We start from the raw sequence: 47,283 nt of genomic DNA, 5'->3' as shown, positions 1-47,283 counted from the left end.
GTGCCGTAGCCGGTGACCTTGACCCCGCCGCGGCCGTCCTCGGCGAAGCGGAGGTGGCGGGCGTGGTGGGCACCGCGTTCGGCCTTGGCGCGTTCCTTGTCCGCGTCGACGATCTGTGCGTCGGGGTCGAGGTCGCGGACCACGTCGCCGAACGCGGTCTGCAGATCGGATGCGTCGTGGTGGTGGGCCTCGACGAGGTCGAGCATTCTGGCGGCGACGGCGGTCCGGAACTGCGGAACCCGGGGCAGGGTGTGCACCTTCGTCGCGATCGCGCGGGCCTGGGGCAGGGTGACCCGGCCGGACTCGAGGGCGGTCTGGACCTCGGGGAGGTCGCGGAGTTGCTCGACCGCGCGGACCAGTCCGCCGCCGGTGCCCTTGTGGCCGCCGGTGAGGTGGGTCAGATAGTCCTTGGTCGAGGCCCATCCGAGTTCGCGCACGACGTCGGTCGCGTCGAGTCGGGCGATGCCGCGCAGCAGTGCCGCATCGAGGAGCGCTCGTGCGGTGGTGATCGCCTCCACGCCGGCGACCGCGTCGGGTCCGGACAGCGAGTCCCAGTCGCCGCCGGCGAGGTCCCGGGCGCGCTCGGCCACGGCCGTGGCCGTGTCGAGCGCTCCCGGAGAAGTCATGCGCTCATCCTATCGAACATATGTTCGAAGTCAAGCCCGGTTCCGCCACGCTGGTGACGCGGAACCCATCCGTCGGGCGACGCGGGGACGGCCGGGTCACAGGCCTCGCGGTGGAGTCTCGGCCTCCGTCTCGCTGTCCTCGAAGGGGTGTTCGGCGACGTACCGCTCCGTCTGGCGGTACTGCTGGGCGATGTACTCCTCCAGCCGACTGCGCTCGACCCGCCACTGGCCCCGGCCGCCGATCTTGATCGCCGGCAGCTCGCCGCGCCGGACCAGCGCGTAGACCTGCGCACTCGAGGTGCTGAGCATCTCGGCGACGTCGGCGAGCGTCAGGAAGCGGGGTCCGTCCTGGCTGTCGGGCATGGGGCCATCGTCGCATCCGGGGCCGACCGACGACGTCAGCGGCACTGCGTGCCTGTGGAAGAAGGGGTGACGTTCGCGGCAGTGCCCGGCATGATGACCCGGTGACTCGGGATCTCGGGAGTTCGACGGGCACGCCTGCGCCACCACTCGCCCAGCGGGTGGTCCGTCCGGCCTGGCGTGACCCCAGGCTGTGGTTCGGCGTCCTGCTCGTGGTGGGCTCGGTCGTCGTCGGGGCTCGGCTGCTCGCCGCCGCCGACGACACGGTGACGGTGTGGGCGATGACGGGGCACCGCGGCGCCGGCTCCCCGGTCGCGGCCGACGAGCTCGCCGTGCAACGGGTGCGCTTCGCCGACGACGCCATGCTCGAGCGCTACTTCGCGGCGGACGAGCCGGTGCCCGACGGCCTGGTCCTGGTCCGCGCGGTCGGCGAGGGTGAGCTCCTGGCCCGCTCGGCCGTCGGCGCCGCCGAGAAGGAGGCGGTGCTGCGTGTGCCGATCGAGGTCGATCCCCATCGCGTGCCACCGGACGTCACGACCGGCTCCGTCGTCGATGTCTGGCTGACCGACGGCTCGGGCTCCGGTCGCGGAGCCGAGCCCCGTGCCGGTCCCGACGCCGCTCACGGCGCCGGTCGGGGTGTCGGTTCGGAACGTCGCGACGACACCGGCCCGGCGCTGAGCGGCGTGACGGTCGTGGCCGCTCCGGCGTACGACGACACCTTCGCGGTCACCGGTGCCCGGCAGCTCGTGGTGGCCGTCGACGACGAGGGGGCTGCGGAGTTCGAACGCCTGCTCGGCGGCCTGCAGGACCCGGTCATCCGGATCCTCCAGCGATCGTGAGGCGCCCATGCCGCGGGTGATCGTCGTCCTGCTGGTGTCCTCGGGCGCGGCCTGGGAGTCGAGGGCGCTGACCGCGCTCAACGAGCACGCGGGCACGGTGCTGCTCCGGCGCTGTGTCGACGTCGCCGACCTGCTCGCGGCAGCGCACGCCGGCGAGGCCGATGTCGCCGTCGTGGCGGCCGACGTCCCGGGACTCGACCAGAGCGCGGTCGACGACCTGGACCGGCACGGCGTCCGCGTGGTCGGGGTGGCGACGGACCCCGAGCTCACCCAGCCCCGTGCGGCTCGGATCGGCATCGCCACGGTGGTCCCCGCCGACCGCGCGGCGGAGCTGGCCGACCTGATCGTCCGGCTTCCCGCCGATGCGAGCGAACCGCCGTCGCCGTACGACGCGCGGCCCGTCCCCGACACGGCGCCATCGCGCCCGGTCGGGGGACCGGCGGGCCGGGTGCTCACGGTGTGGGGCGCCGGTGGCGCGCCCGGCCGCACGACCGTGGCCAGTGGCCTCGCCGGTGAGCTGGCCCGGCGTGGCCTGACCACCCTCCTGGTCGACGCCGATCCCCACGGCGGCGCGGTCGCGCAGCAGCTGGGGATCCTCGACGAGGTGTCGGGCCTGCTCGCCGCGGCGCGACTGGTCGGTGCGGGCACCCTGGGGGAGCGCTTCGCCACCGCCCAGCGCCGCCTGTCCGACCAGCTCCGTGTGCTGACCGGTCTGCCCCGCCCGGATCGCTGGGCGGAGCTGCGCCCCGGCACGCTCACGGCGATCGTCGAGCGCGCCCGTCAGGACGGACAGGTCGTGCTGGACACGGGATTCAGCCTCGAGCCCGACCTCGGTGAGGTCACCGGACGCCCCGAGCGCAACGGCCTGACCCGGGAGGCGGTCGAGATCGCCGACGAGCTGGTCCTCGTCGGCGCCGCCGACCCGGTCGGCCTGGCCCGCCTGGCCCGCGCGCTCACCGAGGTGCACGAGCTGCTGCCGGAGCCGCGCGTGCGCGTCGTGGTCAACCGGATGCGTCCGACGCTCGGCTGGCGCGAGGCCGACGTCGTCGCGATGCTCGCCGGGTTCGGTGCCCCTCTCGACGTGCACTTCCTGCCCGACGACCAGGCCGCCGTCGATCGCGCCCTCGTCGCGGGCCGCCTGCTCGTGGAGACCGGTGACGGCGCCCTCACGCGTGCGATCGCGGGCGTGCTCGACGCGATCGCAGGCGTGCCCGCATGACGGTCATACCGCGTTATACTGGCAGGGTGAAGACCGCCATCTCAGTGCCCGACGACGTCTTCGCGCGTGCGGAACGGGTGGCCGCGCGGCATGGGATGAACCGCTCCCAGTTCTACGCGGCGGCAGCCAGCAGGTATGCAGACGAACTGGAGTCCCGCGACGTCACTGCCGCCATCGACGCGGTGGTCGACCAGGTCAACGCCGACGGCTCAACCAGGTTCGCCGTGGAGGCGGGAGCCCGGTGGGCGGCCGGGCTGGAGGACGCGTGGTGAACCGTGGCGACGTGCACTGGTGCGACTTCGCGGACCCGTCCGGCAGTGCCCCGGCCAAGCGACGCCCGGTGCTGGTGATCCAGTCCGACGACTACAACCGGAGCCGGCTCGCCACCACGATCGTGATGGCGCTGACCTCGAACACCGCACTGGCCACCATGCCCGGCAACGTCTTCCTCCCCGCGCCGGCCACCGGCCTGCCGAAGGACTCGGTCGCCAACGTGACGGCCCTCGCGACCGTCGATCGCCGCGATCTCGACACCCGTCCCGTGGGCAGGGTGCCCGACCACCTCATGAGCGAGGTGGACAGGGGGACCCGAGGGGTTCTCGGCCTGTCCGGCTGACCGCCTGGGGCCCCTGGATCCGGGACCCTGGTCTTGGCGAGGCCCGTAAAAAATAGCTCCGATGAGCTATGGCCATCCCGTGGACCGTGACGTGTGATCAACACCTCAGCGTTCCCGGAGGTGGGGCATGGCAGAGCACAGAACGGCCCGTCCGATCGATGCTGCGATGCGCTGGGCGCGCCGACGCAGCGGGCTGGTGGCGCTGGTCGTCGCGGCGGTACTGGTCACCTCGGTGGTCGCCGTCGTCGCGGTCACGGCCGATCGGGAGGAGCCGTGGACGCCGTTCGACGTCGCCGGCAAACGCGTCGACACCAAGGCCGATCCGATCGATCCGATGAAGCGCCCGGCGGGCACCAAGGGCGTCGACCTGGGCGAGCCGGAGGCGCCGGTCGACAACGGCCCGGGCCGCGACGAGATCAAGCCGGCGCAGGCGAAGGAGCAGTGCGCCGCGCCGGAGCCGGCCCGGGGACAGGACGCCGCCAAGGGCGCGCTGTCCGAGGTGCTGGCCGGCCTCGCCGACGCCGAGGAGGTCTGCACCTCCTCGGAGACGGGGCAGGCCGAGGACCTGGTGGACGCGCCGCCCCTGGCTTTGGCGGCGGACGCGGTTGCGGCGCCCGCGCCCGCGCCGGACACGAAGGGCGACCGGACGGAGGGGTCCGCGACCGAGACCCCCACCGATGCGCCGACGGACGCGCCGACCGAGGACCCGGGCGCCGAGCAGCCGCCCACGAACGATCAGCCCGACGAGGACGCTCCCACCCCGACACCGACCGAGGGCGCGTCCGGTGGCGGGCGGACCGATGACACGGTGGTGGGCCAGGCCGCCGGCCGCGTCCGGCCCGCCGCCGCCCGCGGCTCCCCGGCCGAGCTCGACCGCGTCCTGACGCCGGTGCCCGCTGTGAGTCGATCGCGGCTGGTGCCGGCGTCGTCGTCTCGGAGGGCAGCGGCGGCGGCCGTGCCGCCGGCGGGGGAGTACCTGTCCCCGAACTGGGTGCAGGCGGCCAACGCGACCCGACCGCCCGCACTGACCTATCCCGCGATGGCGTACGACGAGGCGCGCGACCAGGTGGTGCTCTTCGGCGGCACCCTGACCGCCGGCGGCTACAGCGACCAGACCTGGACCTGGGACGGTGTCACGTGGACCCAGCGGACGCCGGCCACGAGCCCGACGGCCAGGACCCGCGCGACGATGGCCTGGGACCCGGTGGGTCAGCAGGTCGTCATGTTCGGCGGCCAGACCGCGAGCGCCACCCCCGTCAACGAGGTGTGGGCCTGGGACGGCACGACCTGGGCGTCGGTCTCCACGACCGGCACTCCGCCGTCGGCGCGCACCGGCGCGTCGATGGCCTACGACAACGTCCGCGAGGCCTTCGCGGTCTTCGGCGGGCAGACGTCGACGACCACGGTGGTCAACGACACCTGGCAGCTGAAGAACCCCGGGTCCGGCTGGGCATGGACCCAGATCCAGGCCGCCGGGGCGCCCGGGGCGCCGCCGGCCCGGATGGACCACCGGCTCGCCTACTCGGCGTCGACGAGCCAGCTCGTGCTCTTCGGTGGCGCGACGCCGCCCTGCGCCACGGCGTGCTCGATCCTGGGCGACACCTGGACCCTCGGCACGGGGGCGTCGTCGTGGACGTCGCAGTCGCCCACCCACGTCCCGCCGGCGCGCGCCAGCCACGCCATGACGTTCGACCCCGCCCTGGGCGCCGTGGTGATGTTCGGCGGCGCCGACTACAGCGGCAGCAGCCTGGTGCTGCGCGGCGACACCTGGGCGTGGACGGGAGCGGACTGGTCCCAGGCGGTGGGCATCGCCGCACCGACGGGCCGTGCGGGGTCGGCCCTCGCGTCCGGGCCCGGCGGCCAGGTCGTGCAGTACGGCGGGCACGCCGGCGGCGCGTCGTACCTCGACGAGACCTGGAGCTACAACGCCGCGCTCCCCGTCCTCGGCATCGACGTCGAGCGGGCTTCGGACCCGTCGCGCCCCGGCGACAGCATCTGGACCGGTGACACGATCCGGATCCAGATCACGGCCGCGAACGCGGGCGTCGACAGCATCGACGCGAGCGACCAGGTCTCCGTCGTCTCGGCGCTCCAGGAGGACGTGCTGGCCGCCGGCACCGACTTCCGATGGGGAGCGAGCGGGAGCCTCAGCACGATCGGTTCCTGCGGCTCCGGCGTCACGGCGGTCTGTGGGCTGGTGGAGAACCTGACGGCCACGATCGGGAACATCCAGATCCCGCCAGCGGGACTGCGGGTCGGTGAGTTCCTGGCCGCCGTCACCGGTGGGCCGAAGGGCTGCCATCTCATCGACATCCCCGCGATCGCCTCCTCGCTCCTGGGCGGGTCGGCGCCGGTCGCCAAGCCGATCACCGTCTGCGGCGGCGGGCTGGGGCTCGAGGACTGGTGGACCTACGACACCACCGACCTCGGCGGTGGCGGCAGTGCCAGCGTCAACGTCGCCAACGGCAACCTCGTCGTCAAGCAGTACGACACCGAGCCGGTGCAGGCTCCCGGCCAACTCGCCATCGGGCTCGGCCGGGTCTACAACTCCCAGGACCTGATGTCCGCCGGCGGGCCGATCGGTGCCGGCTGGCAGTTCGACGTCGGCGGCACCGGTCCCACGGCCACCGGCTTCGGCATCGCCGGCCTCAAGCTGCCCAACCTGCAGAACGTGAAGCGGCCGCTGTCGATGACCTACGTCGACCGCGACGGCACCCGGCACGTCTTCAAGCTCCGGTCGCTGGGGGCATCGATCGGCAACCTCAGCCTCCCCATCGACCTCACCGGTCAGCAAGGACTGCTGGACTCGATCCTCGGTCTGCTGAACCCGGCGACCCTGCCGTACGCCCTGTCCTCGATCGTCGAAGGCCTCGCCTACACCAACCTCTGTCTCGACAAGGCCTACACCGGCCCTCCGGGATCCAACATGTTCCTGTTCCGCTACATCGGGATGGGCTCCAACAACTGCACCACGCCCGCCCAGAGCGGCGAGCTGACGTTGGGCTGGTCCCTGATCCATCCCAACCGGATGCGCTACGACTTCAACCAGGGCGGCGACCTGGTCCGGGTCACCGATCCCGCCGGCCAGCAGCTCGTCTACGACCCGAGCTTCCAGTACGGCCCGACCGAGATCGTGACGTCGTCGTGCGAGACCGGTGCCGCGTGCCCCAAGGTGACGATCAACTACGACAAGACCCCCCTGTCGACGAACCGGCTCGTCGAGGTGAAGGACACCGCCGGCCGGGTGACGACGTACGTCGTTTCCCGGGATCTCACCCTGCCGTTGCTGCGTGAGGTATGGGAGCCAGGCAACCCGTACACCACGACCGCGGGAGCGCGGCCGTCCTCCGCCTACACCTACGCCTCGGCCGGCAACCCGTGCGCCGGCTCGGTGGGTGGCACGATCACGTCCGGTCAGCTCTGCTCGGTCACCGACGCCAACGGCGAGAAGACCACCTTCTCCTACGTCGAGGCACCCGCGGGTCCGGACCGTATCGCGATGGTCAAGGACCGCCGCGCCAATGCGAGCGGTGGCGACGCCCACGGTCTCGCCACGAAGTACACCTGGACCGACTCGACCAGTCGGGAGAACCCCGGGACCTACCTCGCGACGGCCGACATGGCGGCGCCCGACGACCTCGCTTCCTGCGGCACGACCTGTCACCGGATCCGCTACAGCGACATCGACAGGTGGGGACGTGTCGGGCAGATCGCCGAGGGCACCACCGGCGGGACCAACCCGAACGACCCCGGAAGCGGCCTGTACGCGGCGCAGACGGGCTACTTCTGGGACGGGATGGGGGACGCCGCCGACGGCGCCGGCATCGCCTCGTGCTCCCAGCCGACCGTCACGATGAACCACAACCTGTGCCAGGTCATCCGGCGTGCGGAGCCGACCGAGGAGCCGTTCGTGCCGGGTGAAGTGGGCACCGGGACCGTGTCGGGAGTCGCCGTGCACGACCATGCGACCGACTACCTGTACGGCGACTTCGGCCAGCGACTGCGCGAACGCGTGCTGCTCGACGCCAGTCAGCCGTGGACGGACGCCAACTCCGCGATCACCACGTGGGGCAGCCACGAGCAGTACTTCGACGCGGGGACCGGGCAACGCGCCTTCAACAACCACGTCGTCGGCGAGGGCGAGGTCGAGTCGAGCGCCGGCGGAGGCACCTACCGCCAGGCGGTGATGCAGGACAACCCGATGGCCTATTGGCGGCTCGACGAGGCCAGCGGGACGACGATGACCAGCCAGACCGGGACCAAGCACGGGGTGTACGGCCCCGGCATCACCTACGGCGCGCCGGGTGCGGTGCACGGCAACGCCGCCGTCGGCGAACGGGTCGCGGGCTGGACCGGGCTGGTGTCCCCGTTCAACGGCTTCGCCCACGGGACCTCGGCATCGGGCTCCGACTTCACGGTCGAGACCTGGATGAAGACCGCGAACACCGGCGCCGAGTACGCCTTCCAGTGGGGTGCGTCGTCCACGGCGTACGCCAGCGTCGGCCGGGTCGCCGGCGGGCTGCCGTTCGTCGCGCTCTACTCCAACCTGCTCGCCGGCGAGTCCTTGGTCGTCTACACCCCGACCTCGGTCGCCGATGATGAGTGGCACCACGTCGTGTACCGCTACAACGGCTCCGGGTCCGCCTCCGGGGTGCAGATCTGGATCGACGGCCAGCAGGCACCCACGGTCACCTACTCTGACACGTTGGCCGGTTCGTTCTCCACCGACCTGTCCGCCGGCACCCTCGGCTACTCCGTCAACGCGGGGTCCACCCTCGACGAGGTGGCGGTCTACCCGACCACGCTGTCGGGGGCGCGGATCGAGGCGCACTACAGCGCGGCCCGCGGGGCGACCCGGGTCAAGGCGGACACGCTCTACGCGGTCGTCGACGAGATCCAGGAGCTCTCACCGCGGGGCAACGAGTCGGCCAACGCCGGCAAGTGGGGCGAGTACCTCACCTCCATCCGCCGGGACCTGCCCGGCGACGGCGTGCTCAGCTCGACCAACAAGGTCGCCGGATCGTCGGTGTGCGGCACGGCCGTGCGCGGCAACACCGGCCTGGTGTGCGAGGTCGACACGCCCGCCGCCGAGGGCGTCTCGCGGGGCGTGTGCGCCTCGCCGACGAGCAACCTGCCCGTCGGCAGCCCGACGGCGCCGACCCCGTCGCCGTCGTACGCCTCCTCCTGCACGACCTACGAGTACAACGATCTGGGCCAGCGCACCCTGATGCGTACGCCGAAGGCGAACTCGGCCTCGAGCGCCGGGTCTCTCAAGCCGGCGACCGAGTACCGCTACTACCCGGTGGTGACGACCTGCACCGGCGAGGCACGCAAGGCGTGCGACCTGTCGGGATCCGTGTCCGCCGGCGGCTGGCTCAAGGCGGTCGTCGACCCCGACGGCGAGAAGATCGTCTACGCCTACGACGTCGCAGGCAATGTCGCCCGCACCTGGGACCGCAACGCGGCGAAGGGCAAGGACCTGACGGCAGCGTGGGCCGACGCGACCGCGCCGCCCACGACGCGCTTCGTCGACTCCGTCTCCGCCAACCCGGTGACCTCCGACGCGCTCAGCGTCTCCAACACCGCCCTCGTCGCCATCGCCCCCGACGGCACCGTCACCGGCGCGGGCACCAACGCGAGCGGTGAGCTGGGCGATGGCAGCACGACGAACCGGAAGACCGCGGTCCGTGCCGATCCGATGACGAACGCGGTCCAGGTCGTGCAGACCGCGACGGGCACGTCCTCCGGCTGCGCGGCCACGGCCTACCTCACCGGCGGCGGCGAGGTCTGGACGACCGGCGCCGGCGCGGCCGGTGGCGGCGTGTCCCGGCCCGAGCGGCGCACCGGACTGCCGCCCGACATCATCTCGATCGCCGCCGGCGGCTGCCATCTGCTCGCGCTCGACTCCGAGGGCGGACTGTGGGCCTGGGGCGCCAACGGCTCCGGGCAGATCGGCAACGGCTCCACCGCCTCCGTCGGCACGCCGGTCAAGGTCCTCGACGACGTCTCGACCATGGCCGGTGGCAACCTCAGCTCGCTGGCCGTGAAGACGGACGGCACCACCTGGGCCTGGGGTGCGAACAGCACCGGTCAGCTCGGTCTGGGCGATACGGCGGGACGGACCACGCCGACCCAGGTGACGTCGCTGAAGGATGCCGGGATCCGCCAGGTGTCCAGTGGCTTCGGCTCGTCCTACGCCATCGGGCGCGACGGCACCGTGTGGGCATTCGGCGGCAACGCGTCCGGAGAGCTCGGCGACGGCACCACCACGCAGCGCACCAGCCCGGTCAAGGTCACGACACTCGGTCCTGGCACGGCCGCCGGCCCGGTCCGCCAGGTCGTCGGCGCCAACAAGAGCGCGATCGCGCTCCTGCGCGACGGCACGGTCCGGGTCTGGGGCATCAACAACGCCGGGCAGTCGGGCGGTGGCTCGGCCGCGGCCACGCTGCCGACCCCGACCCAGGTCCCGAGCCTCACCGGGCAGGTCGCGCTCGCCGGCGGCTGGGCGACGATCGCGACAGCCGACCACGCCGGCCGGATCCGGGTCTGGGGATCGACCGCGAACAACCAGCGGGCCGACGACACCAACCCGGCCACCACCGCGACCCCCGCACCGGCCGGGATCGACATCTCGCCCTACCGGTCCGCGCTCTGGGGCGTGCAGGGCAGCCGCGACGCGACCGGCAACCTGGTCACGACCACGATGGACCGCCTCGGTCAGCCGCGTCGCGTCCGCTCCGGTCGTGGCAACGACGTCCTGACCTCCGCCTACGACCGGATGACGGGATACGACGCCGCCGGCCGCCCGGTGACGTCGACAGGGGCACAGCACCGCTCGCCGGGCACCGTCGCCCGGACGACGTACGACGCGTTCGGCAACCCGGTCAAGACGATCGACGCGCGGGGCGTCGCCGCGCGGGCGACCTTCGATGCGCTGAACCGGCAGCTCACCAGCCAGGTGACTCGGACCCCGGCGGCCGTCGCACCCGGAGCCTGCACGGGCACCGCCGCTGCGGCGGACTGGACCAGTGCGCAGAACGGCCATCGGATCTGCGTGACGTCGACGACCTACGACGGCGTCGGCCGTGTGCTCACCACGACCGATGCCAACGGTCAGGTCACCACGACCCACTCCGACGCCGCGGGCCGCCAGCGGCGGGTCGACGCGCCGCGCACCGAGGGCGGCAGCGAGATGCTCACGTCGCGCTGGAACTACGACCGCGAGGGACGGGTCCTCGACGCCTGCTCACCGCGACAGTTCGTGGCGGCAGAGGTCGGCTCGACGCCGAACACGGCGGCCGGGTGCGCCGGCACGGCGGTCCACGCCACCCACTTCGCGTACGACTCGGCCGGCAACACCACGAAGGAGGTCCGGTACCGCGCCGGCGGCGGGAGCCCGGAGGAGCTGGCGACCGGCTACGACTACGACGCGGACGGCAACACGACCGCCGTCACCGACCCCAACGGCAACCGCACTACGACGGCGTACGACTGGCAGGGCCGGCGTACGTCGATGGAGGTGCCGCGACGCGGGACGAAGACGAACACGACCAGGTGGCGCTACGACCCCAACGGCAACGTCACCGCCGTGCTGGCGCCCGGGTCGATCAACACCGGGTCGGGGGCCGACGGTCATCTCGTCGTCGACGGCACCACGCCCTCGGAGTCGACGGACGGCATCGCACACGGCGCGGGCAACCCGTTCCAGATCCCCGACGGTGCGCAGTACCGCGACGTGACCCTTCAGAACGGCGCCTACGTGACGTCGGCCGCGGCCAACGGGCTCCTCTTCTACGCCAGCGGCACCGTGACGGTCTGCGCCACCTGCTCGATCACCGTCGCCGGCAAGGGCTACCAGGGCGGCGCCGCCGGCAGCGGCGGCAACGGCCACGCCGGCGACGCCGCGAATCCCAACCCCGGCAACGGAGGCAAGGGCGGCCGGGGCGGTCTGCTCGGCCTGTCGCCGTCCGGAGGTGGCGGTGGCGGTCACAAGACCGACGGTGGCGCTGCCGGTACCGGTGGCAGCGGTCCCGGCCTGCCCGGCCTGGCCTCGGGCACCCCGGACTTCGCCACGGTGGGCGTGGACTACCTCCTGGGCTCCGGCGGCGGTGGCGGTGGGGGAGGCAAGGCCCTCACCGGTGCCGGCGGCACCGGCGGCAACGGCGGTGGCTATCTCCGTCTGACGGCCGGCCGGATCGTCGTCAACGGCACCATCGATGCGTCCGGGGCCGACGGCGGTTCGGGGACGGGCCAGTCCGCCGGTGCCGGTGGCGGCGCGGGCGGCGGGATCTGGCTGGCCGCGCCCACCATCGAGCTCGCCTCACCGACGGTGCTCGACGTGACGGGTGGCACCGGCGGCACCGCGGTCAGCAACAGGAACGGCGGCAACGGTGCGGAGGGCTATATCCGCATCGATGGCGAGGACGTGACGAACGCGCCTGCCGGCGTCGAGGTGACGCGTGGGGACATGATCACGGCGGTCTCCTATGACGCCGCGAACCGTCCGGTCGACACGATCGAGGGTGCGCAGACGGTGCAGGCCGATCCGGCGCTCGATGCCAGCGCGTATGCGGCGCCGGACGCGAACGGCTTCGAGAACACCCGCACCCGCACGGCGTACGACGCGGATGGTCGGGTGGTGGCGATGCTGCCGCCGCAGGCGTTCAGTGATGTCGCGTCGTTGTCGGCGCCGAATCTGAACACGGCTCGACGGTTGGACTACGACCTCGACGGTCGGCCGGTGGCGGCGTACAGCCCGCGGTACGACAACGCGTCGGGGAGCCCGACCGCCTCGGTCGGTTCGGGCAACGACGGTGGCGGGAGCGTCGACCAGCAGGTCACGCAGTGTGCCACGGGGCGGGTGTTGGACCTGGCGCTGACGGGGTTGTCGGGGTCGGGTGCGGCGTTGCCGTCGGCGTATGGCGCGCAGGTGGGTGTGTGCCATACGCGGACGGTCTACGACCCGGTGGGCAATGTCGCGCGGGCGTGGCTGCCGAGCTCGAGTGGCGGGGCGAGTGCGGGGGATGAGGGCTATCTCGACTACACCTACACCGACGACGGTCTGGTGCAGGAGGTCGATGGGCCCGACCCGGCGTCCGGTGGCCGGGTGGTCGCGGCGACGAATGTGTATGACGGTGTGGGTCGGTTGGTGTCGTCGACGGATGCGAAGGGGAGTGTGACGCGGACGTCGTACTTCGCGGATGGTCTGGTGAAGGAGACCGAGGGTCAGGCCTATGACCCGGATGGTGACGAGGGGCCGTTGCCGTCGCAGGACGAGAGGACGCAGTTCGTCTATGACGGGGCGGGGAATCTGGTCTCGACGGTCAATCCGGAGGGGAAGACCACGGCGCAGGTGTGGACGAGTGACAACCTGTTGGCTCAGATCGAGGCTCCGGGGCCGGGTGGTGGTCAGGGTACGGCGAAGACGAGGTATGGCTACGACAAGGTCGGGAACGCGATCGAGGTGTGGCAGCCCGAGGCGGTGCGTCATGACCGGCCGCCGGTGCGCAACGAGTTCACGAAGGACAATCTGCTGGCGGCGACGCATACGCCGGTGGGGTTGACCGAGCCGACGGCTCCTGAGGTGCCGGTGACGGTGTATCGGTCGGTGCGCTACGACTATGCGCCGGCGGGGATGAAGACGGTCACGCAGACCGCGCGGTGTGAGTCGGACGTGCCGACGGCGTGTGTGCCGGGCTATCCGAAGTACTCGGGTGCTGGTTTCGTGAAGTTGAACTACGGCGCGAACGGTCGGTTGAGCTCGCAGGAGGGGCGTGAGCGTGCGTCGACCGAGACGCCGACGAAGTCGATCACCACGACGTATGCGCAGCATGGTGGTCCGGCTCAGATCAAGGACGAGTCGAGCGGGATCACGATCAATGTCGGCTACTACCTCGACGGGTCGCAGCGGCGGGTCGCGGAGTCCGGTGTGGGTGCTGGTGGCGGCGGGAACGTCGGAAACACCAACACCTACGCCTACAACGGTGCCGGGGCGGTCACGGTCCGCACCGACCGCACGGGTGCGGCTGGGGTCACGGGTGATGAGACGTTGACGACGTCGTATCGGTACAACGATGCGGGGTTGCCGGCGGGGATGGCTTCGCAGGTCCTCGATCCCGGTTCGGCGGGTGGGGTGGTGACGGCTTATGGCTGGGATCAGGCCGGTCGGTTGAGGAGTGCGTCGACGACGACGGGTTCGGGTCTGCATCGGGCGGAGTGGTCGTGGCATCCGAACAATGCGTTGGCGGGTGCGAAGACCACGGCTCGGATCTCTGGTGCTGATGTGGTGGTGGGGAAGTACGAGTACCTGTACGACAAGAACCGCAATGTCACCAAGCAGATCGTGACCAGTGACGCTGGGTCGGGTACGGGTGGCTATGTCAACGAGTACACGTATGCGCCCAGCGAGCAGTTGCTGTCGTGGGATCACCAGGTCACCGCGGGTGGGGGCACGGCGCAGGAGACGTCGTACACGTGGGACAAGAACAGCAACCGGACCTCGGTCACGGTCGACGGTGTGTTGGCGTCGGAGACGTCGTACAACTGGGACAACTCGGTGGCGAAGGTCGAGAGGCCTGGCAAGCCTGATCGGGTCCATGCGTACAACGGGTTCGGGTTGTTGACCGCGGATGGTTGCAATACCTATTCGTATGACGCGTTCGACCGGGTCGAGAAGCAGGTGGCCAGCGGTTCGACGGACTGTGGCAGCAATGGGCGGACCACGACCTATGACTATGACGGGTTGGACCGGCAGCGGATCGTGACGGTGTCGTCGGCGGCGAAGCCGGCTGCGAACCGGGCGACGCGCAGTGTGTTCGACGGGTTGTCGACGAGCCTGGTGGGGCAGGTCGGTGCGGTCAATGGTGACAACGACGGGCCGAGTGTGTTGTACCAGCTCGATCCTGGTGGTGCGCAGACGGCGTATGCGCAGTCTGGTCCGGGTGGGGCGAGCACGGGTGGGAGTACGGCGTTCCTGGATACCGACGGTCGGGGTGATGTCACCGCGGTCACGTCGTTCACCACCGGCAGCGGTGCTCACGCGTTGGCGTGTGCGGTGCGTTATGACCCGTTCGGGACGCCGGTGGATGCGGCACCTTCGGGCCCGTCGAGTCATCCCGACCCGGCGTCGCGGGGTGATGGGAACGGGGTGTGCAAGACCGACAGCCCGGCTGCGGAGGTCACGGGGAATGCGGTCTGGTACCGGGGTCAGGTGCGGGACGGGTCGACGGGGAACTACCAGCTCGGGGTCCGGACCTATGACCCGGGCAAGGCGGCGTTCACCACGCCGGACTCGTATCGGGTGTCGTCCTCGGCCACCGATCTGAGTGTCAGTGTCGACCCGTTGACGTCGAACACCTACACCTACGTCAACGGCAACCCGATCAACCTGATCGACCCCGACGGCCACGGTGCCGTCGACGGCTGGGGCAACGACGTGTCGCCCTGTGTCTCGAACCCTGGTTCATGCAGCCCGACAGGTGCGGCGAAAGAACAGGCCGCCCACAAGGAGCGCGTCGTACGTGAGCAGGACGCGTGGGACGCGGATCAGAAGCGTGCACCGATGTGGTGTCCGAGCGATGGAAGCCCCTGCGGATACGTGGCTGGCCACGGAGACAAGCCCTCCGAGCCGAAGTACCCCAACGCCGTCAAGGAAAGCATGCTGGCGGCCTGCTCATTCGTTCCATTCTTCGGCCTCGGATGCGACAGTTATGACGCCGGGCGAACAGTGAAGGAAGACGGGGTGTTGTCCTGGCAGTTCGGCGCCGCGATGGTCGGATTCGCACCCCTCGGCGACGTGCTGAAGCTTCCGAAGCAATTCGATCGGATCCTGGCCACTAGCAACGACGTCGATGGCGGTGTCAAGTGGGTTGACGAAGGTGGAGACCTACGAGCGGGGCGCCCCTCGATGTCTGAGCGGGCGTACGGCCACCAGTCGGGTGCCCCTGGTGCCCGTTCCAACCCGGCCACAGGTCGTGGTATGGCTCCGCAGTTGGAGATGCCGGGTGTGGACGGAAGCATGGTCACCGCACGCTTTGATGGCGTCAGAGGTTCTGAGATCATAGATCGAAAGTTGAACCCCGTGTTCAGCGCGAAGGCGGTCGCACAGGCACAGCGGCAAGCAGCGGTCGCAGCCTACAACGGCTACCAGGCCGTTTGGGAGCTTCCAACACCGCAGGCGGTAGCTGCCGCGAATCGGTTCATGGACTACGCAAAGATCTCTACGATTGTCATAAGGCAGGCACCCTGATGAACCCGGACCCGTTGGTGAGGAGCATCCTCGCCGCTGTGATGCTCCTGGAGAACTCAGATGAATCCGAGGTCAATCCTGACGTGGCGGTAGCAGGGTTGGAGTCGATCGCTGCAGAGTTGCAGCGGATGGACGCGACTGACCTGGCCGACTTCGTCAGCAGGGTTGCGCGACTCGCGGCTGATGAAGAAGATCCAGCTAGGCGAGCGTTCTTCAACAATGTTCCGCTAATGCTCGGTCTGATGACATGACATGCGCGAACACATTCCAGTCCCGCGCGAGCCGTGACAGTTGGATCCCCGATTGGCGACGGCAATGCTCGTTGAGTGTCTCAGCAGTGAATCGCACTGGATTTCGTTCCTATGCGTTCCCGTGGCCAGCGAGTGCCGGCCGGGATGATTCTTGGGCAGCGTAGTACGCCGCCTCGACTTCGAGCGGGGTCCTCATGTCGAGCTCCCCGTGAAGGCGTTGGTTGTTCCACCACCACACGTACTCCAGCGTGGCGAGCTCGACCTGTTCGATCGTGCGCCACGGCCCCGCGACGTCGGATCAGCTCGGTCTTGTAGAGCCCATTGACCGCCTCCGCGAGGGCGTTATCGAAGGAGTCGCCGACGGTCCCGGTCGACGGCTTCGCTCCGAGGTCGCCGATCCGGTCGGTGTAGACGATCGAGAGGTAGTTCGACCCGTGGTCGGCGTGGTGGACCAGCCCCCTCAGGTCGGCGGCGCCCTCCCGCCTGGCGTCCCAGGCGGCCATGTCGAGTGCCTGCAAGGGGAGGATGTCGGCCTTCAACGTCGCAGCGACGTTCCAGCCCACGATCCGCCGGGAGTAGACGTCGGTCACGAACGCCACGTAGGCGAACCCCGACCACGTCGCGACGTAAGTGATGTCCGCAACCCACAAGCGCCGCGGCGCTGGCGCGGTGAACCTGTGCTGGACCAGATCGGCCGGCTTCACCGCCGCCGGATCCGGTCTGGTGGTGAACACCTTCTTCGACCGCTTCACCCCGCGAACGTCGGCGATCTCCATCAGCCTCGCGGTTTGATCACGACCGATCTCCCAGCCCTGACGGCGCATCAGTGCGTGCATCTTCCGCACCCCGTAGACGCCGTAGTTCTCGGCGTGCAGCCGGACGATCTCCGGGACCAGCAGCTCGTCCTTCAACGACCGTGCCGACGGCGCTCTGGTCTTCGCGGCCCGGTACCCGCGTGAGGTGATGAACCCACGAACTGCCGGGCGCAACACCCGGCAGATGGCCTCGACCCCGAACTGATCCTTGTGCTCGTCGATGTAGCGGATCATCTCGTCGTGGGGCGGTCGAGCTCCTTGGCGAAAAACACTGACGCGGACTTCAAGATCTCGTTCGCCCGACGCAGCTCGGCGACCTCACGCTTGAGTTGCTTGATCTCCTCTGCATCCTCCGAGGTCGTCCCCGGACGAACGCCGGCATCGACCTGGGCCCGGTGGACCCACAACCGCAGGGTCTCGGTGTTCATCCCCAACAGTCCCGCGACGTGCCGCAACGCAGCCGTCTCGTGCGGGTGCTCCGGGCGGACCTCGGCAACCATCCGCACTGCCCGCTCACGCATCTCGTTCGTATACCTGGCCATCGTTCCCATCCTGACTGATCAAGCGAACGAAACCCAGTGCGGTTCGACCTCCGTCTCCAATGTCACCGGAGTCCGAGCCGTCCTTGTGCGAGACTCAAGTATGTCCGTCGGCTATCGAATCCAGACAGCGTTCCCGACACCATGATCTACCCCGCACTCCAACTCCTCGCCCAGGGCTACTTGATGCTCGACTGGCCCGACGACTATTCGAACGCCTGGGCGGCGATCGATGACTTTGTCGCCCACGAGCCCGTCGCTCGCCAACTTCCACATGAGGTCGATCAACTGATCGGAACCACGTCGTCGGACGATAGCCTGAGTGCACTGCTTATCGGCGAGATCGGCAGCGGGTATCTGCCGGAGGCCGACGGATTCACGATGAAGACCTGGCTATGTGCAGTCCGCGAACGGGTGCAGGCGGCGCTTGGCGGGTAGCTGCGATTCCGGCCTTCACAGCTATCGGAAGCACCGATCACCTGGCCAGGTCCGGCTCCCATAGCGGCTCCTTTGCCCCTCTCAACCGTCACCGCAGGCTGCAACGCTGCGGGGTTTGCGGCGGGGATGGATTCCGATGTGTTGGGGGTGTCGACGTCTTTTGGGTGGGATCAGGCGGGTCGGTTGAGGTCGGCGACGACGGGTGGTCATGTCGCGCAGTGGTCGTGGCAGCCCAATGGTGTGTTGGTGGGGGCTGAGACCACGGCTGGTGGCACGGTCATGGGGAAGTACGAGTACCTGTACGACAGGAACCGGAACCTCACCAAGCAGACCGTGAGCAGCGGCAGCGGCGGTGTCGGTGGGTACGTCAACGAGTACACCTATGCGCCGAGCGAGCAGGTCACCGAGTGGTCTCATAAGCCGGGGAGTGCCACCGCGCGGGTGACGGCGTACACGTGGGACAAGAACAGCAACCGGACCTCGGTGTCGCTCGATGGGGCGACGCCGACGGAGACCACCTACAACTGGGACAACTCGATCAAGGCTCTCAAGGTCCCCGGTGAGGCTGATCAGCTCCACACCTACAACGGGGCGGGTCTGCTGACGCGTGATGGTTGCAGCGAGTACTCCTATGACGCGTTCGATCGTGTGGAGGAGAAGCGGGTCGTCGTCGATACGGCTGCGTGTGGGAGTGATGACCGGACCACGGTGTACACCTATGACGGGTTGGATCGCCAGCGCACGGTCACGGTGTCGGGTGCGGCGAAGCCGTCGGCGGACCGGATCACGCGGAGCGTGTTCGATGGTCTGAGTGCCGCGGTGGTGGGTCAGACGGGTGCGGTCAACGGCAACAACGACGGTCCGGTGGTGCTGTACCAGCTCGATCCGGGTGGTGCGGCGGTCGCGTACAAGCAGACGGGTACGACCGGGGCCGGGACGGCGTTCTTGGACGAGGACGGCCACGGCAACATCACCGCGGTCACCGCGACCACGGGCAGCACTCTGGTCTGTGGTGCCCGGTTCGGTGCGTTCGGTGATCCTGTCGATCCTGCCCCGAGTGGGGCGCCGGGGACTGGGGCGCCGGGTGATGGCAACGGAGTGTGTCGTACGGACTCGGCCGCTGCGCGGGCGACGGGCAACACGTATTGGTATCGGGGTCAGGTCCGGGACGGGTCGACGGGCAACTACCAGCTCGGGACCCGGACCTATGACCCGACCAAGGCGGCGTTCACCACGCCGGACTCGTATCGGGTGTCGTCCTCGGCCACCGATCTGAGTGTTGGCGTCGATCCGTTGACGTCGAACACGTACACGTATGTCAACGGCAACCCGATCAACATGATCGACCCCGACGGCCACGGCGCAGTCGACGGTTGGGGCAACGATGTTTCGCCGTGCGTCTCTAACCCTAGCTCTTGCCCAGTTGCAGCAGCAGCTAAGGAGCAGGCGGCTCACCAGGCAAGCATCGAACGTGAAGCACAGGCATGGAAGGCCGACGACGACGCACGACAAGCTCGCCGAGCCCTACGCTTGTTGAATGACGGATCGGGGAACTTCACCGACAACGACCCGGGTACCCACGGGCCGATCATCTGTGGTGCACAAGGCTGCAATGCGGCCTGGGGTGTCGATGCTGACTACGGCGATATTCCTCTAACCGCTGAACAAGAGGTGGTGCAGTCCCTCATCAACTTCATTGTCGGAGACGCAGTCAACGCCTGCGCGAGCGACTCCATATCAGTCGGATGTGGCGGCGAAACGCTCATGTCGTTGCCTACGCCCGCGAAGTTCCTAAAGCTTGGCAAGTACGCCGACGATCTCATGGAGATTGGCAACATCGGCAACAAAAAGAGAGTGAAGACTGACCGCTACAATTGGCGTGACGTGCGCGAGCGCATCAATGGCGGCCCTGCGGAGGTGCGTGCCAACCCGGCATTTCCCCGGGGCCGTGAGTACAAAGAACTGAGCCACTGGCTCATCCCGAAACGTGCCGGTTGGGCTCCCAACTGGCTCAAGAATTCCAGATGGAACCTTAAGAAGATGTGGGGATCCGACCACGCCCTCGCTGATCCGTTGAGGCACCAGTTCCTTCCCCGGTCGTGGAAGAAACAAAACCCGCTGCCAGGACCGGCGAAGAGGTTCTGGAATCGAACGCCGGCCTGGGCCCAAGGAGGCGCGGTTGCCGGAGGGGGTGCGGGCCTCGGTTTCGGTGTGTACGCATACTACTCAAATGACCAGTAGGCGATGGATGCGTGGCCGGCGAACCTCGACGACGGCGACTGACCAAGAAGTGCTCGTCGCTGCCGCGATACTCCGCGGCAGCGGGGACCCGCGCGCCGAGTCCTTGCTCCGCCAGTTCGTTGAGGGCACCGACCTCAGGCGGCGTATCTCGGGGGGGACATGCGACGTCGTAGTCGAGTCCACCACCGATGACCTTCTTGTTGACCTCGACTACGACGTCGAGAGCCGGCCGATTGTTCTGAACGATGCGAAGTCCGGACGCTTGCTCACCTTCAAGGTCTCCCTCGCGCGCGGCGGCTTCTTCCGCGGTCTGCATGGCCAGTGTGACGGAAGGTGGGAGCGCGAGTGGACCGTCGATCCAGTACAGGCCGGACGAGCGGCCGTCGGCGCATTGTCGATATCCCCTTCGGATGACTCCCTCGATGAACCGGTGAAGGATTGGCTCGAGGGCGTAGAACTTGAGCTGGTCGGCGTGGTCCTTCGCCCTCGTGCGGACGAGCGCCGTGTTGGGGAAGTCGAGGAGCGGGAAGGGTTCGGCCTTCCGTCGGAGGTGCGGTCACTGCTCGCGCTTAGCAACGGAATGATCCTTCCTGGATTGAGCGTTCTCGGCGTGGATGATCTCTACGTGGTTGATCTTTCGAGCGACTTCGGACCCTGGTGGCTTGTTGCGTATAGTGACGGTGGAAAGCAGTTTCTTGCGGGTCCGAGCAACGAAATGGCGACCCTTCCCGAGGCTGAAGCAGATCCCGAGGAGTTCGTGCGTACCGGCGATTCTTTTCGGCAGTGGATATCGAAGGAAGTGAAGCTCCGATGTGGCAGCACCGGTTGAACGACCGACCTGGGAAGTCTTGATTTCAATTCAGTGTCGCCTGCCGAAGGGGGCCGATTTTGTGAACTCCTGCCTGAATGCCCCCGAAAACCTCGAGTGTCATTCGGGGACTGGCGTGCAGACAGACGCGAGGCAGCCGGGCCGATCAGAGTGAGCGAGCCCGTCAGCAGGCTTGGTCGATCATCGGGGCAGCACCCAGCGAGCGGCGTCGATCGCCTCCGAGCCGACGCCTCCTGAGGTGCCGGTGAGGGTGTATCGGTCGGTGCGCTACGACTATGCGCCGGCGGGGATGAAGACGGTCACGCAGACCGCGCGGTGTGAGTCGGACGTGCCGACGGCGTGTGTGCCGGGCTATCCGAAGTACTCGGGTGCTGGTTTCGTGAAGTTGAACTACGGCGCGAACGGTCGGTTGAGCTCGCAGGAGGGGCGTGAGCGTGCGTCGACCGAGACGCCGACGAAGTCGATCACCACGACGTATGCGCAGCATGGTGGTCCGGCTCAGATCATCGACGGCTCCAGCGACATCACGTTGAGCGTGGGCTACTACCTCGACGGGACACAGCGTCGGGTCGCGGAGTCCGGTGTGGGTGCTGGTGGCGGCGGGAACGTCGGAAACACCAACACGTACGCCTACAACGGTGCCGGGGCGGTCACGGTCCGCACCGACCGCACGGGTGCGGCTGGGGTCACGGGTGATGAGACGTTGACGACGTCGTATCGGTACAACGATGCGGGGTTGCCGGCGGGGATGGCTTCGCAGGTCCTCGATCCCGGTTCGGCGGGTGGGGTGGTGACGGCTTATGGCTGGGATCAGGCCGGTCGGTTGAGGAGTGCGTCGACGACGACGGGTTCGGGTCTGCATCGGGCGGAGTGGTCGTGGCATCCGAACAATGCGTTGGCGGGTGCGAAGACCACGGCTCGGATCTCTGGTGCTGATGTGGTGGTGGGGAAGTACGAGTACCTGTACGACAAGAACCGCAATGTCACCAAGCAGATCGTGACCAGTGACGCTGGGTCGGGTACGGGTGGCTATGTCAACGAGTACACGTATGCGCCCAGCGAGCAGTTGCTGTCGTGGGATCACCAGGTCACCGCGGGTGGGGGCACGGCGCAGGAGACGTCGTACACGTGGGACAAGAACAGCAACCGGACCTCGGTCACGGTCGACGGTGTGTTGGCGTCGGAGACGTCGTACAACTGGGACAACTCGGTGGCGAAGGTCGAGAGGCCTGGCAAGCCTGATCGGGTCCATGCGTACAACGGGTTCGGGTTGTTGACCGCGGATGGTTGCAATACCTATTCGTATGACGCGTTCGACCGGGTCGAGAAGCAGGTGGCCAGCGGTTCGACGGACTGTGGCAGCAATGGGCGGACCACGACCTATGACTATGACGGGTTGGACCGGCAGCGGATCGTGACGGTGTCGTCGGCGGCGAAGCCGGCTGCGAACCGGGCGACGCGCAGTGTGTTCGACGGGTTGTCGACGAGCCTGGTGGGGCAGGTCGGTGCGGTCAATGGTGACAACGACGGGCCGAGTGTGTTGTACCAGCTCGATCCTGGTGGTGCGCAGACGGCGTATGCGCAGTCTGGTCCGGGTGGGGCGAGCACGGGTGGGAGTACGGCGTTCCTGGATACCGACGGTCGGGGTGATGTCACCGCGGTCACGTCGTTCACCACCGGCAGCGGTGCTCACGCGTTGGCGTGTGCGGTGCGTTATGACCCGTTCGGGACGCCGGTGGATGCGGCACCTTCGGGCCCGTCGAGTCATCCCGACCCGGCGTCGCGGGGTGATGGGAACGGGGTGTGCAAGACCGACAGCCCGGCTGCGGAGGTCACGGGGAATGCGGTCTGGTATCGGGGTCAGGTGCGGGACGGGTCGACGGGGAACTACCAGCTGGGGACGCGGACCTATGACCCGGGCAAGGCGGCGTTCACCACGCCGGACTCGTATCGGGTGTCGTCCTCGGCCACCGATCTGAGTGTCAGTGTCGACCCGTTGACGTCGAACACCTACACCTACGTCAACGGCAACCCGATCAACCTGATCGACCCCGACGGCCACAAGCCGATCTGCAACGGCGAGGAGTGCTCCTTCGATGTGGACGCAAAGGGTCACTTCACGAATATCAAGGCGGCCTCTCCGGCGCCGTGGGTTCCGCCGGAGGGTTACGTCGCGGATGGGGCGCCGCTGGCTGACTTCCAGAACAAGAAGGAGTTTGCTGGCATCATCCACGCTGCCACGGCGGAAGGGGCCACCCCGGAGGAGGCGACCCGCCTCGCTTACGAGCGCTGGTTCGAGGCACATCTTGGCGGGGAGGGCACTGTTGAGGGATACGAAGAGGTCGAGCTGGCCTACTGCCAGGTGTTCGGACAGCACTGCAAGAGCGACGCCACGCTGTTGGACATCGGCATCCAGATGGCTAGGGACACCTGGAATGCGATCACCGGCTGCTTCGGGGAACTCGAGCTCTCATCCTGCGGCGCGCTGGCGGTTGACGCGGCCCTCTACGCTGTCCCGTTCGGTCTCGGCAAGATCGCCCAGGGCGCCAAGATCGCCGGTGGCCTGGCAAAGGTGGAGCGAGCCGCAAACGCGGGTCGCACGACAGCCCGAGCCTGCTCCTTTGCTGGAGCTACGACCGTCCTCATGGCCGACGGCACCCAGAAGCCGATCGAATACATCAAGGTCGGCGACGAGGTCCTCGCGACCGACCCCGAGACCGGCGAACAAGCCGCCAAAAAGGTCGAGCACGTCTTCGTCCACGACGACGACCTCACCGACCTTCAGTTGGCAGACGGGACCGTGCTCACGACCACCGAGGACCACCCCTACTGGTCCGTCACCGACCAACGCTTCGAACGAGCAGACGAGCTTTCTCAAGGCGAGCGCGTCCTCAGCGCCGACGGCCGCACCGTCGAGGTCTCCGGGCTTCGGCTCGCGAGCACCCGCGACGGCCTCGCCTACAACCTCAGCGTGGAGGGCATCCACACCTACCACGTCGGCGACGCCGCGATCCTCGTCCACAACAGTTGCTTCACCTCACTCGATGCGCTCAATAACCCCAAGTTGATCGAGGGGCTGGCGCCGAGTCAGATTGACGACCTCGCTCGCAATGCTGGCTTCGAGGTCCGAGCTGGGAGCGCCTCGGCAAAGAACCCCGCGACTCGCTACTACCTACCGGGCACGAACGGTTCTCAGGGGTTCAGGGTCCTGCCGCAGGGCGTTCCGGGCCAGCCGGGGGTCAAGAGTGGCGCGTACCTTAAGTACTTCGGCGGCCCCCTCCACGGCACGCGCGTACCCTTGGGTATGCCATGAACGCGCCAACGACGCCGCTGGAGCAGTGCATCCTCGACGAGGGCCTCGAGGACCTGATTCCGCTGCCCGAGATCGTTCGGACGGTCGAGATGCGCGGGCTCTCGGAGTCACCTTCGATTGTCAGCGAGGTTGCCGCTGCGATTGGAGAGCTCGTCCGCCAGGGGCGGATTCAAATCTGGGCGGGGCAATGGCCAGCTGAGCCTGAGTTCGTCGGCAGGCCCGTGGCTGAATCATTGGTCGAGGATCCCGACCAGTATCAGTTCGATAGTCCAAGTGACCTGTCGCGACGGGTCTACTACGTGAACGTCGACAATCTCCACGTTGACGAGGGAGCGGGATGAGCCGGGGGGACTGCTGCGCGGACGGGTGACACCTGCACTGCACTGATGCGTGTCGACACGAGATCGACGTGCACCCTGGCGGATGGGTTTGTGTCCTACGCGGACAGGCGGCGCGATCCCGCCTCTGCGGCGTGAGCGAGCCCATTCAGTCCGCAGAGACACCACCTATCGGGGCAGCGCCCGCCGACTGCCGACCACCCCGACCGCCACGAGCACGGCCAGCCCGAGGATCACCCAGCGCGCGGCGTCGACCGCCTCCGAGCCGAGGGCGAGCAGGTTGCCGGCGACCGCCGAGGTGAGGGTGTAGGCGATGAGCTGGGTGGTGCTGACGGCGGCGGCCGCCCGGGCGCCCTCGCCGGGATCGGGGGTGCTGCTCATGGCGGCGACGGTGAGGTGGGGGAAGGCGATGCCGACGCCGATGCCGGCGAGGAGGAGGAAGCCGGCCCACAGCGCGATGGAGCCGGCGCCCGCGCCCGCGGTCTGCAGCAGTCCATAGCCGGCGAGGCCGGCGGCGACCAGCCAGGGGGAGAGCAGGACCAGGCGGCGGGCGGCGGCGGGGCCGGCACCGGCGCTGAAGACCTGGGCGGCGGACCAGCCGATCGACATCACGGCGCCGAGGAAGCCCGCCCAGACGGGGGTCATGCCGGCCAGCTGCTGGCCGAAGAGCGGGACGAAGTTCTCGACCATGACGCCGGCGCTGAGCGCGGCGACGGTGAGGTAGACCCACTTGAGCCGTCCGCCGGCCAGGTAGGTGATCCGCGGCAGGACGCTGTGCGTGGCGCGTGCGTCGATGAGCAGGAAGGCGACGAGCGTGGCCAGGCCCGCCACGACCAGGACGACGGCACGCCCGCCTTCGGTGGTCGAGCTGATGCTCAGCAGGGCGGCGGCGAGGGTGAGCGCGACGAACGAGCGGAGAGGGAGTGGGTCGCCGCGTCGCGGGCTCGCTGTGTGGGCCGGCAGGGCCCGGGTGGCGATCAGGGCGAGGAGCGCGGAGACCACCGCGAGCACGACGTACGACGCCCGCCACAGCTCGAGCTCGGCGAAGATGCCGCCGAGCGCCGGGCCGACGAGAGCACCGAGGGCGAACATCGCCGAGACCAGGCTCGAGGCCTGGGTCCACGTGTGCGCGGGCAGGGTGGTCCGGATGACGGCGTACCCGAGGCCGATCAGCAGACCCGCCCCGGCGCCCTGGAGCCCGCGGCCGGCGACGAAGACGACCATGCTCGGGCTCGCGGCGCTGGCGACCGTGCCGAGCCCGAAGAGGACGAAGCCGGCGAGGTAGGAGCGGCGGGCGCCGAACCGTTCGAGCGTGCGACCCACCAGCATGGTGGCGACGACCGCGACGACGAGATAGCCGGTCGCTGCCCACGCGAAGTACTCCGCGCCGCCGATGCTCGCGACGACCGACGGCATCAGGGCCGCCGTGAAGTAGAGGTTCATGGCGTAGAGGGCCACGCCGCCGGAGAGCACGAGGACGGCGGGCAGCAGGTCGCGATGAAGCAGCGCGGCCCATCCGGTGGCGGCCGGAGCGGTCTGTCCGGAGTCGAGATCGAGGCGTTCGTCAGTCATGCCGAGGACGCTAAAAGTTGAAGTAGACTTCAAGTCAAATGAGCCGCGAGCACCTCATGCCGACCCAGCTCCTCACCATCGGGGAGGTGGCGCAGCGCGCCGGGATCGCGACCAGCGCGATCCGGTTCTACGAGAAGCAGGGCCTGATCTCCTCGGTACGCACGGCCGGCAACCAGCGGCGCTACCCGCGTTACGTGCTGCGCCGGATCGGCATCATCCTCGCCGCGCGCCGCTTCGGGATCCCGCTCGAGGAGGTCGCCGAGATCTTCGGTGGCCTGCCGGAGGACCGGATGCCCAACAAGCGCGACTGGACGGCCATCTCACGCCGCTGGCACGCGCGCCTCGCGGCGCGTCGTCATGAGATCGAGCGCCTGGAGGCCGAGCTGAACGGCTGCATCGGCTGCGGCTGCCTGTCCCTCAACACCTGCCGCCTCTTCAACCCCGAGGACCAGCTCGCCGCCGAGGGGCCGGGGCCGCGACGGCTCCCGTGGGACGGGCCCTAGCGGTGCGTCCCCGACGCCGTCAGGCGCTGAACAGCAGGAAGAGCCCGCCGGCGGTGAACCCGACCATGACCACCAGCAGCGGCAGCTGCCCGGTGATCTGGTCGCGCGGCGGCAGCAGGCTCAGCGCCCGGTCGTGCGCCGCCACGGCCGCGACGACGTGCCCGACCACGACGGCGAGCACCTTGATCGTCGCGAGGACCTCCGGGTGGTAGGAGAACCAGTACGACGGCTCGAGTGCCGCCGTACCGAGGATGTCCCACCCCTTGCCCAGCGGGTCGCTGGCACGCGCGAGGGTCTGTGTCCCGACGTCGATGAACAGGGTCAGGTAGTGGGCGACGATGTAGCCGAGGATGATCGGCACGATCGAGTGGGCGTAGCGACGCGGCAGATCGCGACGCGACAGTCCCTCACGTGACGGCGTGAGCGCGCTGCCGATGCTGAACAGCAGGCCGGCCACCACGCAGAACACGACCAGTGCCACGTTGTCGAGCAGGAACTTGCTCACCGACGCGTTCTGGTAGGTCTTGACCCAGAAGGACGACTCCGCGAAGGAGTCGAAGGCGGTGCTGCCGAACAGGACGCCGACGACGCCGATCAGGCCAGGGGTCGACGGGATCGTCGCCAGGTTGGCCAACGGGCTGCGGAGGACCAGGCGCCCGTCCACTCGCGCCCACGGCGACAGCTTGGCGATGAGCGAGGAGTAGACCTCGAACGGGTCGGCGTTCTCGTAGAAGCGGTTGCCGAAGACCGCGCCGCCGATCAGCATCGCCCCGACGTAGATCGCGCACCACAGCCGCACCGAGCCCAGCTCGGTGGGGGAGGTGGACGCCAGCTCCAGCCAGACGAACGCGAAGAGGCCGAGCGCCGCGGGCCAGTAGCCCAGCCAGTCGGGATAGTGGACCAGGCCCTCGTCGGGGTCGCTGCCCGACAGCCGGGCGATGCCCGCGTTGATGGTCCGGACCGGGCTGATCGCCCGCCACACCGGGCCGAACACGGCCGAGGCGAAGATGAGGCCGACCCACCACCAGACGTAGACGATCCCGAAGAACGGGTTCGTCAGGCTGTCCTGGCCGAAGACGGCGGTGAACACGGCGAACAGGGCGATGACCATGCCGACCGCGCGCAGCACGACACCGAAGGCCGGCGACGCGGTGACGGCGTCGAGCAGGCGTGGCGCCGGGCGGCCGGGGAAGTCGCCGCCGTCGTACCGCGGTCGTCGCCAGGCCACCGCCAGGACGGTGAAGGAGACGACGAGCGCGGCGACCGCGCCGGACACCGCGAGCTCGAGCGAGATCGGCAGGTCGGCCTGGCCGCCGATGCCGTGGGCCTCGACGGTCCCGGAAGCGGGGGTCATCGGACTTCGAGCTGCACGATGATCTGCGCCGGGTCGTGCGACTCCACCTCGATCACGCCCGGCCGGTCGATCGAGATCGGGAAGGTCTTCGTCCCGACGTCGTAGGCGAACTCCTGCTCCGGGTCGGAGTGCATGTGCAGCGAGCCGGCGGTGTCGGCGGTCACGACGAGGTCGATCGGCTGGCCGGCCGCGACCTTGACGCGGTCGCCCTTCGGCGTGATCTCGCCGTCCTTGACGGTGATGTCGACGACGACCTTCTCGTCGGTGCTCGCCTCGTCCCCGGAGCCGCACGCGGTGGCGGTCCCGAGGAGCATGATCCCGGCGAGCGCCGCGCCGACGATGCGCAGCCGCTGCATGCTTCCTCCTCCTCGCAGAACATCCGCGGACGAATCCGCGGATGATCGGTGTCGTCTGCCAGAATCTCATGTGATCCCAAGGCGACCGGATGGGGCCGGCCGCCGATCGTCCGGGGATCCGTCCAGAGGCTGGAGTACGACGTGGTGGATCGGGTGCGTCCGCGCGATCTGACGTTCCTCGAGCAGGAGACGCCGCAGACGCCGCAGCACAACGCGACGATCGAGATCTTCGACCCCGGCGAGGGGACCGACGCGTTCGACCATGCCCGCCTGGTGGCGCTGATCCGCGACCGCATCGCGTTCGTGCCGCGCTACCGGCAGCGCCTGCAGGCCGTCCCCGGCCACCTGGCCAACCCGGTGTGGGTCGACGACGAGAAGTTCGACCTCGGCTTCCACGTACGACGCTCCGCGCTCCCGCGTCCCGGCACGTCCGCCCAGCTCCTCGAGCTGGTCGCGCGGATCGTGTCCCGTCCGCTCGACCGCACCAGGCCGCTGTGGGAGATCTACTTCGTGGAGGGCCTCGAGGGTGGCCGGGTCGCGCTGCTGTCCAAGGCGCACCAGGCCCTCGTCGACGGCGTCCACACCGTCGACCTCGGCCAGCTGCTGCTCGATCTCCAGCCCGAGGCGCGCGCGCTCGAGCCCGACGACTGGGCGCCGCGACGCCCGCCCAACCCGGCCCACCTGCTGGCGGGCGCGGTGCGCGACAACCTGACCGACGCCGGCGAGCTGATCGACACGGTGCGGACGGGCTCGCGTGCCCTGGCCCGCACCGCCGACCGGCGCAGCGAGCGCGCCCGGTCGTTCCTGGCGGCCGCGACCGGCCGTCGCCCCAGGACCGGCGGCGTCATCAACGGGCCACTGTCCCAGCAGCGCCGGATCGTGACCGTCGAGACCTGCCTGGCCGACTACCGCCGGGTCCGCGAGGCGCATGGCGGGACCGTCAACGACGTCATCCTCGCCACCGTCACCGGCGCCCTGCGGGCCTGGCTGATGACCCGCGCCGAGTCGCTCGGCGGCCTGCGCCAGGTGCGTGCCGTCGTGCCCGTCTCGGTGATCGACGAGGAGCTCGAGGCGACCTCGCTCGGCAGCCAGATCGCCGCGCACTTCGTCGACCTGCCGGTGGGGGAGCCGAGTCCGGTGGTGCGCCTGCACCAGGTCTCCTACTCCTTCCAGGCCCACAAGGACACCGGCCGCAGCGTCGCCGCCAACCGGCTCGCCGGGATCGCGGGCTTCGCGCCGACCACCTTCCACGCGATCGGGTCGCGGGTCGCGGCCAGCGAGCTGCGCCGCGGCTACCAGCTCTCGGTCACCAACGTCCCCGGCCCGCAGGCCCCGCTGTACGCCGCGGGAGCGCGGATGCTCGCCAGCTACCCGGTCCCGCCGCTGACCCCCGGCCACCCGCTGGCGATCGGCGTGACGTCGTACGACGGCGGCGTGTTCTACGGCATCACCGCCGACCGTGACTGGATCCCCGACGCCGAGCTCCTCGGCACCTGCGTGCGCGAGGCGCTCGACGAGCTGATCGACCTGTCCTCGGCCACCCGGCAGCGCGCGCCCCGGGGCCGGCGTACGGCGAGGAAGGGCTCCTCGAAGGGCGAGCCGTGATCGCGCTGCACCTCGGCGCCCTGCACCCGGTCGAGCAGATCGCGACCTTCGTGCTCGCCTTCGGGCCGTTCGTGGTCCTGGGGATCGTGATCCTCCTCCGCCGGCGCGCCGAGGCGCGCGACGACCGCAGCCGCGACGGGGACCGCGACCACGACCCGGGCGCCGGCTGACCGGGCGCACCGGCGACGTTGGTCGCCGCGCTCAGCCGAGCCACTCCTTGCCGGTGCGCTCCTCGGCCCGCAGCGCACTGCCGAGCAGCTTGGCCAGCAGCTCCTCGATCTTGCCGGCGACCAGCGGGATCTTCACCTTGATCTCCAGCTCGACCCTCTCGGTGGTGACGCCGGCGGACTCGGTGAGGGTCACGGTGCCGTTGATCTCTCCGGGCTTGCCGGGGATGCCGACCGTGATCGTCGCCGCGAGCGGGCTCGACCACGTCTCGGTCTGCACGATCGTCGTGGTCTCGCCGATGAACTTCTTCGCGAACGCCGGCACCCTGTCGGTGGGCTGCTCCATCTCGATCCGCACGGCCTTGGCGTCGACATTGCCCTCGATCTCGACGGCGTACGACGTCGCGCGCTGGTTGCGGCAGACCGTCTCCCGGAACACCGGGTCGGTGAGCATGGCCGCGACCTCGATCGCGGGTGCGGGGTAGGTCATCTCGTGCACGATCCGGGTCGCCATGTCAGCGCTCTCCCTTCAGCCAGGCCGCGCCCACCGTGTGCTCCACGGTGAGACCGGCGTCGATGTTGTCGGCCATCAGCCGCTCCAGCTTGCCGGCCACCAGCGGAACCTTGACGGTGACCTCCAGCTCCTGGAGGTAGGTCGTCCCGGACCCCGACGGCGTGAGCCGCACCGTGCCGACGGCCCGGGTCGGCTTGCCGGGCGCCGTGATCTCGATGGTGCCGGAGGAGGCGTCCGTCCACTCCTCCCGGATCACCGCGCGCGTGGTGTCGCCCGCGATCTTCTTCGCGATGGCGGGCAGTCCGGCGGTGTTCTGCACCTGGTCGCTCACGAGCGTGAAGCCGGTGCCGGTCGCGGTGACGACCACCTCGATCGACACGACGCCCTGGGCGGTGCCGACCTTCTCCCGGAACGCGGGATCCGCGAGCATCGCGAACACCTCGTCGGGTGGGGCGTCGTAGGCGAGCTCTCGACTGTGTCGCATACGAGACATCATGGCGCACGACCCGGTTGTGACGGGTGACGAGCAGGTCCTAGGGTCGAGGTGTGTCAATGACGACGCCGCTGCCCTCGGCCCAGGGGGCCGACCGTGACCGCATCTTCGAGCAGGCCGCCTCGGCGGCCGGACCGGCCAAGGGCTCCGGGGCGCCGCCCCGGGAGGCGCTTCCCGCGCTGTTGCCGGCCTACTACCGCCACGTCGCGACCGAGGAGCTGGCCAGCCGCAGCGATCTCGACGTCTACGGCGCCTTCGCCTCCCACCACCACCTCGCGCTGGAGCGCGCCCCGGGCCAGGTCAAGGTCCGGGTGCACACGCCGACCGTGGCGGAGAACGGCTGGTCGGCCGGCGGCCACTCGGTGGTCGAGGTCGTCGTCGAGGACATGCCCTTCCTGGTCGACTCGCTGACGATGGAGCTGGCGCGTGGGCTGCACGACGTGCGCACGGTGGTCCACCCGACCTTCGACGTACGCCGCGACGCGGCGGGGCGCCTGGTCTCCGCCGATCCGGTCGCCTCCGGATCGACGGCGCCGGCCGAGGGGCTGGTCCGCGAGTCCTGGATGCACGTGGAGATCGGCCGACTCAGCGGCGAGGGCGACGACACGCCCGAGCAGGTCGCGGCCGGCTGCCGCCGGGTGCTCGGCGACGTGCGCGCCTCGGTCGACGACTGGCCGGCCATGCAGGAGCGGGTCGCCGAGGTGGTGGCGAGCCTCGCCTCCGACCCGCCGCCGCTGGGCGCCGAGGAGATCCGGCAGGCGGCCGAGCTGCTCGACTGGCTGGCCGACGAGCACTTCACCTTCCTGGGCTACCGCGAGTACGTCCTCGACCGGGTCGCCGTCGCGGGGGAGCCGGAGGACGACGTGCTGCGCCCGGTGCCGGGCACCGGCCTCGGGATCCTGCGCGAGAGCCCGGCGGAGGGCGACACCTCGGTCGCGTTCAGCCGCCTGCCCGACGCGGTGAAGGCGAAGGCGCGCGAGAAGCGGCTGCTGGTGCTGGCCAAGGCCAACTCCCGCTCGACCGTCCACCGCCCGGCGTACCTCGACTACGTCGGCGTGAAGACGTTCGGGCCCGACGGGGAGGTCGTGGGGGAGCGGCGCTTCCTCGGGCTCCTCTCCAGCGCCGCCTACACCGAGTCGCTGCTCCGGATCCCGCTGCTGCGCGAGAAGGTCGACGAGGTCCTCGCCCGCGGCGGCTATGACGCCCGCAGCCATGACGGGGCCGCGCTCCTGGACACCCTCGAGACCTATCCGCGCGACGAGCTGTTCCACACGCCGGTCGACGAGCTGGCGCCGATCGTCGAGGCGGCGATGCGGGCCCGCGAGCGCCGTGCCGTCCGCCTGTTCATCCGCCGCGACACCTACGCGCGCTACCTGTCGGTCCTGGTCTACCTGCCGCGCGATCGCTACAACACCGGCGTGCGGCACCGCTTCGTGCAGATCTTGACCGAGCAGATCGGCAAGGGCCGGATCGGTCCCGAGTCGGTCGAGTTCAACGTCAGCATCAACGAGTCGACGACCGCCCGCGTGCACTTCGTCGTGCACCTGCCCAAGGGCGAGCTGATCCCCGACGACATCGACACCGCCGACCTCGAGCGGCGCCTGATCGAGGCGTCACGCTCGTGGCAGGAGGACTTCCTGCAGGCCGTCATCGCGGAGTACGGCGAGGAGGCCGGCGCGCTGCTGGGCCGGCGCTACCTCGACGCCTTCCCCGAGGCCTACAAGGAGGACTTCACGCCGCGCACCGCCGCGGTCGACCTCGGTCGGATCGAGGGGATCCCCGGCGAGGAGGGTCGCGACCAGTCGCTCTACGCCGAGGTCGACGCAGCCGACGGCGAGGCCCGGCTCAAGATGTTCCGGGTCGGTGAGCCGCTCTCGCTCAGCGCTGTGCTGCCGATGCTGTCCTCGATGGGCGTCGAGGTCGTCGACGAGCGGCCCTACGCGCTGTCCGGCCTGGAGCGGCGGACCCACATCTACGACTTCGGGCTGCGCTACGGCGAGGCGCTGCCCGACCACGCCCGCGAGCTCTTCTCCGCCGCCATCCGCGCCATGTGGGACGGCCACACGGAGACCGACGGCTTCAACCGGCTGGTGCTGCGTGCCCAGCTGACCTGGCGCCAGGCGATGCTGCTGCGCGCCTACGCGAAGTACATGAAGCAGGGCAGCAGCCCCTTCGCGCTCGACTCGATCGAGCAGGCGCTGGTCGACAACGTCGACCTCGCCCAGCTGTTGGTGGCGCTCTTCGAGGTGCGCTTCGACCCCGCCGGGGAGGCCGATCGTGCCGCGCGCGAGGAGGCGCTGGTCGAGCAGGTGCGGGCGGCGCTCGACGACGTGGTGAGCCTCGACCACGACCGGATCCTGCGCTCCTACCTCACCCACATCCGCAGCACCCTGCGGACCAACTACTTCCAGACCGACGAGGGCCGGCCGAAGCCCTACCTCTCGCTCAAGCTCGAGCCGTCGGCGATCCCCGACCTCCCGGAGCCGCGGCCCCGGTTCGAGATCTTCGTCTACAGCCCGCGCGTCGAGGGCGTGCACCTGCGCTTCGGCGCGGTCGCCCGCGGCGGCCTGCGTTGGTCGGACCGGCGCGACGACTTCCGCACCGAGATCCTCGGCCTGGTCAAGGCGCAGATGGTCAAGAACACCGTGATCGTGCCCGTCGGCGCGAAGGGCGGCTTCTACGCCAAGCAGCTTCCCGACAGCTCGGATCGCGAGGCATGGCTGGCCGAGGGCGTCGCCTGCTACACGACCTTCATCCGCGGCCTGCTCGACGTGACCGACAACCTCGTCGGCGGCGAGACGGTTCCGCCGCCCGACGTCGTGCGCCACGACGCCGACGACTCCTATCTCGTCGTCGCCGCCGACAAGGGCACGGCGACCTTCTCCGACATCGCCAACGGCGTCTCCGCCGACTACGGCTTCTGGCTGGGCGACGCCTTCGCCAGCGGCGGCTCGGTCGGCTACGACCACAAGGCGATGGGCATCACCGCTCGGGGCGCGTGGGTGTCGGTGCGGCGGCACTTCCGCGAGATGGGCATCGACTGCCAGAACGAGGACATCACGGTCGTCGGCATCGGCGACATGTCCGGCGACGTCTTCGGCAACGGCATGCTCTGCTCCGAGCACATCCGGCTGGTCGCCGCGTTCGACCACCGCGACATCTTCCTCGATCCCCAGCCCGACGCCGCGACGTCGTACGCCGAGCGCCGGCGACTCTTCGACCTTCCCCGGTCGAGCTGGCAGGAATACGACAAGGCGCTCATCTCCACCGGGGGCGGAGTCTACCCGCGCAGCGCCAAGTCGATCCCGATCACGCCGGAGGTTCGCGCGGCCCTCGGCCTGGACGAGAGCGTGCGGCAGCTGACCCCCGCCGAGCTGATGCGGTCGATCCTGCTGGCGCCGGTCGACCTGCTCTGGAACGGCGGCATCGGCACCTACGTCAAGGCCGCGACGGAGTCCCACGCCGACGCGGGTGACAAGTCCAACGACGCCATCCGGGTCGACGGCGGCGAGCTCCGGGTGCGCTGCGTCGGCGAGGGCGGCAACCTCGGCTTCACCCAGCGCGGCCGGATCGAGTACGCCGTCGCGGGCGGGCGGATCAACACCGACTTCATCGACAACTCGGCCGGTGTCGACACCTCCGACCACGAGGTGAACCTCAAGATCCTGCTCGACCGCGTCGTCGCCGACGGCGACCTGACCGGCAAGCAGCGCAACGAGCTGCTCGCGTCGATGACCGACGAGGTCGCCGAGCTGGTGCTGCGCGACAACTACGACCAGAACCTCGCCCTGGCGAACGCGGCCAAGAACGCCGTGTCGCTGCTGCACGTCCACGAGCAGTGGATGCGCGATCTCGAGGCCCAGGGACTGCTCGACCGGGACCTCGAGGCGCTGCCGACCAAGCGCGAGGTCCAGCGCCGGATCGAGGCCGGGGGCGTGCTCAGCCAGCCAGAGCTGGCGGTGCTCATGGCCTACACGAAGATCGTGTTGGCCGAGGAGCTGCTCGCCTCGGACCTCCCGGACGACCCCTACCTGGCCCTCGACCTGCAGTCCTACTTCCCGGTGCCGGTCCAGGCCGGCTTCCTGGACCAGATCGGCGACCACCCGCTGCGCCGCGAGATCATCGTGACCCAGGTCGTCAACGACCTCGTCAACGGCGCCGGCATGACCTACTGGCCGCGGCTGGCCGGCGAGACCGGGGCCAGCGCCGCCGAGCTCACCCGCGCCAACTTCGTGGCCCGCGAGATCTTCGGCTCCCTCGACCTGCGCCGTGAGCTGGAGCAGTACGACAACGTGCTCGACGCGGCGGTGCAGACCCGGATGCGCGTGGAGATGCGCACCCTCGTCGAGCGGGCGTCGCGCTGGCTGGTCACCAACCGGCGGCCCCCGCTCGACAGCCAGGGCAACGTCGAGTTCTTCGCCGCTCCCGTGCAGGAGACCATGCTGGAGCTGCCCCGGCTGCTGACCGGCGCCGAGCTCGCGTCGTACGAGGCGCGTCGGACGCTGCTGATCGAGCAGGACGTCCCCGAGGACCTCGCGGCCCGGGTCGCCTCCTTCGACGTCGCCTACACCCTGCTCAACGTCGTCGAGATCGCCGATGCCCACGACCTCACGCCGGCCGAGGTGGCACGCGTCCACTTCGCGCTGGGGGAGCGGCTCGGCCTCACGGTCCTGCAGCGCCGGATCGTCGACCTGCCGCGCGCCGACCAGTGGCAGACGATGGCGCGAGCCGCGCTGCGCGACGACCTCTACACCGTCCACGCCCAGCTGACCGCCCAGGTGCTCGAGGCCACCGGTGACGTCACCGGCGTGGACGACCCGTTGGAGGCGGCGGCGCGTCGGGTGTCCACCTGGGAGACCGAGGCCGGTGGTGTCGTCGACAAGGCGATCGGGGCCCTCGCGGCGGTGTGCGCGGACGAGCCGAGCGACATCGCCAAGGTCTCGGTCGGCCTGCGGGTGGTGCGGGGTTTGCTGGCCTGAGCCGACGGTTAGGGTCGGTCACGATGACTACAGCCATCCACGTGACCGGACTGACCAAGAGATACGGCGACCTGGTCGCCGTCGACGACGTGAGCCTCGACGTGGCCGAGGGCGAGTTCGTCGGCGTCCTCGGGCCCAACGGCGCGGGCAAGACCACGCTGCTGGAGATGGTCGAGGGCCTGCGCCGGCCCGACGCCGGCGGGGTGGAGGTGCTGGGGGAGGCGGTATGGCCGCGCAACCCGCGGCTCCAGCCCCGGATCGGCGTCCAGCTCCAGGCGTCGTCCTTCTTCGAGCGACTGACGGCGCGCGAGCAGATCCGCACCTTCGCCAGTCTGTACGGCGTCGGGCAGGCCACCGCCGACGAGTGGGTCGAGCGGGTCGGACTGACCGACAAGGCCGACACCCGGGTGGAGGACCTCTCCGGCGGCCAGGCACAGCGGCTGTCCATCGCGTGCGCGCTGGTCCACGATCCCGAGCTGGTGTTCCTCGACGAGCCGACCGCGGCCCTGGACCCGCAGGCACGGCGCAACCTGTGGGACCTGCTCTCCTCGATCAACGACAGCGGACGCACGGTCGTGCTCACCACGCACTACATGGACGAGGCGGAGATCCTCTGCGACCGGGTCGCGGTCATGGACCACGGCCGGATCCTGCAGTTCGACACTCCCGCCGCCCTGGTCCGGGGCCTCGACGCCCCCGCCCGGATCCGGGTCGCCCCCGGCTCATTGAGCGTGGCGGCGGCGACCGCCATCCCGGCCGTCGTCGAGGCCCACGAGGACGTCGACGGCGTCGTCCTGGTCACCCGCGACCCCGCCGGCGTCATCGGCGTCCTCGCCGCGGGCAACCACCTCGACGGCGTGACCGTCCAGACGGGCACCCTCGAGGACGTCTTCCTCTCCCTCACCGGACGGGAGTACCGCGCATGAGCCTCCGATCCCCCTTCTGGGCGCTGTCGATCGCCATCCTGCGCGGCTTCCTGCGGGACCGGGCCTCGGTCTTCTTCGCGGTGATCTTCCCGCTGATGTTCCTCGTCCTCTTCGGTGGGCTGTTCTCCAGCCAGGACCAGTCGAAGGTCGACATGATCCAGGTCGGCAGCGTGCCGCTGATCGACCAGCTGCCGAAGGGAGCCGACGAGGCGTTCGCGGACACCTTCGAGGTGACGCGCAGCGATGACCTGGACGACGCCCTCGAGCAGGTACGCAAGGGCGACGCCGACGTCGCGCTGGAGCAGCGCGGCAACGAGATCATCGCCCACTACACGCAGACCGAGCAGGTCAAGGCGGCCGTCACCCAGGGCACGCTCCGCGCCTTCGTCGACGGCACGAACGTCGCGCTCAGCGGCGCTCCGCCGACGTTCAGTCTCGTCACCGAGCAGGTCGAGGACGACTCCCTGACGACCATCCAGTTCGTCACACCCGGGCTGTTGGGCTGGGCGATCGCGATGAGCGCCGCCTTCGGTGCCGCCGCGACGCTGCAGGGCTGGCGGCAGTCCAAGCTGCTGCGTCGCCTCCAGCTCGCGCCGGTCGGCACGGGCACCGTGGTCGCGGCCCGCATCACCGTGACCCTGACCGTCGCGCTCCTGCAGTTCGCGCTCTTCATCGGCCTGGGAGCGGCCGCGTTCGGGCTCCAGCTGTCCGGCTCGTGGTGGATGGCGCTGCCGCTGATCATCGTCGGGACGCTGTGCTTCATGGCCCTAGGCCTGTTCGCCGGCGCGGTGGCGAAGACCGTCGAGGGCGCGGTCAACCTCGCCAACTTCCTGGTCCTGCCGATGGCGTTCCTCAGCGGGTCGTTCTTCCCGCTCGACGCCTCGCCGACCTGGCTGCAGCGGTTCTCCGACGTCCTGCCGCTCAAGCACCTCAACGAGGGGATGCTCGACGTCATGGTGCGGGGGCAGGGGCCGGGCGCCGCGGTCGTGCCGCTGTTGATCCTGGCCGCCTTCGCCACCGTGATCACGCTGCTCGCCGCGAAGCTGTTCCGCTGGGAGACCGCGTGAGCGTCGCCGGGCCCGGGCCGAGCGAGCTGCACGACACACTGCGCGAGCTCGTCGCGGCACACGGTCCCGGCATCCTCGCCGACGCGGGCGGGTTCCGCGGCATGCTCGACGACGTCCTGACCGAGGAGCAGGCGACGACGGGTGACATCAACCTCCTCGTCGACGCCGTGCGCTTCGGCGTGCTGCAGCCGCTCGGCCAGCTCATCGACGGCGGTGCCGACCCGGCGCGCGCCGTGGAGGAGGCGGGCGCCCGGCTGGCCCGGGACCGCGGCGGCGACGACCTGGCCGCCTCGAGCTGGGCGTCGGCCGTGCTCGGGTATGCCGTCGGGTCGGTGCCCGTCGCGGTGGTCCTGCGCCACAGCTCCAGCAGACCGTCGACGGGCCCGCTGCCGCCGCCCGCCGCCTGGCCGCCCCCGCCCGTCGCCGCGTCCGCGGACCCCGCGTCCCCGCCGGTCGGTTCGCCCGCCGGCCCGGCGCCGTACCCCGCTCCGGCGGCGTTCCCGCCGGGCGGCCATCCCGCGGCGCCGGCCGGCGCTGGTCCGCCGCGCCGCGGCGCGGTGCCGTGGATCGCCGCTGCGGTCGCCGGCGCCGTGCTGGTCGGCGGCGGTGTCGGCGCCCTCCTTGCCCTGTCCCGCGACGGGGACGAGCCGGGCCCGCGCACGCGGACGAGCGGTGGGCCCACGACACCCGCGGTCGACGTCGATCCCGCGGCGGTCGACGAGCGCTACGGCGCGCTGTCGAGCCGGATCACCGCCGGCGTCTCCGCGTGCGAGGCCGAGGAGCCCGGGACCGGGCAGAGCGAGGTCCTGCGGTGCACGGTGAGCACGGGCACGCTGCGCCTGGTCACCTATGCCGACGACGCCGCTCTCGTCGCCGCGCGGGCGGCCAGACTCGACTACCGGGCCGGCACGCTGACGGCCGACAACGACGCGACCGCGCTCTACGAGTTCGATCCCGAACGCGGCGGCACCACGGACCCCGCGGTCGTCTACTGGGACAGCCGAACCGCGCTCCAGTCCGCCCAGCTCGAGGGTGAAGGGACGGCGACCATCGACGCGGTCGTCGCGGCGTTCTCGGCCACCGCGCCCCGCGTGGCCGAGCCGACCGCGCCGGCGCACCCGGTGTTGCGGGAGTTCATCGACATCAACATGGACGTCGCGGGCTGCACCCGCCAGCGCACCTACTTCCCCGGCGAGACCGAGGAGAGCACCTGCGCGGCCGGTGTCGACGACATCGTGGTCACCGTCGGCCGCTACGCGACGCGCAAGCAGCTCAGGGCCGACCGCAAGTACTACAAGGACCAGTACGACGACGCGGTCACGCAGGGCGACGGGGGCACCTGGCGCTTCGGCGAGGGCGAGCCCGAGGGCGGCTACTACGCCTACCTCGACAGCTCCGGCGAGACCGCGATCCTCTACTGGGACTGGAACTCCCAGGACTGCCACTGCTACGGCGTCGCCTGGAGCTTCGAGGGGGACCTGGGCAAGCTCGAGTCCTGGTGGCCCTCGGACGACTGAGACCCGCGGGGCGCGAGCTCGGCAGGACCGCGTCCACGCTCAGGGCGTCGGCAGCGTGTCGACCAGGTCGGGACGGGACAGGACGGCCGGTGCGTCGGCGCGCACCAGCAGCGCCATGGTGGTGTCGTCGCCGCCGACGAGGGCGGGCTCGGCCAGCCACTCCGGCAGCTGCTCGCGCACCCAGCCCACGCCGCGCGTCCGGGTGAACTCCACGAGCTGCTCGCCGGTCTGGCGCCACCAGCCCTCGGCGTCGACCCGGGAGCGACCGAAGCCGTCGGTGCACAGGAACACCAGGGCCACCCGCTCCGCGGCGGCGTCGATGACCTCGACCCGCAGTGCGTCCAACGGCCGCGGCTGGCACAGCGAGGTGGTGTGCAGCCCGTCGAGGTCGGGGTCCTCGGGGAGCGGGCGCGCCGCGGCGCCGTCCGCCGTCACGAGCACGGTGTCGCCGTCGCCGATCTGGAGGAACACCATCACGTCGCCACTGACCGCGGTGGCGAGGATCGTGGACCCGTACGCGCGCAGCGGATCGGCTGACGCGCCGAGCTCGTCCTCGTCGGGTGAATAGGGATTGGCCGCCACGTGGTGACGGACCTTCGCCGCCCAGGTCGCGACGATCGCGGCGCCGGCCCGCTCGACCCGCTCCCGGGCGTCGTCGTCGGCCGCCCGCAGCTCGGGGAGGACGCGGCGCAGCTCCTCGACCGCGCTGACCACGGCCAGAGCGGCACCGGTGTCGCTGCGGAAGTGGTTGCGGTGCCCGTGGCCGTCGGCGACGGCCACCACCGCCTGGCGCCCGCCGTCGTCGCTCCAGGTGAGCACGGCGTCCTGGATCGGCAGCCGGTCGCGGACGTGGACCGAGCCGATCGTCGTACCGGACAGCGTCGTCCACGCCGGATCGGGGTCCGGCCGGTCCGTCATCCCAGGGTGCTCCAGATCGGGTCGCCGATCGGGCTCGGCGGCACCGCGGTCATCCCGGAGCCGGGACCGACCACGGGCCGGGAGGCGACCTTGCTGGCCGCCTTCGACGCCCACACGATGTACTCGACGAGCTGCTCGGGGTTGTCCGCGCGCAGCAGCGGCACGTCCTCGTCGCCGATGAAGCGGCGCAGCGAGTGCATGTCGGCGTCGCGTCCCACGCCGAGCGCGAGCCGGACCGCCGTGGCGCCCCAGCGGTTGTTGAGCAGCGCCTGCAGGCCCTCGGCGAAGGTGACGCCACTGCTCTGGGTGGGGCGGCCGTCGGACACCAGGATGATCGCCGGGGGGAAGGCGCTGTGGTTCTCGTCGAGGTGATCGAGTGCGCCGGCCAGCCGCTGCAGCGCGCTGCCGAGCTCGGTGAAGCCGCGCGGGACGGCCTCGAGCCGCTTCCAGTGGATCTGCTCGACGGGCGTCGGCTCCTCGATGATCCACTGCGGCTCGTTGGCGAAGGCCAGGACCCGGACCAGCAGCTCAGCGTGCGGGTTGGCGCGTGCCTCGTCCCGGAGGTGGGGGAGGACCTCCGTGATCGCGTTGTTGAGGGCCTGGATGCGTCCGCCGCGCAGCATCGAACCCGACACGTCCAGCACGAAGATGAAGTGCAGGGGCTTGCGCGCCAGCGCACCCCCGAGCCGGTCGCTCATCGCGGCCTCCTTCCAGGGTCTGCGGGCGCCGCCGGGTTTCAACTCTCCCCGGACCGCCCAGGCTATAGCCTGTCACGGGTCCACGAAGGCGGGTAAGGCGAGTACGGAGGTCGGGCACAGCCATGGTGCTGGCAGAGGGCGTCGAGGTCGACCTCGGGCCGCTGGGGCGTGCCCGGGTCACGTCGCTGCTCGGCCAGGGCGGGCAGGGCTACGTCTTCGAGGTGCGCCGCGACTCCGGCGAGCCGCTCGCGCTGAAGTGGTACAAGCCGGAGAGCGCCACCGCACGGCAGTACGACGAGATGCAGCAGCTGGTCGAGATCGGATCGCCGCACCAGCGATTCCTGTGGCCGCTGAGCATGGCGCGTGTCGGCACCGAGCCGAGCTTCGGCTACGTGATGCACCTGCGTCATCCCCGCTTCCTCGAGCTCAGCTACCTGCTCCTCAACGCCGACCGCGACGGCAAGGCGCTGGACGTGTCCTTCGCCGCCATCATCGAGCTGTGCCGCCAGCTGAGCTACAGCTTCCTCCGGCTGCACGCGCGTGGCCTGTGCTACCGCGACATCTCCTTCGGCAACGTGTTCTTCGACCCGGCCAATGGCGACGTGCTGATCTGCGACAACGACAACGTCGGGATCGACAACGGCACCGGCCGGGTCCTCGGCACGCCGTACTTCATGGCGCCGGAGGTGGTCCGCGACACGACCTACCGCACGCTGCCCAACACCGACACCGATCGGCACTCCCTCGCGGTGCTGCTGTTCTACTCCCTCTTCCTGGGCCATCCCCTCGAGGGTGAGCGCACCGATGCGGGGATGCGCGACGCCGACTGGCTGCTCGCCCACTTCGGCACCGACCCGCTCTTCTGCATGCATCCCTCCCGCGCCGAGAACCGGCCGGCCCGGATCGTCCAGCAGTACTGGGCGATCTACCCGCAGTTCCTGCGCGACCTGTTCGTCCAGGCGTTCGTCGAGGGACTGGACAACCCGGGCGCCCGGGTGACCGAGGGACAGTGGATCAAGGCGCTGGACCGGCTGCGCGACGGCATGCTCGCCTGCCCGGCGTGCGGCACGACCAACTTCTGGAGCGCGGACGACGACACGGTGACCTGCTGGCAGGACGGGACCGCCGTGCGGCCGCCGTACCTCCTCGACGTCGGGCGGCGCACGATCGCCGTCGGTCCGCAGGCCACGATCCGCTCCGACCACCTGACGTCCGGCGTCGACCAGCCGCAGGTGCTCGCGCGAGCCCGCCGCCATCCCGACGCCGCCGACCGTTGGGGGCTGCACAACGCGTCGGACTTCTCGTGGCCGGTCGCCTACCCCGGCGGCCAGAACTTCCTGCTGGAGCCGGACCGCACCATCGAGCTGGTCCCCGGTGCACGGCTCCAGATCCGCAACGCCACGGTGCAGGTACGCCGCCCGGACGGTGCGTCATGAGCCGCGTGCTCGGACACGGCCCCGGCCTCGTGGTCGAGGTCGACGGCCGGGTCGTGCGCCTCGACGGCAAGGGCGTCTTCCGGATCGGCCGGGCGGTCGAGGCCGACGTCGTGCTGAGCGCCGGCTCGGTCTCGCGCCGCCACGCCGAGCTGCAGGCCACCGTCTACGGCTGGGTGCTGGTCGACCCTGGGAGCCGGTTCGGCACCTACGTCGAGGACGAGCGCGTCGTGGAGTACCCGATCGAGCGGCGGGTCCGCGTGCGCTGTGGCCCGCCGTCGGCCGGGGCGACCTTGGTGATCGGTCCCGCGACGGACCACGACGTCCTCGCGGCCACCCCGCCGCGCGCCGCGGCCCGGCCCTGATCCGACCCGACCCGCCTGCCGAGCGCGGCGAGCGTCACCGTGCGACGGGCCGCGCCCCTTGAGGCATGGCTGGACCCCCGCGGGTGCGTGCTCCTGCGGGGTTCGGAGCGGGGTTGCTACCCGTCGGGTGGGTCGGGGTCGCTCGATCGGTGGGTGTCGGTCCGGATGGGGTGGGTGCCGCGGTGGTCGACGCGGAACCGGCGGCCGTTCGGGCTGGTCCACACATAGGTCGCGGGCGTCGGGATGTCGTAGCGCCAGGTCGAGTGCGTCTTCGCACGATGGTGCCGCCGGCACAACGGCGACCTCGTTGCACGGACAGGTCGGACCGCCATCGCTGTGGGGTCGGGCATGGTCGACGTCGCAGGCTCGTGCGGGACGTGTGCAGTGGGGGAACCGGCAGGTGTGGTCGCGCAGGATCACCCGGGTGCGGTGGCGCTCGGGGATCTCATACGAGCCGACCGGGACATGGCCAGCCAGGTCGATCACCGGGCGGACGATGATGGTGGTGTGCCGGGCACGGAGCCATTCGCGGATCTGGGCCGAGGTGATCGGGCAGCGGCCCTCCTCCCACCGACCCACCGGATTCGCGAACGGGTTCCACCCAGCCAGGTCGTCGGCCGGACTGTCGCTGGTGAGGGTGGTGTCGGTGATGTGGACGTTGAGCACGACCTTGCGTCCCGGGACCATGTCGACGACTTCTCCGGTGTCGGGGTCGGGGACCAACAGGTCCAACGCGAGATCCTGGCGGGCCAGCTCGGCAGCGGCCTTGGACCGCCGCACATCCAACGAGGAGTCGTCACCCAGCCTGGCGAGGACCTCGGCACGGCGCGCGACCGCTTGGTTGAGGTCGTGCCCGTCCGCGGCATCCAGGAGCCCGTCGAGGTGGACCAGGCCGTGCTCGTCGACCTCACTCATGTCGAATCGGCGACCATCCGCCGCGGTCTGCCGTTCGGCTTCGGCGTGTTCGGGGTCGAACCGCAGCACCGCTTCGGTGACGAGTCGTTCGAGCTGGGCCCACCCGACGCTGGTGGCGTCCCACAGCTGCCGGTCCACGAACGCCGCCGCCTCGGCGGACAGGGGTCGGGTGAGGTCGGCGATCCGCTCGGCCCGCCACGGCGCCAACCGCCCCGCCACCACCGCGGCATACACGTTCGGGAGGCGCCAGGCGCACTCGATGACCCGCCCGACATACGCCCGCCCACCATCCGGCGACCGGCCGAGGACCGCGATGAGCTCCATCAACGCGAACTCCGACACCAGGGGTGCGCCGGGACCGGCGATCGGGACGCCGGTGTCGAGGTAGCCCTCGGTGATCGTCGCGACCCCCTCGGGACCGGCGATGACGTGGTCGCTCGCCCAGGCGGTGATGTCCTCCCATTCCTCGACGAGCAGTGCCTCGCGGGACCGGATCCGCTCACCCACACGCGACAGCAGGACTGCTGTCGACGGGGCGCGGGTTCCGAGATCCATGACCGGATTCTCACACCGGGCTACGACACTGCAGAGCGTCGCAAACCCGCCTGGGGACAGAGGACACGCGATCAGGCGGGTGTGGAGAACCGACGGCCCCGATCCCGACGTACGAGGTCGGTGAGACCTGAGGACAGCGGTCAGCTGGCCTTCTTGGCCGCCGCCTTCTTCGTGGTCTTCTTGGCGGTCGTCTTCTTGGTCGCCGTCTTCTTCGCGGGCGCCTTCTTGGCGGCCTTCTTGGTCGCGGTCTTCTTCGTGGCGGCCTTCTTGGCCGGCTTCTCGTCCGTCTCGCCGCGCGAGGTCTTGGCCGCCTCGACCGAGCGCTGCAGTGCGGCGAGCAGGTCGACCACCTCGCCGCCCGTCTTCGCCGACGTCTCGGTGCGCTGCACCTCGCCGCCCTCGATCTTCGCCTTCACGACGGCCTGCACCGCGTCGGCGTAGTCGTCCTCGAACTCCGCCGGATCGAAGTCGCCCGACAGCGTCTCGACGAGCATGTGCGCCATCTTGACCTCGGCGTCCTTGACCTCGCCGGTCTCCACGCTGAAGTCGGGGGTGCGGATCTCGTCGGGCCACATCATCGTCTGCAGCACGATCACGTCGTCGCGGACCCGCAGCACCGCGGTCGTCACCCGCTGCCGCAGCGCGACCGTCACCACAGCCATCCGGTCGGCGTCGAGCAGCGCCTGGCGCAACAGCGCGTACGGCTTGGCGCCGGTGCCCTCCGGCTCCAGGTAGTAGGACTTCTCGAACAGCAGCGGATCGATCTGGTCGCTGGGCACGAACTTCTCGACCGCGATCTCCCGTGAGGAGGTCGTCGGCAGGTTGGCCATGTCCTCGTCGGTGAGGATGACCATCTCGCCGTCCTCGGTCTCGTACCCCTTGGCGATGTCGGAGTACGGCACCTCCTCGCCGTCGATCGAGCAGACCCGCTGGTACTTGATCCGCCCGCCGTCCTTGGCGTGCACCTGCCGGAACGAGACGTCGTGGCTCTCGGTCGCGCTGTAGAGCTTGACCGGCACGCTGACGAGGCCGAAGGACACGGCACCCTTCCAGATCGCACGCATGGAACGAGCCTACGCGCTGCTGGCCCCCACCGGGCGGCATGATGGGTCCGTGCCCGACCTGCGCCCCATGCTCGCCACCCCCGGCACGCACGTGCCGCAGGGCGAGGAGTGGTGTCACGAGGTCAAGTGGGACGGTGTCCGCGCGATCGGCGCGGCCGCCGGCGGCGCGGTGACCCTGACCAGCCGCAACGGGAACCGGATCCACGCGGCCTGGCCCGAGCTGGTCACCCCGCCCGCGACGGACGCGGACCTCGTGGTGGACGGGGAGATCATCGCCCTCAACGAGCGCGGGGTGCCCGACTTCCGGGTGCTCGCCGAGCGCATGCACGTCCGCAACGCCACGACGGTGAGCCGCCTGGCCGCGCGCATCCCGGCGACCTACATGGTCTTCGACCTCCTCCGTGTCGGCGGCGAGGACCTGTGCGGGCTGCCGCTGCACGAGCGCCGCCGCCGGCTGGCCGAGCTCGACCTGACCCGGTCGGGCTGGCAGGTCCCGGGGGAGTACGACGACGGCGCGATGTTGTTCGAGGCGACCCGGTCCCAGGGGCTCGAGGGCATCGTCAGCAAGCGTCGCGACTCGACCTACCGGCCCGGCGAGCGCAGCCACCACTGGCTGAAGTTCCCCCACCGCTACCGCGGCTCGTTCGTCGTGGGCGGCTGGCGGCCGCAGGTCGGCACGAGCGATCGGCTCGCCGCCGTGCTGGTGGGGGAGCCGACGGCCGCCGGGCTGCTCTTCCGCGGGCGGGTCGGCAGCGGGATCGGACCGAAGCAGTCCCGGGTGCTGACCGAGCTGCTCACGCCGCTGGTCCGGGCGACCAGCCCGTTCGGGGACGAGGTGCCGCGCGTCGACGCGGACGGCACGCGGTGGGTGGAGCCGGTCGTGGTGGTCGACGTCGACACGCACGGCGTCGGCTACGCGCGGCTGCGCCAGCCGTCGTACCGCGGTGTGCGCACCGACCTGGCCCCGGACGACCTCGTCACGGAGGAGGGCTGATGCCGAAGCAGGGCGAGCACCCGCAGACCGAGGTCCACGTCGACGTCGAGGGCCGCACGCTCCGGCTGACCAACCTCGAGAAGGTGCTCTACCCGAGCACCGGCACCACGAAGGGCGAGGTGCTCGACTACTACGTCCGGGTCGCCCCGGCCCTGCTGCCGCACCTCGCGGGACGCCCGGTCACCCGGATCCGGTGGCCGCACGGAGTGGGCGACCTCAGCTTCTTCGAGAAGAACGCCCCGCGCGGCACTCCCGGCTGGGTGCGCACCGCCGAGGTCCCGACGACCGGCAGCCGGGGGCCGAGCCGGCACGGCGACACCCTGGTCTTCCCGATCATCGAGGACCTCCCGACCCTGGTCTGGGCGGTCAACCTCGCCGCCCTCGAGCTCCACGTCCACCAGTGGACCGTCGACGCGGACGACGAGCCGGTCGGCGCCGACCGCCTGGTCATCGACCTCGACCCCGGCGAGCCGGCCGGCCTGCACGAGTGCTGCCAGGTCGCCCTGCAGGTGCGGGAGGCGCTCGCCGCTCGCGACCTCGACGCCGTCGCGGTGACGAGCGGCAGCAAGGGGCTCCACCTCTACGCGCCCCTGCCCGAGCCGTTGCCCTCCGCCGAG

Annotated in this window: 32 protein-coding genes and 1 pseudogene (1 of these 33 only partly in view); 22 read left to right on the top strand and 11 right to left on the bottom strand. The window is 70.2% G+C overall.

Features of this window, described 5'->3' with window-relative positions:
- Together ACPZVR_RS06355 and ACPZVR_RS06350 are read right to left on the bottom strand one after the other, a co-directional pair.
- The coding region (locus ACPZVR_RS06355) for a DUF222 domain-containing protein (protein WP_436698726.1) at positions 1 to 626 on the bottom strand (626 nt) is incomplete at its 3' end.
- A 96-nt stretch (positions 627 to 722) separates the two neighbouring features.
- Entirely contained in the window at positions 723 to 989 is a 267-nt protein-coding gene (locus ACPZVR_RS06350; RefSeq protein WP_436698725.1) for a helix-turn-helix domain-containing protein, read from the bottom strand.
- A 101-nt stretch (positions 990 to 1,090) separates the two neighbouring features.
- On the opposite strand from ACPZVR_RS06350, the gene ACPZVR_RS06345 reads away from it, so the two are divergent.
- The 6 genes from ACPZVR_RS06345 (at position 1,091) to ACPZVR_RS06320 (ending at position 16,158) form a co-directional block, all read left to right on the top strand.
- Positions 1,091 to 1,825 (top strand): hypothetical protein, encoded by a 735-nt coding sequence (locus ACPZVR_RS06345; protein ID WP_436698724.1) that lies wholly within the window; start codon positions 1,091 to 1,093, stop codon positions 1,823 to 1,825.
- Positions 1,826 to 1,832: 7 nt separating this feature from the next.
- The gene (locus ACPZVR_RS06340; protein WP_436698723.1) at positions 1,833 to 3,044 is read left to right on the top strand and encodes a CpaE/TadZ family protein; all 1,212 of its coding nucleotides are present in this window, start codon (positions 1,833 to 1,835) and stop codon (positions 3,042 to 3,044) included.
- A 26-nt stretch (positions 3,045 to 3,070) separates the two neighbouring features.
- Entirely contained in the window at positions 3,071 to 3,316 is a 246-nt protein-coding gene (locus tag ACPZVR_RS06335) for a hypothetical protein (RefSeq protein ID WP_436698722.1), read from the top strand.
- Positions 3,313 to 3,660 (top strand): type II toxin-antitoxin system PemK/MazF family toxin, encoded by a 348-nt coding sequence (locus ACPZVR_RS06330; protein WP_436698721.1) that lies wholly within the window; start codon positions 3,313 to 3,315, stop codon positions 3,658 to 3,660. Before ACPZVR_RS06335 ends, ACPZVR_RS06330 begins: the two co-directional genes overlap by 4 nt.
- Before the next feature lie 127 nt (positions 3,661 to 3,787).
- Positions 3,788 to 15,907 carry a Kelch repeat-containing protein gene (locus tag ACPZVR_RS06325; protein WP_436698720.1) on the top strand — a complete coding sequence of 4,040 codons (12,120 nt, stop codon included), beginning with the start codon at positions 3,788 to 3,790 and terminating at the stop codon, positions 15,905 to 15,907.
- Between the two features lie 38 nt (positions 15,908 to 15,945).
- Entirely contained in the window at positions 15,946 to 16,158 is a 213-nt protein-coding gene (locus ACPZVR_RS06320; protein ID WP_436698719.1) for a hypothetical protein, read from the top strand.
- Positions 16,159 to 16,267: 109 nt separating this feature from the next.
- On the opposite strand, the pseudogene ACPZVR_RS06315 reads toward ACPZVR_RS06320, so the two are convergent.
- Positions 16,268 to 17,524, bottom strand: a pseudogene (locus ACPZVR_RS06315) (IS3 family transposase).
- A 132-nt stretch (positions 17,525 to 17,656) separates the two neighbouring features.
- Here ACPZVR_RS06315 and ACPZVR_RS06310 point away from each other — a divergent pair.
- The 5 genes from ACPZVR_RS06310 (at position 17,657) to ACPZVR_RS06290 (ending at position 24,674) form a co-directional block, all read left to right on the top strand.
- Positions 17,657 to 17,950: a contact-dependent growth inhibition system immunity protein gene (locus ACPZVR_RS06310; RefSeq protein WP_436698718.1), complete on the top strand. Its 294-nt coding sequence runs from the start codon at positions 17,657 to 17,659 to the stop codon at positions 17,948 to 17,950.
- Positions 17,951 to 18,229: 279 nt separating this feature from the next.
- Positions 18,230 to 20,191, top strand: a complete 1,962-nt coding sequence (locus tag ACPZVR_RS06305; RefSeq protein ID WP_436698717.1) for an RHS repeat-associated core domain-containing protein — start codon at positions 18,230 to 18,232, stop codon at positions 20,189 to 20,191.
- Positions 20,181 to 21,020, top strand: coding sequence for an SMI1/KNR4 family protein (locus ACPZVR_RS06300; RefSeq protein WP_436698716.1), 840 nt, complete (start codon positions 20,181 to 20,183; stop codon positions 21,018 to 21,020). Before ACPZVR_RS06305 ends, ACPZVR_RS06300 begins: the two co-directional genes overlap by 11 nt.
- Before the next feature lie 262 nt (positions 21,021 to 21,282).
- Positions 21,283 to 24,333, top strand: coding sequence for a polymorphic toxin-type HINT domain-containing protein (locus ACPZVR_RS06295; protein ID WP_436698715.1), 3,051 nt, complete (start codon positions 21,283 to 21,285; stop codon positions 24,331 to 24,333).
- Positions 24,330 to 24,674, top strand: coding sequence for a hypothetical protein (locus tag ACPZVR_RS06290; RefSeq protein ID WP_436698714.1), 345 nt, complete (start codon positions 24,330 to 24,332; stop codon positions 24,672 to 24,674). The genes ACPZVR_RS06295 and ACPZVR_RS06290 overlap by 4 nt, the downstream gene beginning before the upstream one ends.
- Positions 24,675 to 24,839: 165 nt before the next feature.
- Here ACPZVR_RS06290 and ACPZVR_RS06285 read toward each other — a convergent pair whose 3' ends face one another.
- Positions 24,840 to 26,243 (bottom strand): MFS transporter, encoded by a 1,404-nt coding sequence (locus tag ACPZVR_RS06285; protein WP_436698713.1) that lies wholly within the window; start codon positions 26,241 to 26,243, stop codon positions 24,840 to 24,842.
- A gap of 38 nt (positions 26,244 to 26,281) precedes the next feature.
- Here ACPZVR_RS06285 and soxR point away from each other — a divergent pair, with 38 nt between their 5' ends.
- Positions 26,282 to 26,746 carry a redox-sensitive transcriptional activator SoxR gene (soxR, locus tag ACPZVR_RS06280; protein WP_436698712.1) on the top strand — a complete coding sequence of 155 codons (465 nt, stop codon included), beginning with the start codon at positions 26,282 to 26,284 and terminating at the stop codon, positions 26,744 to 26,746.
- 19 nt (positions 26,747 to 26,765) lie between these two features.
- Here soxR and ACPZVR_RS06275 read toward each other — a convergent pair whose 3' ends face one another.
- Positions 26,766 to 28,100, bottom strand: coding sequence for a hypothetical protein (locus ACPZVR_RS06275; RefSeq protein ID WP_436698711.1), 1,335 nt, complete (start codon positions 28,098 to 28,100; stop codon positions 26,766 to 26,768).
- Positions 28,097 to 28,456 (bottom strand): cupredoxin domain-containing protein, encoded by a 360-nt coding sequence (locus ACPZVR_RS06270; protein ID WP_436698710.1) that lies wholly within the window; start codon positions 28,454 to 28,456, stop codon positions 28,097 to 28,099. Before ACPZVR_RS06270 ends, ACPZVR_RS06275 begins: the two co-directional genes overlap by 4 nt.
- Before the next feature lie 141 nt (positions 28,457 to 28,597).
- On the opposite strand from ACPZVR_RS06270, the gene ACPZVR_RS06265 reads away from it, so the two are divergent.
- A complete protein-coding gene (locus ACPZVR_RS06265; RefSeq protein WP_436698709.1) occupies positions 28,598 to 30,061 on the top strand; it encodes a WS/DGAT/MGAT family O-acyltransferase in 1,464 nt (487 codons plus the stop codon).
- Positions 30,058 to 30,231: a hypothetical protein gene (locus ACPZVR_RS06260; protein ID WP_436698708.1), complete on the top strand. Its 174-nt coding sequence runs from the start codon at positions 30,058 to 30,060 to the stop codon at positions 30,229 to 30,231. The genes ACPZVR_RS06265 and ACPZVR_RS06260 overlap by 4 nt, the downstream gene beginning before the upstream one ends.
- Before the next feature lie 31 nt (positions 30,232 to 30,262).
- Here ACPZVR_RS06260 and ACPZVR_RS06255 read toward each other — a convergent pair whose 3' ends face one another.
- Positions 30,263 to 30,742: a DUF2505 domain-containing protein gene (locus tag ACPZVR_RS06255; protein ID WP_436698707.1), complete on the bottom strand. Its 480-nt coding sequence runs from the start codon at positions 30,740 to 30,742 to the stop codon at positions 30,263 to 30,265.
- Position 30,743: 1 nt separating this feature from the next.
- Positions 30,744 to 31,226, bottom strand: coding sequence for a DUF2505 domain-containing protein (locus ACPZVR_RS06250; protein WP_436698706.1), 483 nt, complete (start codon positions 31,224 to 31,226; stop codon positions 30,744 to 30,746).
- A gap of 68 nt (positions 31,227 to 31,294) precedes the next feature.
- On the opposite strand from ACPZVR_RS06250, the gene ACPZVR_RS06245 reads away from it, so the two are divergent.
- The 4 genes from ACPZVR_RS06245 to ACPZVR_RS06230 are packed head-to-tail and all read left to right on the top strand — an operon-like array spanning position 31,295 to position 39,724.
- Positions 31,295 to 36,214, top strand: coding sequence for an NAD-glutamate dehydrogenase (locus tag ACPZVR_RS06245; protein WP_436698705.1), 4,920 nt, complete (start codon positions 31,295 to 31,297; stop codon positions 36,212 to 36,214).
- 23 nt (positions 36,215 to 36,237) lie between these two features.
- Entirely contained in the window at positions 36,238 to 37,140 is a 903-nt protein-coding gene (locus tag ACPZVR_RS06240) for an ABC transporter ATP-binding protein (protein ID WP_436698704.1), read from the top strand.
- On the top strand, positions 37,137 to 38,207 hold the full coding sequence (locus ACPZVR_RS06235; RefSeq protein WP_436698703.1) for an ABC transporter permease: 1,071 nt from the start codon (positions 37,137 to 37,139) through the stop codon (positions 38,205 to 38,207). The genes ACPZVR_RS06240 and ACPZVR_RS06235 overlap by 4 nt, the downstream gene beginning before the upstream one ends.
- Positions 38,204 to 39,724: a hypothetical protein gene (locus ACPZVR_RS06230; RefSeq protein ID WP_436698702.1), complete on the top strand. Its 1,521-nt coding sequence runs from the start codon at positions 38,204 to 38,206 to the stop codon at positions 39,722 to 39,724. Before ACPZVR_RS06235 ends, ACPZVR_RS06230 begins: the two co-directional genes overlap by 4 nt.
- 39 nt (positions 39,725 to 39,763) lie before the next feature.
- On the opposite strand, the gene ACPZVR_RS06225 is transcribed toward ACPZVR_RS06230, so the two are convergent.
- The gene (locus ACPZVR_RS06225) at positions 39,764 to 40,642 is read right to left on the bottom strand and encodes a protein phosphatase 2C domain-containing protein (RefSeq protein ID WP_436698701.1); all 879 of its coding nucleotides are present in this window, start codon (positions 40,640 to 40,642) and stop codon (positions 39,764 to 39,766) included.
- Positions 40,639 to 41,340 carry a vWA domain-containing protein gene (locus ACPZVR_RS06220; RefSeq protein ID WP_436698700.1) on the bottom strand — a complete coding sequence of 234 codons (702 nt, stop codon included), beginning with the start codon at positions 41,338 to 41,340 and terminating at the stop codon, positions 40,639 to 40,641. The genes ACPZVR_RS06225 and ACPZVR_RS06220 overlap by 4 nt, the downstream gene beginning before the upstream one ends.
- Positions 41,341 to 41,462: 122 nt before the next feature.
- Here ACPZVR_RS06220 and ACPZVR_RS06215 point away from each other — a divergent pair, with 122 nt between their 5' ends.
- Positions 41,463 to 42,776 (top strand): protein kinase domain-containing protein, encoded by a 1,314-nt coding sequence (locus ACPZVR_RS06215; RefSeq protein WP_436698699.1) that lies wholly within the window; start codon positions 41,463 to 41,465, stop codon positions 42,774 to 42,776.
- Positions 42,773 to 43,138, top strand: coding sequence for an FHA domain-containing protein (locus ACPZVR_RS06210; RefSeq protein WP_436698698.1), 366 nt, complete (start codon positions 42,773 to 42,775; stop codon positions 43,136 to 43,138). The genes ACPZVR_RS06215 and ACPZVR_RS06210 overlap by 4 nt, the downstream gene beginning before the upstream one ends.
- A gap of 1,610 nt (positions 43,139 to 44,748) precedes the next feature.
- Here the strand turns inward: ACPZVR_RS06210 and ku are convergent.
- Positions 44,749 to 45,672, bottom strand: coding sequence for a non-homologous end joining protein Ku (gene ku, locus ACPZVR_RS06205; RefSeq protein WP_436698697.1), 924 nt, complete (start codon positions 45,670 to 45,672; stop codon positions 44,749 to 44,751).
- A gap of 49 nt (positions 45,673 to 45,721) precedes the next feature.
- Here ku and ACPZVR_RS06200 point away from each other — a divergent pair, with 49 nt between their 5' ends.
- Both ACPZVR_RS06200 and ligD read left to right on the top strand, forming a co-directional pair.
- Entirely contained in the window at positions 45,722 to 46,666 is a 945-nt protein-coding gene (locus ACPZVR_RS06200; protein ID WP_436698696.1) for an ATP-dependent DNA ligase, read from the top strand.
- Positions 46,666 to 47,283, top strand: the 5' portion of a protein-coding gene (gene ligD / locus ACPZVR_RS06195) for a non-homologous end-joining DNA ligase (protein WP_436698695.1). Its footprint extends 303 nt past the window's final position; the window shows 618 of its 921 coding nt (coding positions 1-618); its start codon is at positions 46,666 to 46,668; its stop codon lies beyond the right edge, outside the window. Before ACPZVR_RS06200 ends, ligD begins: the two co-directional genes overlap by 1 nt.

Source organism: Nocardioides segetis (assembly GCF_051390595.1).
Taxonomy (GTDB): domain Bacteria; phylum Actinomycetota; class Actinomycetes; order Propionibacteriales; family Nocardioidaceae; genus Nocardioides.
Note: the sequence above shows the minus strand (reverse complement) of the source record. Positions and strands in the feature narration are given on the sequence as shown.

Excerpts from the sequence above, each read along its gene's own strand:
- soxR (WP_436698712.1), top strand. The coding sequence starts at position 26,282 with ATGAGCCGCGAGCACCTCATGCCGACCCAGCTCCTCACCATCGGGGAG.
- ACPZVR_RS06275 (WP_436698711.1), bottom strand. The coding sequence starts at position 28,100 with ATGACCCCCGCTTCCGGGACCGTCGAGGCCCACGGCATCGGCGGCCAG.
- ACPZVR_RS06290 (WP_436698714.1), top strand. The coding sequence starts at position 24,330 with ATGAACGCGCCAACGACGCCGCTGGAGCAGTGCATCCTCGACGAGGGC.
- ACPZVR_RS06305 (WP_436698717.1), top strand. The coding sequence starts at position 18,230 with ATGGGGAAGTACGAGTACCTGTACGACAGGAACCGGAACCTCACCAAG.
- ACPZVR_RS06250 (WP_436698706.1), bottom strand. The coding sequence starts at position 31,226 with ATGCGACACAGTCGAGAGCTCGCCTACGACGCCCCACCCGACGAGGTG.
- ACPZVR_RS06240 (WP_436698704.1), top strand. The coding sequence starts at position 36,238 with ATGACTACAGCCATCCACGTGACCGGACTGACCAAGAGATACGGCGAC.
- ACPZVR_RS06245 (WP_436698705.1), top strand. The coding sequence starts at position 31,295 with ATGACGACGCCGCTGCCCTCGGCCCAGGGGGCCGACCGTGACCGCATC.
- ku (WP_436698697.1), bottom strand. The coding sequence starts at position 45,672 with ATGCGTGCGATCTGGAAGGGTGCCGTGTCCTTCGGCCTCGTCAGCGTG.
- ACPZVR_RS06220 (WP_436698700.1), bottom strand. The coding sequence starts at position 41,340 with ATGAGCGACCGGCTCGGGGGTGCGCTGGCGCGCAAGCCCCTGCACTTC.
- ACPZVR_RS06255 (WP_436698707.1), bottom strand. The coding sequence starts at position 30,742 with ATGGCGACCCGGATCGTGCACGAGATGACCTACCCCGCACCCGCGATC.
- ACPZVR_RS06350 (WP_436698725.1), bottom strand. The coding sequence starts at position 989 with ATGCCCGACAGCCAGGACGGACCCCGCTTCCTGACGCTCGCCGACGTC.
- ACPZVR_RS06300 (WP_436698716.1), top strand. The coding sequence starts at position 20,181 with ATGACCAGTAGGCGATGGATGCGTGGCCGGCGAACCTCGACGACGGCG.
- ACPZVR_RS06310 (WP_436698718.1), top strand. The coding sequence starts at position 17,657 with ATGATCTACCCCGCACTCCAACTCCTCGCCCAGGGCTACTTGATGCTC.
- ACPZVR_RS06285 (WP_436698713.1), bottom strand. The coding sequence starts at position 26,243 with ATGACTGACGAACGCCTCGATCTCGACTCCGGACAGACCGCTCCGGCC.
- ACPZVR_RS06235 (WP_436698703.1), top strand. The coding sequence starts at position 37,137 with ATGAGCCTCCGATCCCCCTTCTGGGCGCTGTCGATCGCCATCCTGCGC.
- ACPZVR_RS06325 (WP_436698720.1), top strand. The coding sequence starts at position 3,788 with ATGGCAGAGCACAGAACGGCCCGTCCGATCGATGCTGCGATGCGCTGG.
- ACPZVR_RS06215 (WP_436698699.1), top strand. The coding sequence starts at position 41,463 with ATGGTGCTGGCAGAGGGCGTCGAGGTCGACCTCGGGCCGCTGGGGCGT.
- ACPZVR_RS06270 (WP_436698710.1), bottom strand. The coding sequence starts at position 28,456 with ATGCAGCGGCTGCGCATCGTCGGCGCGGCGCTCGCCGGGATCATGCTC.
- ACPZVR_RS06210 (WP_436698698.1), top strand. The coding sequence starts at position 42,773 with ATGAGCCGCGTGCTCGGACACGGCCCCGGCCTCGTGGTCGAGGTCGAC.
- ACPZVR_RS06340 (WP_436698723.1), top strand. The coding sequence starts at position 1,833 with ATGCCGCGGGTGATCGTCGTCCTGCTGGTGTCCTCGGGCGCGGCCTGG.
- ACPZVR_RS06225 (WP_436698701.1), bottom strand. The coding sequence starts at position 40,642 with ATGACGGACCGGCCGGACCCCGATCCGGCGTGGACGACGCTGTCCGGT.